The organism is Pseudomonas sp. GL-RE-26, assembly GCF_019956275.1.
Taxonomy (GTDB): domain Bacteria; phylum Pseudomonadota; class Gammaproteobacteria; order Pseudomonadales; family Pseudomonadaceae; genus Aquipseudomonas; species Aquipseudomonas grandcourensis.
The window spans coordinates 1-56623 of the sequence record NZ_JAHBDI010000010.1; the positions used below are offsets into that span (position 1 = coordinate 1).

Below are 56623 nucleotides of genomic sequence, written 5' to 3' on the forward strand. Positions count from 1 at the left end.
CAGCTTCTTGATGGTTTCCGGGGTTGCAGCAACCCGTGTTTCACCGGTCTGGGTTTCGAGAGGAACACCAATGTGCACGTCAAATCTCCTGCGTGATCTTATAGAGTAAACCCATGCACTACGGATGAATGGGGACGGCAGGGACAGCCGATCAGCACGATTGCGCCAAATCAGAACGATCCATCATCCGGACACTGGCAAAAGTCGATTCGTTTCGTGCTTGGTCTAGCGCCGTCAGCGGTCTAGTCGATGACTGCTGCGTAGTCGCAAGCGTTGCAGGCTTGCGACTCAATTCAGTGCTGGAACGCTCGTCGCTTGGTGGAACACCAAAGTACTCGCGATAGCATTTGGAAAAGTGTGGTGTGGATACGAAACCGCATACATACGCCAACTCAATGATCGACAATGATGTTTGCTTAAGCAGTTGTCGCGCTCGAACAAGACGTAACCTTAAGTAGTAGCGTGACGGCGTACAGTGAAGGTATTTCTGAAATAGCCGTTCCAGCTGTCGACGTGACAGATCAACGTATTCTGCAAGGTTGTCCAGGTCGATCGGTTCCTCGAGATTGGCCTCCATCAACGCGACGATCTCCTGCAGCTTAGGCTGATGAGTTCCCAGCACATGCCTGAGCGGAACGCGCTGATGGTCCTGTTCGTTGCGTATGCGCTCGTAAACAAACATCTCAGAGATGGCTGCAGATAATTCACGACCATGATCGCGACCAATCAGGTGCAGCATCATGTCCAGCGGCGCTGTTCCCCCGGAGCTTGTGAAGCGGTTCCGGTCGAGGGTAAAGAGGCTCGCGCTGATGCTGACCCGTGGGAAAGCCTCCTGCATGGCGGCCAGAAATTCCCAATGCACGCTGCACTCGTAGCCGTCGAGCAGCCCGGCTTTTGCGAGCGCCCAGCTACCGGTGCACACACCTCCCAACCGTCTGGATCGACGCGCCAAGGCTTGCAGCCAGGTAATGTGCTCGCGGGTAATCACGCTCTGGACTCCAACACCACCGCACACGATTACAGTGTCCGCCACTAATGGATTGTTCCACGAAGCATCCGGAGTGATCGGCACGCCGTCACTGGCCCAGACAGGCTCTCCATCGGGGCTGAACGTATGCCAGCGATATAGCTCTCGCCCCGACAACTGATTGGCCATGCGCAGTGGCTCTACTGCGGACGCCAGGGAAATCAGTGTGAATTTATCCAACAACAGAAAACCAACGGATTGAGTCGTACCGTCGGACACGGTGGAGTTCGATGACATCGTGGTCATGTCCTCACAAAGAGCGATTACGGCCTGAGACGCAGGAGCTTGTAATACCCCCCTGCCTTGGCGTAGGGAGTATCAGGTTTGGCGCAATACCTCCTTGGTTTTATCCCACTGACGTCACTCTCGCAGCCTGAGCAGGGTGACGCGACGTCACAAGGCCGATAAAGGAAATCGCCAGCGCCAGTCCAATGGTTGTGCTGACTTCGGTACGGTGCTCCGGGGTGATCATCATGACTGCCAGCGCTGCGCAAATGAACGCAATCACCAGCCAGGTCAGCCATGGAAACAGCCACATGCGAAAGCTCAGCTCAACGTTCTGCCGATGCAACATCCGGCGCATGCGCAGCTGCGACACCGCAATGGCCAGGTACACCAGCAAGGCAATCGCGCCGGAGCTGGCTAGCAGGAAGTCAAACAGCCCGGCGGGCATGAAGTAACTCCACACGGTGATCGCTGCGCCCAGCACGGTGCTGGCGATGACTGCTGCCCGCGGTACGCCTTCGGAGGAGGTCGCTTTCAGCGCCTTAGGCGCATCGCCACGACGGCCCAGCGAGTACAGCATGCGCGAAGCAATGTAGATCGAGGAGTTCATGCAACTGGCCACGGCGATCAGCACCACCACGTCCACCATGAACTTGGCGTGGGGAATGTTCATGATCTCCAGTGCCCGCTGGTAGGAGCCTACCTGGGCGAGCAGCGGATCGTTCCAGGGCACCACGGAGATGACCACGAAAATCGACAACAGGTAGAACACGCCGATGCGCCAAATCACCGAACGCGTGGCCTTGGCAATGTTCTGCGAGGGATTGTCGGATTCGGCGGCGGCGATGGTCACCGCCTCAGTCCCGATGAAGCTGAACATGATGGTGATGAAAGCGCCGACTACCGCCGACAGGCCGTTGGGAGCAAATCCGCCATGCTCGGCCATCAGGCCGCTCAAGCCGCTGACCTCCCGTTCGGGCACCCAACCCATCAGCACGGCAAAACCCACGCCGATGAAACCGATGATCGCCACGACCTTGGCCATGGCGAACCAGAATTCGAATTCGCCGTACTTGGAGACACTGAACAGATTGGTGATCACCAACGCAATGATCGACACCAGGGCGAACAGCCAGGCATCGATCTGGGGAAACCACTGGTTCAACACATGGCCGGCGGCCAGTGCTTCGATAGGGATCACCAGCACCCAGAACCACCAGTACAGCCAACCGATGGTGAAGCCTGCCCAACGACCTATTGCCTGGTCGGCATAGGTGGAGAACGAGCCTGTGTCCGGGTTGGCCACCGCCATTTCACCGAGCATGCGCATGACCAGAACGACGAGCAGGCCTGAGAATAGATAGGCCAGCAGGACGGCCGGCCCGGCAGCTGCAATGGCATGTCCTGAGCCAACGAATAAACCGGCGCCGATAATCCCGGCGATTGACAGCATTGTTACGTGACGAGGCTTGAAGCCCTGCGCCAATTGTCCACTCGAATCCTTGGAGTTCGGGCTAATCATTGGTTTTTTTTTCTCTGCTGATCGACATTTAGGCGAATTGATAGGGGCAACAGATCATCATTGTTGCCTGCTGGGCTTCCTGAAAGAGGCACCCTTCAACCGCTGCAGTTCTTATCAAACCCATCATCGCGATGTGGTTATTTCGATGAAAAGATGCGCCACCTTACCCGGCTTGTCCGACAATTCAGTTACCTGTTCACGCCGCCTCCTTGCCTGATATCGCCACATGCCAATTTAGCGTTCACAGCGAAAACCAATCGGTCACGAAATGGCTGGGCGCAATCATATTGTTTTGTTGAGGATTCTGCTAAAGCAGCAACGGATGGGGATAGCCTGGAAGGTTTAAGCGGGCGAGAAGGTTTCGGGACGAGGGCCGCGAGATCTCTCTGGGAAGAGCGGATTGGATGATTGCAGCCTGTCGCGAGCGGCTGAAAACGACCCATAGCTGACGGTGACGAAAGGCAGAAATCGGCTGAGTAGTCAGTCAGATGTGTTTTCGAAATCAGGGGCTGCTCACACCACCGCAGTTAGCTACGAACTCAACAGTTATGGTTTCACTGCGTGATCACCATCAATGTGGGGAGCCTCCGCTGGTTTCTTCTCCGGAACTATAAAACTCACTGTCGTACTGGTGAGGATTTTGTGAGTCGGGTCGGCCACTTCAAGAAGAACCTTGTGCGTGCCGGGCGTCAGTCCAACCAGGATAATCGGGTCTTCGCTGGTGTGCGCCCATGTACCTTTCCAGTCGTCGACGGTCACGTGGAGGTGACCGAGACGTGGTGATACATCAGCAGCCGCTTTGCCAAATACCGGCATGATCCGGGCGTGTTCTGCTCGATACTGGATTATGACAACACCGCGGGCGAGTGGCTCGGCAAGCGGTGGGTAGGCAATGAGTTTTGGCGCAGTCTCATTTTCCAATGGAAGTATTGCCGGTGGGGAATCGGTGTCCGCTAACGCTTGTCCACACACGGCTGTGCAAATGAAGACACCCAAAGCCAGGGCCAATAGATTTCCGGGAACGAGGGACATGGTGTTTTTCTCCCGTGTGATTTCATTCAAGCCTGGATCAATCCGGGTATTTCCCAGTGTGGTACAAAATTGGTACGAGCGGAATTGAAAGCTGGCGTAACCCGTTGTCTTGATGCCCACAGCCCCCCAGTTAATTATGTGGGGCGCACAACATCAAAGGTGAATCGGAGCCGCGGTCCGGAAAAGAAACCGCGGCGACCGATCAATCAGGCGGCGGGGAGCAGGCCTTTCTGTTTGGCGACATGAGTCGCCAGTGCGTCCATCAAGTCCGGGGACAGACAGTCATAGGGTTCCAGGCCGATCGAGCGCAGGCGCTCGCGGATAGCCTTCATTTGGGCTGGCGGTGTGCCGGTTTCGATGATGGAGGACACGAACGCCGCGAATCCCGGCGCAGCCCATCCGCTCTGTGGCGAAAGCTCGGTGTGGACGAAGTCCAGGCCATAAAACGCATGGCCCTTGTTTTCGATGCGCCCAAAGAGATGGGCGTGACACTGCTTGCAGGCGTGGCGCTGGATGGTGGCGGATTCGTCGACAATCGCCAGTTTTTCGCCGTGGGCAATGACGCTGACCTTATCTCGAGGCACCACGGCGATGACGGCGAATGTCGCGTTTTGTGGTTTCCAGCATTTGCTGCAGCCGCACGCGTGGTTATGCAGGGTTTGTGCGTCGATCTTGACCTCGACCTTGTCGGTCGCACACAGGCATTGCAAGGTGCCACCTGTGAAATTCGCGGCGGCGGGTTGGATACCATTGTCCAGTGCAGGGTGAAGTTGCAAGGTGCTCATGCTGGCGTCTCCGTTTCAGGGTGTCAGACAAAAGTGCCTGGGGCCGTGCCCCAGACCGGTAGTTCATCGGAACTCGATGACCGCGCAGATCGATTTGCCTTCATGCATCCGATCGAACCGCGGCGGATTTCGAAAAGGACACAGTGCATAAACGAGCGACCTCCTTCGGTGCGACCGTTCGGTTACCCAGATCAAGAATAGTCTGCGATGCCTAAGTCGCTGCCACTCACATCAGCCAATCAACTCGTGGACCGGTCGCCGGTCTGTAGACCTTCGGCGGCACGTTCTCTTGGGCTCTTCATCAAAGCTCCCTGGAAGGCGAGGGTGGAAAGGTATGCCCGGGGTCTTGAAATGCGCCTGCACTCAATGACCAGTGCCCGAAGTTAACCCAGCATCTGTTCGGTAAATAGCGTCACGGCAATGATGATCATGGTCGCTCCAGAGAAACGACTGACCCACTGAGCGGCGGCTGGGCGTGCCTTTAGAACAACCTGTGAGCCAAACCCGACCAGTAGATAAATAACGCCACAACTGACGGTGTGGACGAGCCCGAGCGCTAGCATCTGCGTCGGTACGGGCCAGGAGGCAGTGGCGTCGGCAAACTGGGGCAAGAGCGCCAGGAACAGTAGGAACACTTTCGGATTCAAGCCGCTGACGCAAAGCCCCTTGAGCGCCCAGCGCAGCCATGAGCCTGACATCTGAACCTCATCGGAGTGGGGGGTGGAGGGACGGGTGAGCATGTTGATGCCCAACCAAAGCAGGTAACCCGCGCCGGCCACCGTCAGCACTGACATGACCCCAGGATGGTTGGCGACCAGGGTGCCAACACCCGCGGCTACCACCACCGTGGCAATCAAGTGGCCGGATAACAGTCCGCCCACAGCCGGTATGACCACGCGATGCTTCAAACCGGCGGATATCGCGTAGGCCCAATCCGCTCCGGGCGTCACGACGAACAGAAACGACACTGCCCAGAAGGCAACAAAGACACTGAAGGTCATGGTGTCACCCGCGCCCGTTCATCAATCAATGCGTTATTCATCATTCCGCCTCTCATATCAAAGGCCGCTCCTCTTGTTTCCTGAAGAGGAGTACGGCTGTTAATGGATGGAGGAAGATTAATCAAATGTTGTTAGAATTAACTTTCAAAGATGATCGTATTTGCGTTCCAAAGAGGGAGATTATTCTGCATGGACAGAGCTGACCGGAAGATTCTTGCCGAACTGCAAAAGGATGGTCGCCTTTCGGTCACTGAACTTGCCGAGCGTGTGGGCTTGAGCCTTTCACCCTGTCATCGGCGAGTGCGGGCACTGGAGGACTCCGGTGTATTGCTGGGTTATCGCGCGCAACTTGATCCCGGTGCACTGGGCCTGAATTTTTCCGCAATGGTATTTGCCACGCTCCGCGAGGGTGACCGGCAAGCCGTCGAGGCGTTCGAGGCGGCGCTCATTGATATACCCCAGGTGGTCGATGCCCAGAGGCTGTTTGGGGAGCCGGACTACCTGCTGCACGTCGTTGCCCAGGACTTGCCCGCCTTTCAACGGCTTTACGATGAGAGCCTCTCGACATTGCCTAATGTGCAACGGCTCACCTCGACCCTGGTCATGAAGCGGGTCATTCAAGACCGGCCGCTACCTTTGTGATCGGCCCAACGGAAGATAACGTTCTTGTCTCTCAAACAGCCTCCCCGTAGAGGGGAGGCTGTCATCGTCAGAAGTCGAAGAACACCGTCTCCGCTTCGCCTTGAAGGTGAATGTCGAAGCGGTAGGCCAGCTTCCCGTCAACCGTGCAGCGCCTGGCAATCAGGGATTCACGCCGATGTGGCTGTTCGATCAGATTCAATACGGGGTCCACGGCATTCGCCTCGGGTTCGTCGTCGAAATACAGTCGCGTCTGCAGGTGAATGTTGATGCCCCGGGCGAACAGCGACACATTGACATGCGCTGCCATGGGCACACCCGAGGCATTGTTCACCAGGCCAGGTTTGACGGTTTCGATCGTCCATTCGCCGGCATCGGTAGTGGCGGTACGACCAAAGCAGTTGAAGGGTTTTTCCAGATCGAAACCGCTGTCGTAGAGGCCTTCGTGATTGGCCTGCCAGAGTTCCAGGAACGCGTCACGAATCAAGTGGCCGTTACCGTCATAAACGTGACCCAGCAATAGAATGTGCTCGCCTGGCGCGCCAGGTTTTGCCATCTGGTTCCAGATTTCCTGTTCCCGCGGTGGGTTGCCGGCCGCCTCCAGGGCCAGTCCGATATGCACATAGGGGCCGGCTGTTTGCGATGGGGTTTCAGGTAGAAGTTGAACGGGCATATGCAGGCCTCCTCAGCAGTTTTCGAAGTGGGTCTTGCGCTGGCCGCGCAGGACGATATCAAAGCGATAAGCCAGGCAATCCATGGGATTGGCCATGCTCATGTCGAGCCTGGCGATCAGGCTCTGTACCGCGTCCGGATTGGCGATCGACTTGACGATCGGGCACATGGGGATCAGCGGATCGCCTTCGAAATACAGCTGGGTAATCAGGCGCGTGGCAATGGACGGGCCACTGATGGAGACATGGATATGGGCGGGTCGCCAGTCATTGGGACCGTTGCGCCATGGGTAGGGACCGGGCTTGACCGTGCGGAAACTGTAGTTGCCATCGCGGTCGGTCAAGGCACGGCCGACGCCACCGAAATTCGGATCAAGAGGCGCCAGATAACTGTCTTTTTTATGCCGGTAACGACCACCGGCATTGGCTTGCCACATTTCCACCAGCGTGTGTGGGATCGGCTTGCCGTACTGGTCGCAAACCCGACCCGCGACAATGATGCGTTCGCCGATGGGCAGGCCACCGTGATTGAAATTCAGCAGCAGGTCGTTATCGTACCGGCCCATCTTCAGATGGGAAAAATCCGGGCCGCTGGTTTCCGAGACAGACTGGGGAATGCTCACCAGTGCCTGGCGGGGGGAGCGCAGGATCGAAGTCTTGTAGTCAGGTGTCAGGGCTTTGGGATGCCAATTACGGTCACGAATGGCGAAGCGGCTTTCATGCGCATCAGACATGTCGTTTTTCCTATTGTTATGGTTGGTCAGAGGCAAGTACTGCGATGGCAGCGACTTGCAGCCCAGTCTCCTCTTGTGCGGCCCAACCCAAAATTGAAAAAACCGACTTGTTGCATGTCCAAATGGTTATGGATATTTCCCTTCGCGATACTCTTGCCCGACCTCGCGCAGTGCCTCCACGCACCATTGGGCCGCGGGTGTCACCGGCAACACAGGATTTGTGCAGAGCCCCACGGAACCACCGGCTTCACGCATCCCCAGTTCCACCAGCTCACCTAGCTTCAAGTCATGTCTGACCGCGTCAAACGGCGCGACCCAGATTGCCTGGCTGCATTGGACGTAGCGCCGGCTAAGGGCAATCGACAGGGTTTCCAGGCGTTGGCGCGAGGGGGAGATCCCGTGCTGCACAAACAGGCTGTCGGCGAATTTGCGGATCGTCGTACCCGCCAGCGGCAATACCACCGGATAGTCTTCGAGGTTTTTATGCCCCGGTGGATCACGCAGCACTGGATGGTCTTTACGTACCACCAGGGTCATGGATTCGCTGTAAAGGTGCTCGAACGTCAACCCGTGAATCGATGGGCTATCGGTCATTCTGCCGACCACCAGGTCCAGCTCGCCGACACGCAGTTGGGACAGCAGGTAGGCGCTCGGCCCGGTCACGACACTGACCGCCAGGGCGGGATGCCGGTCGTGCAAGCGGCAGACAACTTCAGGCACCAACAGGCTTTCGACGGTGGAGAGCACGCCGAGTCGTACGGCGATCGGCTCATGCACACCGGAGCGCAAACTGTTGACCCCTTCACGCAGCGATTGCACGCTTGGCCCCGCATAACGCAAAAAGGCCACCCCGGCCTCAGTCAGCGTCGAGCCCTTTTTGCTCCGCTCGAACAGCCTGGCGGCCAGTAGGGATTCCAGTTCCTTGAGGGTTTTTGAAAGCGCCGGCTGGCTGATTGCCAACTTGTCGCAGGCACGTGCCAGGCTGCCCTGGCGCGCCACCTCGAGAAAACACACCAGATGACGGAATTTGATTCGGGTGTCGATGTTCAATCTGCTGCTCCGTCTTCGTGGTGTGGCATTCATTACGCCTGTTGACCGATGCTCGCAATATGGTGGTTATCGGTCAACATTCGGCAGTTCGCAGCTCGGGATCAGTCGTCCCAGTTTGACCGCCTGCTGATAAAGCACCTGCATGGCGGATTCGCCAAGCGGCTCGAACCGCGAGTAGACAAAGCTGATATCGAAATGAGTCGCCTCAACCAGCGGTACGACGATCAGCCCGCTGTCCTGGTCCACGAACTCATCGATGATGGTCAGCCCCATGCCTTGCTTGACCAAGGTGACCGCTCGAGGAGATCGCCAACATGATGACCTGGATCGCCGGCCCCGAGTGCAGCTTCACCACGGGCTTTGTGTTTGACCTCAGTGGCGGGAGGGCCACCTATTGAGAGGCCTGGGTGTCGCGCACCTCACCGCGCTGGAGCTGGCGCCCGACGCGTTGGTACGAGAAGGCGGCGCGCGCGGGTTGGCATGAACGTGCATATCTTGCAGATCCTTGGTATTACCTCACACCCTCTTTTGAACGAGCGCTTCTGGCCGATGGCTGCCTCTGACGAGGGGCAGCTACCGACCCAAAGCGGACTCCCAACGATGACTGCTTTCGGTAACAGTGCCCCTTCAAGTATCAATGTCTGAATAAGTACATTGGGGCCGATTCGCGAACAGCTTTCTTTCTGAGCTACGGCAATATCGGTTCGCGTCAATCTGCCAGTACCGATGTATGCAGAACATCAGTACTGGCTTCGGCGCTACTTGACCTCCTCAACCTCATAATTCACATAGCCGAACTCGTTGCTGCGTGCCGCCATGTATTTGCCGTTTTGCTCGAATACTGTGGCCTCGAAGGGGGTGCCGCCGAGTGTTGTCACTAGATGTCCGTCCTTGATTTCATATTTGGCCGGTACGCCAAACTGGCCGTCATGCAGCATGTTCAGGTATTCCCCTTGCGTAGGCGGCTTGCCATCGACGCTGGTGACCAGGCGTTGGCCTTCGGTGCCATAGACTATCTCGAACGTCTGGCCGGTGACGGTATTGCGCACTTTGATGGTTTTGCCCACCACATAGGCTTGCAGCTGCTCGTTGTTGAGCGCTTTGGCGCCTTCGGTTTTCAGCTGATCGATGGTTTTGCCCGCAGCGACAAGCTTGCTGTCCTCAACTGTCGGCGTGTACCAGATCGGCGAAGTCCACGCACGTTCCTGGACGGTGGTCGAGACGTCGGCCGGCGGCGGTACTTGCAGCTTGGCCGCGTCATAGGTGCTCCAGCGAGGGGTCGGAATCTGTAGCACGCGGGCGTAGTAGAACGCGTGCCGGGCCGGATCGAAATCCGGATCGACCCAGACTTTTTTCAGCTCGGTGGCACCAATGGTATTGGTGTAAGTCGCCTTGGAAACATCGACCGTGGAGCCCACCGGTGGGATTTTGCCGGTGGCCTGGTCCAGTTGGCGATCACCGGACCAGGCGACGTCGTAGACCTTCTCGAAGGTCTGGCCGTTTTTGGTCCAGCCCTTGATGATCTGGATTCGGTCGAGGTTGCCATCGTCGACATCCTTGACCGCCCACACCACGAAGGACGGCGTCTGTTTACCCTGTTTTGCCGGCAAGTCGCCGCCCATGGGAACGCCCTTGGCGTAGGCGGCATGCACCCAGTCTTTTTCATTCCACAAACTGCTGTCGAAACCCCAGCCACCAAACATGCGCACGGGGATGCGCACACCGCTGGTGCCATAGACTTCTTTGCGCTTCATGGCATCGAAGATCGATTCACGAGTGTTCTCTTCGGCCCAGACACCGGCCAAACCGGAGGTGCTGGTTTGCAAGGCAATCAACCCCGAGTTCTGTTTGTCGGAAAGACGCGCCGCTGGGGTGCTGTCGGTAAAGCCGTGGGAGCCGAAGTTGTAGCTCTGGGAATAAGGAATCACCCCATTGTGCGAGTCACTGGCGCCGACCACGCCCATTTTGTAAGGGTTGTATCCACGAGCTTGCTGCAAAGCCATGCCGTTTTGCCAAGCTTGCCTTACGTAACTGCCATTGATTTTCGACGTGCTGTTGTCGATGCCGAGCAGGAAACTCATGACTTCATAATTGGCAAATTCGTCTGTCGGCGACAGTTCGGGGTGGGTTTCCGAGGTGCCCTTTACCTGGTGAATTTCGGTGAGGGATTCATTGCGCATCCGCGTCTCGGCCCAGGCGGCATCGATGGGGCGCCCACGGTCATCTACGTCCACCGGAAACATCAGGCCGTTGCTGAGGTTGGCATTGTGGGAGATCGCCAGCACCTCGTTGCCTTTTTTGCGTTGATCGTCCATCCAGCCCCACAAATCCTCCGGTTTGTCCGAATCGAGGGCTGTGAAGGGCAGGTCCGGCACCTTCTTCGAGTCGCGAAAAAACACATTGCGGTGCATGTTTTGATTGTTGGGGGCCGAGGTCCATTCATAGGCTACAAACGTGGTGAACTTGCCGGGCTTGTAGTACTTGTCGGCGATGGCGATGTTCTGCTGCCAGATACTGCCGGCAACCTTCGGGTCGATCAGCTCCTTGATCGGGTGGCTCAAGCTGCCGGCGATCCACTTGAACACCCGGTTGAAATCTTCCGGGGTTTTGACAATCAGCTTTTGCGCGATGGGCAGCTTGCTGAAGTCTGACTTCGGATCGTTGGCCAAGGCGATCACGCCCACGTATTCCGAGTGGTCGGTCACGCCATGGAAATCCAGCGGGCGGCCCTTGAGTTGCACTTCAAACCCCATTGGATGCTTGATCGGCATCCCAAGTGAGTATTGGTACGTCTGCTCGGGATCGACCTGGTGGTTGCCGATCAGGTAGGCATCAATCGACCAGGAGCTGTGCGAGTGTGTCTGGCCAAAGTAAACCTCGCGATCCGGGTTGCCCTCTGCCAATGCCAGCGTGCTGACCGTTAACACGGCGCAACCGAGCAGTGTTGGCACGGTGAAATGTGTAGGGTTTTTCATATTCCACGTCTCCGGAATACGGCAATGACAGGGTGCAACTCAGGACAAGAAACTCGCGACTCTTTGGAAAAACCAGAAGGCAGCCAGCGTACCCAACCCGTAAGAAGCAATCGGTCGGGCATACAGGACTGCGGGCCGTGGCAGTCGACAACGCAGCAGCAGTGCGCGCAGGCTCAACACGACGGCGACGAACATCAGTTGGCCGATCTCGACGCCGACATTGAAGGTGAACAGCGCCAGCGGCAGATCGCGCTGCGGCAAACCGATTTGCGCCAGCGCATCGGCAAAACCGAAGCCATGCAACAGGCCAAAACAGAACGCCACCACCCATGGCCACTGGAGGGTGAAACTGGTTTCGTCACGGTTCTTGCGGGCGATTTCCACTGCCAGCAACAGTATGCTCAGCGCAATCGTCGCTTCCACAGGAGGGCCGGGCAGCCGCACCGCACCCAGTGTAGCGAGTGCCAGAGTGACGGAATGGGCGAGGGTGAATGCGGTGATGGTCTTCACCAGCATCCAGCCATTACCCACCAGCAGAAGGAGACCGAAGACGAACAGCAGGTGATCGAAGCCCCCCAGGATGTGTTGGATGCCATGAACCAGAAATGCACCGGCCACCGAGAACGCTCCCGGTGTGGCAGCAATCTCTATCCAGGGTTGCGCAGGGTGGACGAGGGTGGTCGTCAGGCTGCCGTCCAGGCGCGAGACACGCACCAGCACATCGGTGATGCTCGCTTGCAGGCCGATGAATTGAATACGTTGCCCGACCAGTCCTGCGGGACCGGCTTCAATAACTCGACGCTCGATCAGTGAATCGTTCAGTTCGCTTTCCACGGGCTCAACGACAGTGCGCACACCTTCGGCAAACCGGAGCGCAATCGGCAATCGCATGCCTGAAAGCACAGGTGTGCGCCACAGTACGTCATAGCGCCCGACGGCCGTTTCGTTGAGTTCCAGGTAAGCGGGGCGCGACTCATGGGCCATGGCCGTTAGCCCCACGAGCCAGAGCACCAACAGCAGCCATACCGTGCGCCTCATCACGGCTGCTCCTTGTGTGTGGCGGCAATCGCACCGGCGGAAGCAGGTACCATCACCACGACCTCATAGCGTGCTTTCAGTGCATCGAAATTTGCGCGTTTCGATGCGCTGCGTTGTTCGGACATCCAATCGGACTTGACCTGCTGGGCCACGGCTTCGAAGGGCGGAGGAGGTGATTTGGCCAGCGCATCAATCCACACCAGGTGCCAGCCAAAACCCGACTCCACAGGCCCCACCCAACCCCCCGGCGTTTGCTTGAACAATGAAATGGCGAACGTTGAACCAAAGACCCGCGCCACCTGATCCCGGGATTGTTCCGAGTAGGCGTTTTTAAACATAAAGGCATCGCCTTCACCACTGTTCTTGTCAGACAGCCCACTGAGTGCGGACTGAGCCTGCGCTTGCGCATCCGCACCACGTTTGTCCAAAGCGAAAAACAAATGATGGAAAGTCAAAAGTGGCGGCGGGGCATATTGGTCCTGATGCTGGTTGTACCAGGCCTCAAGTACGCCGGGTGCCGGTTCGTGAAGTGACGCTACATCCTCAGCGAGGAAGTCCATTTTTTGCGCCAGTCGGCGGCGAATAATAGTGTCGTCTTTATCCAGGCCAAGTTTCAGTGCTTCGCGATAGAGGATTTCCTCTTTCACATATTCCTCAATCAGGCCCTGCAACTGTTGCTCCGATGCGGGTCGCTGCCATCGCGCCAGCCAGGAAATCGCGATCCGCTGAACAACTTCAGGGGTGATTTCGATGCGTTGCGGATCTTGATCAAGGGTTGGACGGTGTAAACCTCCGTACAACACAAAGAGTGCAAAGCCGGCGATCAGAAAGTGCAATAACGGCTGGCGGAGGCATCGCTTGATTAACGAAAATCGAGATTCTTTCGCTTCGCAGACGCTTAAGTTCATGACTTATTGCCCCACGCTATACTGCGAATGGTTTTCGCAGCAGGGTGGAGTATTGCCGCTGTACCGGAACTTTCCACCAAGGCTAATCACGATAAGCACTAAGGCTTAGTAGCAATCGGGTTAACCAATTCCTCAGGGCCGTCCAACCTTGCACCTATACAGCCCGGGACGGAGCGCCCATGTGATGAAAGGACTGCTTGTTTTCGCCGCGATCATCGAGGCAGCCACTGGCGTGGCGCTGATACTTATCCCGTCGCTGCTCGGGCAACTTCTGCTTGGCATCGAACTGACGGGCGTCATCGTCCCCGTGGCCGGCATCGCCCTCATCGCATTGGCCATCGCCTGCTGGCCGGGACCCGCAATGCTCGGGATGTTGGTCTATAACGCAGCCACTACGCTTTATCTCGCCTACGTTGGCATCTCAGGGGAATCGAGTGGGGTTTTATTGTGGCCGGTGGTCGTATTGCACGGGATCATGACGGTACTTTTGATTCGAGCAATGACATGCCAGCCGAGGAACTCACAGACGTAGTCAACGCGTGGCTAGTATGCGTTTTCAGACGCCGGCAAATCCTGCGGTTTTAAGGGGCACGCTCATCTACTCCTGGTCGGTTGCGGTACTCCTGATGATTCGACGCCAGGGCAACAGTTCAATGACTGCTTTTGGCTGTGGATTCAACCGGTCGATGCAACAGATTGGCTAAATCGTTCAGCCGCCAATCATCCGCCCCATGAAAGGCTTCGTTGGAAACCTTTTCTGATAGCGCTGAAGGGCGCACGTCTCAGTAAAACGCGTGCACGGGCTTTCCCTTATGGTTCTAACATGACGTCCGGGCGACCAACTTCATATTCGTCGAAGATCAGCGTCATGGGCCGGCAGTGACCAGTGCCGGATGCCTTCCTGGAATTCAAAAATTCGGTGTGTGCTGCGGGGGAGATGAGAGCTTAGTTACCCATCACCTCGTCCAGTGCCTGCTCGAGGGTACTGACCGTGCGCTCGATATTGTGCAGCTTTTCGAGTCCGAACAGACCGATGCGGAAGGTCTGGAAGTCGGCCGGCTCGTCGCATTGCAACGGCACTCCGGCGGCGATCTGTAGGCCGTGGTTGGCAAATTTCGTACCGCTCTTGATGTCGGCATCATCGGTGTAGCTCACCACTACGCCAGGGGCCTGAAAGCCGGCTGCGGCCACGCTTTTGATGCCTTTGCCGGTCAACATTGCGCGCACCCGATCGCCCAGAGCCTGTTGTTCGCCGCGGACCTTGTCGAAACCGTAGGTTTGCGTCTCTTTCATCACTTCGTTAAATCGCGCGAGGGAATCGCTGGGCATGGTCGCATGGTAGGCATGTCCGCCCTGTTCGTAGGCCTGCATGATCTGAAGCCACTTTTTCAGGTCGCAGGCGAAGCTGCTGCTATGCGTCTGTTCGATGCGCTCGAGGGCCAAAGAACTGAGCATCACCAGGGCGCAGCAAGGGGAGGCGCTCCAGCCTTTCTGCGGTGCGCTGATCAGCAGGTCGACTGCGCATTTCTGCATGTCAACCCAAAGCGTGCCTGAGGCGATGCAGTCCAGCACGAACAGGCCATCCACTGCATGCACGGCGTCGCCGACGGCCCGCAGGTACTCGTCGGGCAGGATAATCCCTGATGAGGTTTCAACGTGGGGGGCGAAGACAATCTGCGGCTTCTGCGCCTGAATGGCTGCCAGCACTTCGTCCAGAGGGGGTGGGGCGTAGGCAGCCTGGCGAGCAGTGTCGACCGGTCGGGCTTTCAGCACCGTGGTTGCCGCCGGGATGTTGCCCATCTCAAGGATCTGGCTCCAGCGATAACTGAACCAGCCGTTGCGTATCACCAGGCATTGCTGGTCGGTGGCAAACTGTCGCGCCACCGCTTCCATGCCGAATGTGCCGCTGCCCGGGACCACCGCAACAGCCTGGGCGTTGTAGACCTGTTTCAGGGTCCTGGAAATGTTCTTCATCACGCCTTGAAATGACTGCGACATGTGGTTGAGCGAGCGGTCGGTGTAGACCACTGAGTACTCGACCAGCCCCTCGGGATCGATACTGGGATATAGCTTTGACATGGGGTGACTCCTTTGGCAGAGATCTCAGTGGTATCGACCCTGCCCTAAGCCTTGGCAAATGACAAGATTGCTCGGGATTGAATTGCGACTTCTGTCGAGCGGCTGGCATCATCAGGTCGATTACTGGACGTAGCAATGCTCGCAGGTGGCTGCTGAGTTGTGGGAGGGTGGGCCTTAAAGGTTCCTACCTCCTTACGTTCGGTCGATAACGACCAGTTACGAAGGGCAGCAGCCGACCCAAAGCGGTCGGTAAGCCGAGCCAAGTTAAGCGAGCAAGGTACCGCTATCTCAACCGCATCAAGGCCGGCGCAGCGAACTTTGCCTAAGGGGCATCGAGGACTCTATAGATCTCAGAAGTCACCTGCATCGTTGCGTCTTCGATCGTTCCTTCATTACGGCATAAAACCCAGCCGTGATCTGCAATCGCTCGCTCGAACGCCTTGGTACAAGCGACATGTTCTTCCAGCTTATGGATGACAGTACTGCTCAGCCCACGCCGTCGTGCCGCTGCCCTCGCCCATGAAATATCAGGGGCGGTGACAACCCCGACATGCAGGTCTGGCACTCGCACGTTTCGATCAATGTTCAACTGTAGAATCTCTGCAAACGGGACTATCCGGCGAAATGCGGCATCAGACGGGTACCAGCGATCGATCAAGATGATGCTGCCTGGTGGCTGTTTAGCCAGCACGTGCTGGGAAATCCAAGTACGGCTATCAGCAAAGCGCTCACAAACCCTCAACTCCAAATCCCGGGTGGGATTTCTGACGAGCTTGTTAACGAGGGCCATTGTTTCGCCCCTATAGGGATCGCTTTTTTGCTCGCAAAGTCGGATCACCTTTTTGTTGTCTGCCCTCAGTACTTTCGTAACGGCCTCCAACAGTGTGGTTTTGCCGGTTCCCTTGGGCCCATCTAGAGAAACAAACAGTGGACGATTCATTCTTCAAATAACAATTGATATACGGTTTTTTGCCCGGTTCGTTCGCTGGAATTGCTTGGCGCGACTACGCGAATCGAGTGGAGGACCCTTATGAGCAGACATTGATGAACACTCTAACCTGGTTTCTGGCTAATCCGACATGCTCGGCCCCCCCACTCAGGGCAAATATCTTGTTCCGCAGCGAGATGCGCGGCCGAAATTTTACTTGTCACGACTGACCGGAAATGGCCGATTTCTGCCTGTCACGAAGGGGGGGGGCGACCCATAGCGGTCTTCGGCGGACCTCAAGAGTTAATCTCTGACTATCCGCTTTTTGGCTGCTGATCACGATTGGCTGTTCTCGAAGCCAAATGGTCCGTAACGGCGGCGCGTAAATATTACGGAACTGAATCTGAGCTGCTCAGCTGCGCAAGGGGATGCTGGCTTATTGTGATCTACACTCCCTGGGCGTGTGAGTTGGCGCTTCGCCACAGGATTTACTCAGTCGCTAAGTAAAGAGACAGACCTGAATTTCAGTGGGTCGCGGTCTGGGTGGGTGCACGCCAGTCGATCAGCAAAAAACCTTGTCTGGCAATCGTGTATCCGGCGAGTTCGACAACACCTGGATTGAAGCCCTGATCGCCCATATGACCTGGCACTACTGAAAAAAGTCGGGAGGGTTTCAAGCATTCAAATTATTTCACCGTGGCCATGAACGCTCACGGTGCCAGCTTGCTCAAAACTAACGAGGTGGAAATGAACAGGAAGTCTAACCGGGGCTGGACAATGGCTGCGGCACTCGTCGTAGTGGGTTCAACGCTTTTTGCGGGGTGTGCGAGCAAGAACGATCCGATCACGCAGGCAGACAAGACGGATGTGACCAAGGGCGTACCCGCGCCGAGTCTCGAGCAGACCAAGGCGATCGCCGAGGAAGGCTTTATTTACGGCTTACCGCTGGTCATGAACTACGCCGTGATGAACGAATATGCTGTGGACAAGGGCGGCCCGCAATACAAGGCGCCGTTCAACCAGATCAAGAACGAGCCTCGCGTCTTCACCTACCAAGACACGGCCATCATCACTCCGAACAGCGACACCCCGTACTCGTTTGTCTGGCTAGACCTGCGCGCGGAGCCGATGGTGATCTCGGTGCCGGCAGTGGACAAGCGGCGTTACTACTCGGTGCAGATGATCGACGGCAACACTTACAACTACGGTTACATCGGCAGCCGTGCCACCGGCAGCGAGCCAGGCCAATACATGGTGGTCGGTCCCGATTGGAAAGGCGCCCCCCCTCCCGGTATCAAAAAAGTCTTCACCTCGACCACTCCCTTCGCCGTGAGCGCCATTCGGACTCAGCTCTACAATGCCAAGGACATGCCGAATGTCGAGAAGGTGCAAGCGGGCTACAAGGTCCAGCCGCTGTCCGCCTTCCTCCATCAACCCGCGCCGCCCACTGCGCCGAAGATTGATTTCGTGCCGGCTACGACGGAAGGCATCAAGGCCAACTTCTTCGAGTACCTGTCGGCCGCGATGGAGTATGTGCCGCCATCGGCTGACGACCAGGAGATCCGGGCCAAGCTGGCGAGCATTGGGGTGGGACCCGGTCGCACCTTCGAATTTAAGGACCTCTCGCTCGAGCACAAGGCCGTGGTCCTGCTCGGGATGAAGGCCGGTGACGAGAAGGTCGACAAGTTCCTCGCGAGCGGGACGAAGATAATCAACGGCTGGAACGTAGGCGCGTACTTCGGCGACCAAACGTTCTACAAGGCCGACTGGCTGAAGCGTGCCGGTGCCGCGAAAGGCGGCCTCTACGGCAACGACGCCGTCGAGGCGATGTATCCCAACACGCGCACCGACGGCACCGGCCAGACGCTGGATACCAGCAAGCGCAAGTACACGCTGACTTTCCCGGCCGGCAAACTGCCGCCAGTCAATGCCTTCTGGTCGGTGACCATGTACGACGGCAAGAGCCAGCTGCTGGTCAAGAATCCGCTCAACCGTTACCTGATCAATTCACCGATGCTGTCGGCGATGAAGAAAAACACGGATGGTTCACTGACGCTGTACATCCAGAAAGACTCCCCCGGCAAGGCTAAGGAGGCAAACTGGTTGCCCGCGCCTGACGACACGGTCTTTCTGGTAATGCGCCTCTACTGGCCGAAGACCGCACCGCCTTCGATTCTTCCCGCCGGCGAAGGCAGCTGGCAGCCACCGGCGCTGGTGGTCTCGAAGTAAATCTTGCGGCCCATTGCTGACACTCGGCGTAGGTCGGTGTCGGCTTGTGCTGCCTTTTTGCCAATAGCAGCCAATCATCAAGGGCTGCTATTGGCCGTTCTCTGCCGATCATGGTTACAAAGCGTGCTGGTCAAATCCGATGCAATCGGTGGTCAGAACGAATGCAAATGACTGGTCAGGTCGAATGCAAGCGGGTGGTCAAGTGGAGTGCAATTTCGCAGTCATCTGACATGGTCGCTTCTCCAGTTCTTGTAGAAATCGTGGCAGCGACCAAAAAAATGGCCCGCATGCGGGCGGGCCAAATGGGAATTCTTCAAAGGAGCAGGGTTAATCTGCGCTCCACCATGTGAGCGATTGGTGAAAAGCATGTCGCAGAAACGAAAAAGCCCGGCACATTAGCCGGGCTCTCTGTAGATGGGCCAAATCCCTTTGGCTGACTGTATTGTGCTTGGTAGGTGTGACGAAGGCATGACAGGGGCAGATACGAGAAGCCCGGCTCTGGACCGGGCATTTGAGTTACATCGGTACGACCGCCAAGCCGCTACAACATCTCGCCGTCATACCACGCGCCTACTCCGCCTTCCCCCGCACACTTCTTCTCGCCTTCATAACCCGCCAGCTAGTTTGTGCCGTTCAATGGAGAACCCTGCGACTCTCTCCAATCCTGATCCGATCAAGCGCCCGGTTTAATGCGTCCAAGGCATCGAGGAGAGCTTTCGCCTCGGCTTCCCGGCCATCCCCCCATAGGCGTTCAGCCATTTTGTTCAGGGCTTGGATAGAACGCTCAATTTCAGCAGCAGTCACTGCTGCTTTACTGTCCGTCAGCTTCTTCTTCATTGAGTAACCGTTTACAGGGCATTGCTTGTATTTCAGATCTAGCGCGAATACGCCCGCCAGACGCATGGCTATTCAGCCTTCCGGACAATCCTTCCCGCCTTCACCTCATCTGTGTAAGCAGTCAGCCGATCAGCTTGCTCATGCAGCTTTTCGATCGTCTCCATTGCCTCCAGAAGCTCTGTATCCCCGCGCTGTTTTGCAAGCCTGAACATTTCCAGGGCAGCTTCTTCGAGGGAATATGCAGCGGCTTTCAAGTCGCGGCGTAACTCTTGATTGGGTTTGTTAAGTGCCATGACAACCTCCTGCCAATACCTTCCGCGATCATTGGCAGTGGTCTGCCTTCGCCGGCCGGACTACCTGACCTGCACCGATTTCTTTAATCCAGCCATCTAACCGATTCTCACCTTGCTGGAAGATTGTGATCATCCTTCGAAGCGCCTCAGCGTCTGGTCCATTACCTGCGTGGCTTAGCCGCTCGGCAATCCGAACTAACTCCACGGCCGACCACTTCAGATCAGAGGCGACACCCTGCAGATCGCGCTTCAGGTCCTGCACTGGTTTGTTGAGCCCCATCATCACCCCTTACAAGTCCCCACAACACTAATCCGATATTCAGCTGCGAAATTGCACTCTACTTGATCACCCGCTTGCATTCGACCTGACCAGTCATTTGCATTCGTTCTGACCACCGATTGCATCGGATTTGACCAGCACGCTTTGTAACCATGATCGGCAGAGAACGGCCAGAAGCGGACTTTAGAGTTGATGCTTGTCACCCTTATTGGAGGTTGTAAACCGTCCACAAGGCTGGGAGGCTAGAGTGAGGTTTACCATAAGGACATGCTGAAATGAGAACACGAAAAATTTTAGTCACAGGTGCCGCGGGCCAGATCGGCAGCGCTTTTTGGACAGCGCAAGGCGATAAGTCAGATTTGCGTTTAGCCGATATAGACGTTTCAAAACTTCCGGACTCGGCACAACGTTTCTCTCTCGACATCAGGGATCAAGCCAATTGCCTTGAAGCTTGCGAAGGCATACATACCGTGATTCATCTAGCTGCTGACCCTAACCCAGACGCCGATTTTATGACGTCCCTGCTTCCTGTGAACATTGTGGGGACCTACAACATGTTATTCGCCGCAAGGGCTCAAGGCTGCAAGCGCTTCATATTTGCGAGCAGCGCCCAGACTATTGAAGGTTATCCAGAAGATGTCCAGATACAGGAATGTATGGCACCTAAGCCAGGCAATCTTTACGGGGTCAGCAAAGCGTTTGGGGAAGCTCTCGCTTCAATGTATGCAAACGATGGTCACATGACAACAATCGCAGTCCGTATTGCAAACGTAGCCAATTTTCACCAAGGAGAGAGCCACAGCCCAAGGGACGTAGCTGCTTTTATCAGTTTTAAGGACGTTGTCGCACTACTTAGAAATTGCGTTGAGGCCAAACTGAATGGATTCCACGTTATCCATGGGGTCTCAGACAACAGGTATAAGCGCCTTTCTATTGAGAAGACCAGAAAAGTTGTTGGATACGCCCCCCTTGATGATGGGTTTAAGATTCTGGAAGGAAACGCTCAATTTTACTGAACACAAGTAATACGTTAAGGACGACTAACTGATCCGACAGAGGCTGGCCGTATTTTGTGGGAGCCACTCTGATGATTTTCGAGCGACCGCTTCTGGCCGGTTTCTGCCTCTCGCCAAGGGCAGTAATCGGCCAGAAGCGGACGGTGAAAACAAGCAGAGAACGGTCGGGAGCGGAGGGTCACTCCAGAAAAAACAAGATGGTTCCCTTTGACGGTCGGAGGAGGGCTGAGCCGAGTTTATTGGGATAGTTTGGCAATCACCTTGATCTCGAAGTCGAAGCCGGACAACCAGGTCACGCCGATAGCGGTCGCCGTCGGGTAGGGAGCTTCGCCCCAGTACTCGGCCGCTACTTCCCAGATAGTTTCGAATTTCGAGTCGGGGTCGACCATGAAGATGGTCGTGTCGACCACATCCTCGAAACTACTGCCGGCCTCGGCCAGGATCGCGTTGAGGTTGGCGAAGGCCAGGCGAACCTGTGCCGCGAGGTCCGGCTCGGCCGAGCCATCCTTGCGGCTGCCGACCTGACCGGATACGAACAGAAAACCGTTGGAGCGAATCGCCGGTGAGTAGCGGTGGAGCTCGTACAGTGCATGGCGGTCAGGCGGGAAAACGACATCACGTTTGCTGGTCATTGCATACCTCCTTCGGGGCCATCGCGGCCCGCTGTTTACGATGGAGCCAGTGTAAAAAGACGAGCGACCTGAATAAACGCGCAACTCTGGTCATGACTGTTTGTAGAATCCAAACTATCCAGACCCGAGTGAGGCGTGAAATGGACCGTTTCGATGCAATGCAGGCCTTTGCCCGAGTGGTGGAAACCGGCAGCTTCACCAAGGCGGCAGCCACCCTGCACATGAGCAAGACCACCGTGACGCAGCTCGTTCAGCAACTGGAAGCGAGGCTGCGTGTGCGCTTGCTCAACCGCACCACACGCAAGGTCAACGTCACCGCCGATGGCGCGGTCTACTACGAGCGCGTCATCCGGCTACTGGTCGATATGGACGACGCCGAGACCAGCCTGTCCAGCGCGTCGATGACACCGCGCGGGCGGCTGCGGGTGGATGTGCCCAGCCCGCTGGCGCGAATGCTGCTGATACCAGCCTTGCCGGGGTTCTTTGCACGCTACCCGGAAATCCAGCTGACCGTGGGCGTGAGCGATCGCATTGTCGACATCATTGGCGAAAACGTCGACTGCGTGGTGCGCGGCGGCGAGATCATCGATCAGTCCCTGATGGCAAGGCATGTGGGCGATCTGAACATCGGCATTTATGCCGCGCCCGGCTATCTGCAGCGCTTCGGTACGCCGGCGCACCCCCGTGAGCTGGAGGAGGGTAGGCACAGTACCGTTGGCTTCCTTTGGTTTCGTACAGGCAAATCCTTGCCCTACGCGATGCAGCGGGGTGAGGAACGCATCGAGGCCCAGGGCCGCCCGCAACTGACGGTCGACGACGGCAATGCGTACCTCGCCGCCGGCCTGGCTGGTCTGGGCATGCTTTGGCTACCGCGGTACATGGCCCAACCGCACCTGGTCAGCGGCGAGCTGCTGCCGCTGTTTGAGGACTGGCACATGGCGCCAATGCCGATGTATCTGGCATTCCCGCCGAATCGCCATGTCAGCGCCAAGGTGCGGGTATTTATCGACTGGGTAATAGAATTGATGGCCGAGCATGCGCCGGTGGTTAAGTGAAACAGGTGTAAACCCATTTCAGGACTAGACACTCTAAACGTCCGCTTCTGGCCGATTACTGCCTGTTGGGGGGGGGGCTGTAAACGACCCATGACGGGACAGTCCGGGCACTAGAGTCAGGTGTCGGATTGATGAGCCGCCCAGTGTTTCATTTCTTCTGCAATGAAGTGGTTCACCAGGTCACTGTACATCTTCTCGATTGCATCCGGGCTCAGACCCTCTGCCTCGGCCCACTCGCGTCGTGTCGCCAACATGGCCTTGAAACGCTCCGGAGCACGCACCGAAGTCACTGAGGCCTTGTACTTCGAGGCAGCCAGTACGTAGTGAAAACGCTTGCCCAACAGCTTGATAACAGCCTGATCAAGGGCATCGATTTCGCGTCGGATATCCTCCATGCCTGCACACTCTTCGGGCTGCAACTGATTGATGACGTCCATGTAGGTGACTCCGCTTGCTGAAAAGTTCGTGGGTCTTCGGAAGAAGTATCGGCACGCGGTCTTCCGTGAGGGCGGCTATTCAGTTGCCTGGCCACTTCATTGAGCCTGCTAACATTGGATGTCAGCGAGCCAGAAACAAGGGTGGGCCATGGAGACAAGAAAAGCAGGGCCGGGTGATCTGGATCATCTGCGCAAGTCATTAAGTCAGGCAGGGCTGCCCTTCAGTGATGTCAGCGAACCGGATCGACAGTTTTACCGTTTCGAGGTGGATGGGCAATGGGTGGCTTATGGAGGGCTCGAGGGTGCGGGTTGCGATCTGTTACTGCGCTCGATAGTCGTTTGTGAGACGCATCGTGGAGAGGGGCTGGGTAAAGCGGTGTTGTCTGAACTGGAACGCTTTGCGGTCTCTCAAGGCGCAGTCCGATTGCACCTGTTGACCCAAGGCGCTACTGGTTTTTTCGCTGCCAATGGGTACGAACTGCTTGGCAGGGACGAGGCGCCTGCGGCTATCACCCAGACCGTTCAATTCAAGCATTTGTGCCCTGCATCGGCGAGCTATCTGCGCAAGACGCTTAACGGTCTCCCTTGTACTGATTAGTCATTGATGTGCATCGATTGAGGCTGATTCGGTGGTCAAAAAAATGCCCGGCACATTGCCGGGCATTTTTCATTCCTGAAGCCTTTGTTGCGGGACTCAGTTTGCCGCTTGCGGTTGAGACTCGGTGCTCGCTCCGTTGCGGGTGATCACGGTCAGGATCGACAGCGCGGCGATCACCAGCCCTGGTGACGTTGCCAGCAGCACGCCAGTGGTGCCGGCACCGGCGGCGAGGATCTGGCCGGCGGCCAGGGGACCTGCCACCGAACCGAGCCGGCCGATGGCCACGGCCGCGCCGACACCGGTGGCGCGCACCGACGTCGGGTAGGAAGGGGGCGCCAGGGCATACAGCACCAGCTGTGCGGCCATGACGAACAGCCCGACGGCAAACCCGGCGATGGCCATCGGCACGATGCCCACTGACAGGCCGACCCCGGCCAGCGCCGCCAACACCCCGGCGTACACGAACAGGACCACTTTCAGGCCGTTGCAGCGGTCCAGCATTACCCCGCCGAGCAGCGAACCAATGGCGCCACCGATGTTGAACAGCATCTGCACCATGCCTGCCTGGGGCTTGGTGAAACCCTGCGCCAGCAACAGCGAGGGCAGCCAGTTGAGCAGCATGTACATCACGGTCAGGGTGAAGAAGTAGCTCAACCACAAGGCCAGTGTGCAGCGTGCGCGTCCTTCTCCGAACAGCGCCTGGGCGGTGGACGACCGTGGGCTGGCGGTCGTGACGTGTTGCTGGCGGAACGCCGTGGATTCGGGCAGCAGCAGGGCCATCAGCGGCACCACCAGCAAGGGCGTCAGACCGCCGATGATGAAGGTGGTTTGCCAGTGTTCACTGGAAAACATCGCCACCACCGCCGCCAGCGCGCCGCCCAGGGGCACGCCGCAATACATGACGCTGATGGCGGTGCCGCGATGGCGCTCGCTCACGGCCTCGGCACACAGGGCAATCAGGTTGGGCAGGGCGGCACCCAGGCCCAGGCCCGTCATGAAACGCACCAGCAGCAGGCTGGAGTAGCTCTCGACATAGGCGGTGCAGAGCGAGAAGACACCGAACAGCAGCACGGCGCCGACGAGGATTTTCTTGCGGCCGATACGATCGGCCACCCAGCCGCCAAAAAACGCACCTGGCAGCAGGCCAATGATCCCGGCGCTGAACACCCAGCCCATCATCTTCGGGTCCAGGGCAAAGCTCTGGCGCAACCCCGCGGCAGCGGTGCCGGCAGCCTGCAGATCGAACCCCTCGATCAGCGCAACGATAAAGCACAAAGCGATTGTCAGCGTCGAGCGACGCGATGGACTGTCCATGGGTGAACCTCATTGTTGTTTTTGTTATGCAGTCGAGCCCTCCGTGCGTTGGGTGCGCCGTCAGTGACCGCTGACGATTAAGATAACAAAGATAACTAAAAAAAGAATGCTGTTCTGAAAATTGCAAAAACCAACTAAATAATCGTTCAAAAACATAATGTTATGAATATATTCAGATGGCTGTGTGAAAATAGATAATAATATTAATGTTCGATTATCGGTCATTTACGATTGACGACGTCCCTTGGCTGTTTCCATTCTCTGATGGTGAATCCGGCAGACCCGTGCGGGGCCGGCACTCAAAAACAACAATAAAAAGTGGACATCGAACATGCCAAAACGCCCCATGAACACCGGTTCCGTAGCGTCGCTCCCCTGCGTTTGCAGTATCCATCCAGGGTGGGTGGTGGCACTGCTAGGCGTCAGCGTTCTGCCCTCTCAGTTGCGGGCCGAGGGATTTATCGAGGACAGTCACGCAAACTTGACCCTGCGCAATTACTACATCGACCGTGAATACCAGGACGGCGGCGCCAAGACGGCCGCGCGGGAGTGGGCCCAGGGTTTCATCCTGGGCATGGAGTCGGGGTTTACCGAAGGAACTGTGGGCTTTGGTCTGGACGTGCGGGGGCTGCTGGGGGTCAAGCTCGATTCCGCTCCGGATCGCAGCGGCACCGAACTGTTGCCGGTGTCGGCCAGCGACAAGCGCGCGGCGGATGACTATTCGCGGCTGGCGCCGACGGCCAAGCTGCGGTTTGCCCAGACAACGGTCAAGAGCGGCGATGTCTCGATCTTCCTGCCGTTTGCTTTGGCCAGCCCGTCGCGACTGCTGCCACAGACCTTTCGCGGCACCACGCTCAGTTCCAGGGATTTCGATGGCCTGACCCTGAACACCGGTTACATCGATCGCATCAACAAGCGCGATTCCACGGACTATCAGGCCATGACCATCGCCTCGCCGAACCGGCGTTTCAACGGCGCTGCTACCACCTCGCACCTGGCTTATCTGGGGGGTGATTACCAGGTCAACAAGGACCTGAGCCTGCGCGCCTACCATGCCGAGGTGGCCGACCTGTACCAACAAGACACCCTGGCATTGCTGCACAACCTGCCGCTCGGCGAAGGTGTGTTCACCAGTGACTTGCGCAGTTTTTTCAGCCGCGAGGATGGCAGCGCCAAGGCGGGCAGGGTGGACAACCGCAACCTCTCGGCATTGTTCGGCTACCGCTTCGGCGGGCACCGGGTGAGCCTCGGCTACATGCACGCCAGTGGCGACACGGCGACGCCGTACATCTCTGGCACCGAGCTGATGGGCATGAGCGAGCTGACCATGAGTTCGGACTTTCTCAATGCAAAGGAGCATACCTGGCAGGCCATCTACGACTATGACTTCGTCGCATCCGGCGTGCCTGGGCTGAAGGGGCGGTTGCGTTATGTGCGCGGCGATAACATCGAGTTGGCCGCCTTCAACGCCGAGGACCGCAAGGAACGCGAGTTCCAGATGGAGCTGGGTTATGTGATTCAGAGCGGCCCGCTGAAAAACGTCGGTCTGTTGGCGCGCAAGTCGATCTACCGCAATGACTTCCCCGCTGGCGCGGCATTCCGCGATGAAAACCAGACCCGCTTCCTGGTGCTCTATACCTTGCCGATCTGGTAAGCCCGGGTCCTTCGACGTTCCCAGCCGGCCGCCTCTTCTGGAGCGTGCCGGCAGCGTGCGTTCAGTCCTGGTAAACCTTTCTCAGCAAGCGCAGCAGCTCCTCGCGCTCTTCGCCGGTCAGCGATGAGGTGGAGTCGAAATCGCTTTGCGCGGCGATCTGCTTGAGCTCCTTGAGCAAGGTTTCGCCGGTCTTGCTCAGGAAGATTCCGTAGGAGCGCTTGTCCGGTTTGCAGCGCACCCGCACCGCCAGCGCGCGGCTTTCCAGTTTATTGAGCAACGGCACCACCTGCGGCGGCTCGATGGCCAGGGCCCGGGCCAGGTCGGCCTGCATCAGTCCCGGATTCTGGTCGATGATCGCCAGGGCCGAGAACTGCGCGGGGCGCAGGTCATGGGCTGACAGGCGACCGATCAGGTTCTGGAACAGCTTGAGTTGGGCGCGCCGCATCGCGTAGCCGATCAGGTCATCCAGTGCCGAATCCAGCGGTGCCTGCAGCTCGGCGGTGGCGGACGGGGACTCGCTCTGGTCGGCGAGGGGAGAAGGCTTGGCCATTGCGGGTGAATCCTGAAGAGGTGGAGGTTAACAAGCGTATCTAGTTTGCCGGGGTTGGTCGCTGATAGCTATGCCCGTCGTTCATGACGATGGGGCCGGAGGATATTTCCGGGTGGACAAAAAAATGGTTAATTCGATTAATAGTTAATTGACATAACTATATCGGTCATTTAATTTCCAGTCATCTTCAAGCCAAGAACAAGAGAGCATCGCCATGAGCAATTACGAAGGTCGCTGGACAACCGTCAAGGTCGAGATCGAGGAAGGCATCGCCTGGGTCATCCTCAATCGCCCGGAAAAACGCAACGCCATGAGCCCGACACTCAACCGGGAAATGATCGATGTGCTGGAAACCCTGGAGCAGGATCCGGCGGCCGGCGTGCTGGTGTTGACCGGTGCCGGCGAAGCCTGGACCGCGGGCATGGACCTCAAGGAATACTTCCGCGAAGTGGACGCGGGCCCGGAGATCCTCCAGGAAAAAATCCGCCGCGAAGCCTCGCAATGGCAATGGAAACTGCTGCGCATGTACACCAAGCCGACCATCGCCATGGTCAACGGCTGGTGCTTCGGTGGCGGCTTCAGCCCGCTGGTGGCCTGTGACCTGGCGATCTGCGCCGACGAAGCAACCTTCGGCCTCTCGGAAATCAACTGGGGCATCCCGCCGGGCAACCTGGTGAGCAAGGCCATGGCCGACACCGTGGGCCATCGTCAATCGCTGTACTACATCATGACCGGCAAGACCTTCGGTGGGCAGAAAGCCGCCGAGATGGGCCTGGTCAACGAAAGCGTACCCCTGGCGCAACTGCGTGAAGTCACCGTGGATCTGGCGCGCAACCTGCTGGAGAAAAACCCGGTGGTGCTGCGTGCGGCCAAGCATGGCTTCAAGCGCTGCCGCGAGCTGACCTGGGAACAGAACGAAGACTACCTGTACGCCAAGCTCGACCAGTCGCGCCTGCTCGACACCGAAGGTGGCCGTGAGCAGGGCATGAAGCAGTTCCTCGACGACAAGAGCATCAAGCCCGGTCTGCAGGCCTACAAGCGCTGAGACTGATCGCCGGGCGCATGTCCGCCCCGGCGCGCTGCATCGCTCGAATGTATTCCCGATAAAGACAATAAAGAGGAATCACCATGCTGGACGTGCCCCTGCTGATTGGCGGCCAGTCGCTGCCTGCCCGCGACGGTCGGACCTTCGAACGCCGCAACCCGGTGACCGGTGAAGTGGTATCGCGGGTGGCCGCCGCCACCCTGGAAGATGCCGATGCCGCGGTGGCCGCAGCCCAGGCAGCGTTTCCCGCCTGGGCCGCCCTGGCGCCCAACGAGCGTCGCAGCCGTTTGCTCAAGGCCGCCGAGCAGTTGCAGGCGCGCAGTGAAGAGTTCATTGCAGCGGCCGGTGAAACCGGGGCCATGGCCAACTGGTACGGTTTCAACGTGCGGCTGGCGGCCAACATGCTGCGTGAAGCGGCGTCGATGACCACCCAGATCAATGGCGAAGTCATCCCCTCGGATGTGCCGGGCAGTTTTGCCATGGCCCTGCGTCAACCCTGCGGTGTGGTGCTGGGGATCGCCCCGTGGAATGCCCCGGTGATTCTCGCCACCCGCGCCATCGCCATGCCGCTGGCGTGCGGCAATACCGTGGTGCTCAAAGCTTCCGAGCTGAGCCCGGCAGTGCACCGGTTGATCGGCCAGGTCTTGCAGGATGCAGGTTTGGGCGATGGCGTGGTCAACGTCATCAGCAATGCCCCGGCGGATGCCGCCGCGATTGTCGAGCGGCTGATCGCCAACCCGGCGGTGCGACGGGTCAACTTCACCGGTTCAACCCATGTCGGGCGCATCGTTGGCGAGCTTTCGGCGCGCCACCTCAAGCCGGCCTTGCTGGAGCTGGGCGGCAAGGCGCCGTTGCTGGTGCTCGATGATGCCGACCTGGATGCGGCGGTGGAGGCAGCGGCCTTCGGCGCGTACTTCAATCAGGGACAGATCTGCATGTCCACCGAACGCCTGATCGTCGATGCGAAGGTCGCTGACGCCTTTGTCGCCAAACTGGCAGCCAAGGTCGAGACCCTGCGCGCGGGTGATCCTGCATCGACGGATTCGGTGCTCGGTTCGCTGGTGGATGCCAGTGCCGGAACGCGCATCAAGGGGTTGATCGACGATGCCCTGGCCAAGGGCGCGCGGCTGTTGGTCGGCGGGCAACTGGACGGCAGTATTTTGCAGCCGACCTTGCTCGATGGCGTCAACGAAACCATGCGTTTGTACCGTGAGGAATCCTTCGGCCCGGTGGCGGTGTTGCTGCGCGGGGAGGGCGATGAAGCGTTGCTGCGTCTGGCCAACGACTCCGAGTTCGGATTGTCGGCGGCGATTTTCAGTCGCGATACCGGGCGCGCCCTGGCGCTGGCCCAACGGGTCGAGTCGGGCATCTGCCATATCAACGGCCCGACCGTGCATGACGAAGCGCAAATGCCTTTCGGCGGGGTCAAGTCCAGCGGCTACGGCAGCTTTGGCGGCAAGGCGTCCATCGAGCATTTCACCCAGTTGCGCTGGGTCACCTTGCAGCATGGACCGCGGCATTACCCGATCTGAACCGCAGAAATAACAATAAAAAAGGCTGCAGCCACCACCATGCCCATTCGTGCGGCTTGGTGGTAGCGTGCCTTGATGGAGAACAAGCACGTGAGTTCCGAATTCAGATCGCAACCCCACACCCAGATCAGCGCGCCGCGCTACCGTCACGTGTCGATCGGTCGCGCAGCGGTCGAGGTCACAGAGCAGCAGGGCGCATTGCACATGCGTTCCCTGGAGCCATTGGCCGAGTATCCGCCGCGACTGCTTGACCGTCTGGTGCATTGGGCCAAGGTGCGTCCCGAGCAGACCTTCATCGCCGCCCGCCAGGCCGACGGTGACTGGCGCCGGGTCAGTTACGCGCAGATGCTCGACAGTGTCCGGGCCATCGCCCAAAGCCTGTTGAGCTACGGCCTGTCGGCAGACAAACCACTGGTGCTGCTCTCGGGCAATGACATCGAGCATTTGCAACTGGCGTTCGGCGCCCTGTACGCGGGCATTCCCTACTGCCCGGTGTCGCCGGCCTATTCGCTGCTGTCCCAGGATTTCGCCAAGCTGCGTCACGTCTGCGACCTGCTGCAGCCTGGCTTGGTTTTTGTCAGTGATGCCGCAGCCTACCAGCGTGCAATCGATGCCGTGCTGCCGGTTGAAACGCCCATGATTACCGTCCGGGGCGACATCGCGGGACGCCGTCAGGTCAGCTTCGCCAGCCTGCTTGAGCAGCCGGGCGGGGCCGAGGCCGAAGCCGCGTTTGCCAGCACGGGGCCGGACAGCATCGCCAAGTTCCTGTTCACCTCCGGCTCGACCAAATTGCCCAAGGCTGTGATCACCACCCAGCGCATGCTGTGCTCTAACCAGCAGATGCTGTTGCAGACGTTTCCGGTGTTCGGCGAAGAGCCGCCGGTGCTGGTGGACTGGCTGCCGTGGAACCACACCTTCGGCGGTAGCCATAACGTCGGCATCGTGCTCTACAACGGTGGCAGCTTTTACCTGGACGACGGCAAGCCGACGGCGCAGGGTTTCGCGCAGACCCTGCGTAACCTCAAGGAAGTGTCGCCCACCGCTTACCTGACCGTGCCCAAGGGCTGGGAAGAACTGGCCTCGGCACTGGAGCAGGACGCGGAGCTGCGCGAGGTTTTTTTCAAACGCATCAGCCTGTTTTTCTTCGCTGCGGCCGGTCTGTCGCAAAGTGTCTGGGACCGACTCGACCGGATCAGCGAACAGCACTGTGGCGAGCGTATCCGCATGATGGCCGGGCTCGGCATGACCGAGGCTTCGCCATCCTGCACCTTCACCACCGGGCCGTTGTCCATGGCCGGTTATGTCGGCTTGCCGGCGCCCGGTTGCGAGGTGCGCCTGGTGCCGGTGGACGGCAAACTGGAAGGACGCTTTCGTGGGCCGCACATCATGCCCGGCTACTGGCGGTCACCGCAGCAGACCCTCGATGCGTTCGACCCGCAGGGCTTCTACTGTTCCGGTGATGCGCTCAAGCTCGCCGACCCGCGTGATCCGCAATTGGGGCTGATGTTCGACGGGCGCATCGCCGAAGATTTCAAGTTGTCATCCGGGGTGTTCGTCAGCGTCGGGCCTTTGCGCAGCCGCGCGGTGCTCGAAGGTTCGCCCTATGTCCAGGACCTGGTGGTGACCGCGCCGGATCGCGAATGCCTGGGCGCGCTGGTCTTCGCGCGGATGTTCGAATGTCGACGGCTGTCAGGGCTGGCGGCCAGTGCCAGCGACGCCGAGGTGCTGGCCAGCGCACCGGTACGCGAGTGGTTCGCCGGCTGGTTGCAGCGACTCAATCGCGAGGCCACGGGCAATGCCAGTCGCCTGGAATGGATCGCCTTGCTCGACGAGCCGGCGTCCATCGACCGGGGGGAAATCACCGACAAGGGCTCGATCAATCAGCGTGCGGTATTGCAGTGGCGCGCGGAGCAGGTCGAGGCGCTGTATCGCGGGCTCGATCCGGCCATCCTGCGCGCCGGGGCGAAGTCGTGAGCACAGACGGGCAGTACTCGGCCTTCGCCGATGCGGCGATTTTCGATGCGGTGCGCACGCCGTGGGTGGACCTCGGTGGGGCGCTGGCCGAGGTGTCGCCGATCGACCTGGGCATCAAGGTCGGGCGCGAAGTACTGGCTCGCGCGCAAGTCGATCCGCTGGCGGTAGACAGCGTGCTGGCGGGCTCCATGGCCCAGGCCAGCTTCGATGCCTACATGCTGCCACGGCACATCGGCCTCTACAGCGGCGTGGCGCAATCGGTTCCGGCACTGGGGGTGCAGCGCATCTGCGCTACCGGTTTCGAACTGCTGCGCCAGGCCGCCAGGCAACTGGATGACGGCGTGCAAATGGCGTTGTGCGTGGCCACCGAATCGATGTCGCGCAATCCGATTGCGGCCTATACCCATCGAGGTGGATTCCGCCTTGGCGCGCAAGTGCAGTTCAAGGATTTTCTCTGGGAAGCCTTGTACGACCCGGCTCCCGGGGTGGACATGATCACCACCGCCGACAACCTGGCGCGGCGTTACGGGCTGACGCGCGAAGCGGTAGACGCCTACGCCTGCGCCAGTCATCAGCGCGCTTTTGCGACACAACAAGCTGGCTGGCTGGCTGGCACCCGAGATCGTTGCCGTGGGGCATCAGGTGTTTGAACTGCAAGGCTATCAGCCACGCAGCATCCGCCTGCCACGCGGCGTCGACACGGTGAGTGAAGACAGCCACCCACTGCCCGGAGACATCGCGGCGTTGGCCAGGTTGCGCAGCGTGCACGAAGGCGGGGTGCAAACCGCCGGCAACAGTTGTGCGGTGGTCGATGGCGCGGCGGCTGCCCTGGTCGGGCGCGCTTCGGCCTGTCGAGATACACCGCTGGCCTTGCTGCGGGCCAGCGCGGTGGTCGGGGTGGCGCCGGAGTTCATGGGCATCGGCCCGGCGCCGGCGATACGCCTGCTGTTGCAGCGCAGCGGCTTGAGCCTGGAGCAGGTCGACCGCTTCGAAATCAACGAAGCCCAGGCCGCCCAGGTGCTGGCGGTGGCTCAGGAACTGGAACTGGACCATTCGCGTCTGAACGTCCAGGGCGGTTCGTTGGCTCTCGGCCACCCCTTGGCCGCCAGCGGCTTGCGTCTGGTGCTGACCCTGGCCCGACAACTGCGTGAGCACAATCTGCGTTACGGGATCGCCGCAGCCTGTGTTGGCGGCGGGCAGGGCATGGCGCTATTGATCGAGAACCCCGCCTGGCGTGGCTGAGGTTTCCTTGGTTGGCGGACAGCCTGTGTTGTCCAGTGAGCGCATTGAGCGGGGGGGATCCGCTGGTCAGTTTATTTTGTCGTCTTGCCCGACAATGCCAAGCTAGGTCCTCGGCTACTGCGTTGGACGGCAAGGAGACATCATGACGGTCAAGCGTATGGACAACATCGGCATTGTTGTAGAAGACCTCGAAGCGGCCATCGAATTCTTCACCGAACTTGGCCTCGAGTTCGAGGGGCGCGCGCCCATCGAAGGCGACTGGGCAGATGGCGTCACTGGATTGCGCGACATGCGCGTCGAGATTGCCATGATGCGTACGCCGGACGGTCACAGCCGGCTCGAGCTATCCCGATTCCTCGCACCACCTGTGGTCGCCGATCACCGCAACGCCCCGGTGAACGCCCTCGGTTACCTGCGCGTCATGTTCACCGTGGAAGACATCGACGACACGCTTGCCAGGCTCTACAAACGCGGCGCGAAGCTCGTCGGCAAAGTGGCCCGGTACGAAGATGCGTATCGGCTCTGCTACATACGAGGGCCAGAAGGCATTCTCATCGGGCTTGCCCAGGAGCTGGGGCAGCACGCTTCTCGATGAGCACTTGCAACAGGTACCGAGCTGCCAGGGCTTATGGCCAGCTGCCGTTGAAGGCGTCTGACAATTCACTTCGCTAATTCAGATTTAAACATCGGCAATTGCTGATGGTAGGTATTTTTTGGCTGTTCCTATACTGACATCCCCCCCCATTCAGAAGTTTAAGCGCCACAACTGACCACTTACGTAGCTGTGCAGTTGCAGTGACTGCTCGCGGCTGAAAAAATCTTGACTTGAGGGTTTTCCGGGCAGCGTTAAATAACAAGAAAGCTGTAAATCAAATCTGAATAAGCTATGAGTGTCTGGCTTGTTTGGATTTTGAGTATCTGCATTTTGCTTAGTTGAATAATAAGAGCGGCGCTCAAATCAGTTCGAATGGTTTGACGCTAAAACATCTTCTATAGCTATTAATCAGAGCCTGAAAAATGAACTTCTATGAACTTATCGGCTATGACCGTGACGGAACTGTTCGTGATCTGGATACGGCGTTAAACAAGGGAACTCTAACCACCAGGGATGTGACTTTTTCGGCGCTGGGTTTCAATGCGCCAGGCTGGATCGCAGCCTCTTCCATGTCGATTCTTTACTCGATATCGGGCCACCACGCGCCACTGGCCATTTTGATTGCGTACTTCTTTCCGATGCTGGTCATGGCGTTCTGCATGATCTCACTCACTCGCCAGGCGCCGTCGGCGGGTGGCATCTTCACCTTCACCTCGCGATTTCTGCATACCCGCGTAGGGACCATTCTCGGTTGGGCGTACTCCGTTGCCTGCATGGCGGTAATGGCAATGTGCGCAATCATCGGAACCGAATACATACAGGCGCTGTTCCCGGTGTTGGCGGGGCCGCTTAACGCAAAACTGATCGGAACGGGCATGGTTCTGATCTTCCTGGCCATCTCCTGCAACGGCGTCAATGCCACAGCCAAGGTCGCCAGCGTATTTCTGATTTTCGAGATCAGCGTTGTAGCCGGGCTAGGGCTGATGGGCATCATCAATCCTCAGGTTCCGGATTTGTCAGTGATGTCCATGTACACGCTGGAAGGGGCTGGTGGCTGGTCCGCGATCGGGCCGGGGGTGCTGTTCGGTGTGTGGATGCTCGCGAACTTCGATTCGGCGATCAACTACATCGAGGAATCGCGTATTCCGGTTCGGACGGTACAACGCTCCATGCTTCTGGTTCTGACTTCGGCATTTGTCATTTACAGTCTCGCGGCGATTGGCTGGCAGTACGCGGTGCCTGTAGAGAAGTTGGCGGCCATTATCGAAGACGGCAACGGTGGGCCGATCGCCGCCGTGGCGAATGTCTACTTGCCCCCGGCCATGGCCTGGATCGCTCTGTTCGTCGTGATCACTTCGGCATGCGCCGGCTTGCAGATTTCTTCAAGTGCGGCTGCGCGTACGCTCTATCGAATGAGTGAGGAGGGGCATCTGCCAGCGGCGTTTCGTTCAGTCAATAAATCGAGATCGCCATGGCTGGCCAGCGTTATCGTCTCGGCCCTCGCGATTACGCTGCTCTGGTGGAAGCCACTGGACAAAATCTCCTGGTACTACGATGTCGTGACCATCACGCTGGTGATGTCCTATATGGCCGCTATCGCAGCGTTCATTGTCATGACCTTCCGCCGTCAACGTTTCGTTATGGCGCTGGCACTGTCGATCCCGGCTGCGCTGGCAATCCTTGTGCTGGGATACATCGGTTATACCGCCGGGGCGAATCCGGTTTCGCCCGAAGATCAATACACCGCCTGGTACCTTGGCGCGCTGACCATTCTTTCTGGCGCGATGATTGTGTTCTGGCAGTCGCGAGTTTCCAGACAAGCCGTACTGACTCCAATGCAAGAGTCCTGATTCCGAAGTTAACGCATGCGGCCCAGTCTGCGTTAGTTGGAGATTGGCGCCTGCGTGTGGTGTTCATTTAAAACCATGGGTGAACTTATGAAGCGTGTTGTCGTAATTACGGGAGCAGCAAGGGGTATTGGCCTGGCAATTGCCAAACGTTTTGCTGCAAGTGGGGAGTATTTGGTACTCAACTACTTCGACGTCAAGGATCAACTGGATGAAGTAATACGTATTGCCCAGGACAACGGCGGCGACGGGATCACTGTTCAAGCCGATGTCAGTCATCCCGAAGCGGCAGCCGGAATCATCAGGGAGGCGGAGAGCCGCTTCGGGCGGGTCGATATTCTTGTCAACAATGCCGGGCGGCTGGTTTCGGCGACCGTCGCGCAGACGACATGGGCACAGTGGGAACAGATGATCAGTACCAATCTCGGAGGGACCTGGGCCTGCATGCAGGCCGTGTTGCCGGGCATGCTGGCACGTGGTCAGGGGCGGATTATCAACATCAGTTCCGAGCTTGGATTGATTGGCTTTCCAACCTACGCCGCGTATTGCGCCTCCAAGGGCGGGGTGATCGCACTGACTAAAGCGGTTGCGAAGGAAGTTGCCCCACAAGGCGTATTGGTCAATTCGGTGGCACCGGGGCCGATCGAAACAGACATGTTGATCAACGACACCATTGAATACAACGACGAGACGCGCGCGACCATTCCATTGAAGCGCTTCGGAAAGCCGGACGAGATTGCAGCCATGGTCGAAGCCCTGGCCGGGCCCGCGGGAAATTACATGGTTGGACAGATCGTCAGCCCCAATGGCGGGGCCGCGATTTAGTCGGGTGTCTTGCAAACTTCACTGAGTCATGAATTTCCCAGTCAAACAAGTGGCTCTGATTTTTCTAATAACAAGAAGGATACAACATGAGCGCTGTAATGATTACCGGTGGTTTGGGCTATGTTGGCAGGTACCTGACTAAAAAGCTCAGCGAGCAGGGCGTCAAGGTGGTTAGTTACAATCGTGACTACTCAGAGGCCAGGTCGGAGTTCATGACCCCAGTACAGGGGGAGTTATACGATATTCCCCGGATTGTCAGAACCATCCAGGACTTTGGCGTTGATCGTGTTATTCACACGGCAGCGATGTCGCATCCCGACTTGTCCATAGATCTGCCGATCACGACAGTGGCAGCGAACATCGATGGCACTATTCATTTGCTTGAGGCAATGCGCCTGGCGGGCATTAAAAAGCTGGTGAATTTTTCTTCGGAAACGGTGTACGGGCATTTCGAGGGTGTCATCAATGAAAAAACACCAACTAACCCAACGACACCTTATGGTGTAACCAAAGTTGCCACCGAGCATTTTGGCCGGGTCTACAACGACCTCTACGGGATGGAAGTCATCTCGCTGCGGATTGCTGAAGTGTATGGCCCTGAAAATAAAATGCCCCAGGTTCTCAGGGACATACTTAAAACAGTTCATCGGGGTGAAACATTCAACTTGCCTACCGGCGGCGATCATCGCTTCCATTACATTCATGTGGAAGATGTTGTGCGCGCTGTGCTCATGGCAGCTGAATCCAGAGACTTGAAGGGCGGTGTATTCAATATTGCCGGTGATCGTTCCTGGACACTGCATGAGGCCGTTGAACTGATCAGGAAAATGATGCCTGAGGCCCGCATCGAAATCGGCAATGGCTACTGGCATCTGGATCGGCATGGGGAATGGGATCTGAGTGCTGCGCAGCAGGCGTTGGGGTACTCAGCGCAATGGTCGCTGGAAAAAGGACTGACCCATTACTCCGACTGGCTGCGCGATCACGAGTATTGATATCGGTATTGCTCAGGTTCCTGGTGAATCAATGATATTCAGCAGCCATTGGTGATTAAGCATGATTGAAAACCCTATTGTCTGGCCAAATGGCGCACGTTGTGCCGTCTCCTTTACCTTTGACATGGATGCGGACAGCATTCTGCATGTGGCGCACCCCAAGGATTCGGCAACGAGAGTTGCCAGTATTTCTATGCTGCACTATGGACCGAAGGTGGCGATTCCAAGGATCCTGGAGACCTATCGACGTTTCGAGATTAAACAAACGTTCTTCATCCCGGCCTGGTGCATCGAGCAATACCCGAAGGCCATTGAAGCGATCGTCGAACATGGGCACGAAATTGCTCACCATGGCTACATACACGAGCATCCAAACGAGCTGACTCGAGAAGAAGAAGCTTATTGGCTCGATCGCGGTTGCGACACCATCAAGCGCTTCACGGGCCAGGCACCGCGAGGCTGGCGGGCTCCCCTCTACAACATGTCGGAGCACTCGGCTGATTTGCTGATCGAGCGAGGCTTCAGTTATGACGCCTCGTTGATGGGGGATGATGTTCCTTATCTGTTGCGCACAAATGCTGGAGAGCTGGTGGAGCTACCCTCCAGTTGGGCGCTGGATGACTGGCCCCAGTACATGCACAGTATCGACCTTGATTTTCAAATGCCGATCCAGTCGCCGCAACGCGCCATGGAGGTTTTCAAGGCCGAGTTTGATGCTGCTTGGGAGTATGGCGGTCTGTTCATACCCGTCTGGCATCCTTTCCTTTCCGGTCGCCTGGCACGATGGCATGAAGTGTCGAAGTTGATCGAATACATGATGGAAAAAGGCGGTGTCTGGTTTGCACCTATGGATGAGATCGCGGCGCATGTTCAGCGTAGTGTCCGCACTGGGGCCTATAAGCCACGGATTGACAGCCTGCCTTACTATCAGGGACCGGTGACAGCAAACAAGTAACCGCTCTGATGGTGAACCCATCGTGGGTCTCGGGTTCTTGCAGTCATTGATGTTGAAGAGGCGACCTTCGAAGGAGGGTCGCCTTTTTTGTCTGAAACATCAGCGACAGACCGCTACCCCAACGACGCCACGCTATTGAGCAAGGTCTTGACCAATTGCGCCTGGCGCGTGGCGCCAGTCTTGGCGAACACGCCGCGCAAGTGGGCGCGCACGGTGTTGCGCGAAACCCCGAGCGCCTCGGCCGTCTCATCGAGGGTCTGGCCGTCCATGACCAGCATGGCCACTTCGGTTTCCGTGCGGGTCAGTTGGAACAGGCTGCGCAGCAGGTCGCGCGAGGCTTGGGGCGAGTCGGCAGGATCGCGGATGAACACCACCACTGCCGGGCGTCGGGCGCTGTTGTGGGTCTGGTAGTTCATGGCAATCGGGCGCAGCAGCAGGTTCAGAGGCATCTCGCCGCTGGGCCGCGACAGGGTCAGGACTTGCAGGTCATCGAGGCCGCGCGGGCGCTGTTTCAACACCGCCTGGATGGCCTGCTGCAGTGTGCGGTTCTCATGGCCGGCGAAGGCACAGAGCTTGTCGTGCCTGCATTCCAGGCCGTCATGGCTGTCGAACAGGCGCTGGGCGGCACGGTTGCAGCGCATCATCCGGCCGTTCTCGTCGAGGATGGCCGTGCCAACCATCAGGCGGTCGATGGTGGCCGCGTAGAGCTGGCGTTCGGCATCCAGTTGATCCACCGCCGAGTGCAGGTCCACCGCCTGTTGCAGGTGCGGTAACAACAGGCGGATCAGGTTGATTTGCGCCGGGGTGAACGCTGCGCTGGCGTGGTCGCGGCAGGCGAACAGCGCGCAGTGCATGCCGGCGGCGGTGCGCATGTTGGCCACCAGCACATCGCGCAGGTCCAGGGGCTGCAGGTAGTTGCGGTAGAAGTCATGGGCCAGCCAGGCCTCTGTGCCGAGCACCTGGTCGGCACTGGCCACCTGGTCTGCGGGCCAGTCGAGGAACGGACAGATCGAATAGAAGTGCTCGCTGTAGGAGGGCTCGCCGGGTAACAGCGCGCCATGCACCGAGGCATTGACGATCAGCCCGGGGCGTTCATGGTCGGGGTTGCGCAGCACCAGGGTGAAGAAGCTGACGGCGAAGCGCTGGCGCAGGGCTTCGAGCAAACTGGCCCAGGGCGTGGGCTCCAGCGTGCCGTGGTAGACCAGTCCGAGCAGGCTGCTGAGCTCGGCCGAGGGGATGTCGATGCTGGCGTGCAGGTCCGGGCAGGTGGAAAAGGGCAGGGTCATGCGCGCCTCTTTGGCTGCGTGGTGTCATGGGCGAGTATCGACCGGGGTCACGGCGGCAAAATCGTCCGTTTGGCCTAGGCACTCACGGGCGCAGCGCATACCCAAGGGGCAAGGCTGCACCCGGTAGCCGTTACAGCGCCAGCAGGGCTTCGACAATGCGTTCGGCGGCGGCCTCGGCAGACTCGTGCTGGGTGTCGATGTGGATGTCCGGCGCCACTGGCGGCTCGTAGGGCGAGTCGATGCCGGTGAAGTTCTTCAGCTCGCCGCGCCGGGCTTTGAGGTACAGGCCCTTGGGGTCGCGCTGCTCGGCCAGGGCCAGCGACGCATCGATGAAGATCTCGAGGAAGTTGCCGTCGCCGGCCAGGCTGCGGGCCATGTCACGCTCGGCCCGGAACGGCGAGATGAACGAGACCAGGGTGATTAGCCCGGCATCGAGCATCAGCCTGGCCACCTCCGAGACCCGACGGATGTTTTCCACCCGGTCGGCTTCGGTAAAGCCCAGGTCGCGGTTCAGGCCGTGGCGCACGTTGTCGCCGTCGAGCAGATAGGTGTGCCGGCCCAGGGCATGCAGCTTGCGCTCGACCAGGTTGGCGATGGTCGATTTGCCCGCACCGGACAAACCGGTAAACCACAGCACCCGCGGCGACTGGCCCTTGAGCGCGGCGTGGGCCTCGCGGTTGACGTCGATGGCCTGCCAGTGCACGTTCTGCGCACGGCGCAAGGCGAAGTGCAGCATGCCGGCGCCGACCGTGCGATTGCTCAGACGGTCGATGACGATGAAGCCCCCGGTATCGCGGTTGTCGGCATAGGCATCGAAGGCGATCGGCCGGTCCAGGTGCAGGTTGCACACGCCAATGCCGTTAAGTTCCAGGGTCTTGGCCGCCAGGTGCTCGAGGCTGTTCACATCGACCCGGTGCTTGAGGTTGGCGCAGCTCATGCCGACGGTGCGGCAACCGATCTTCATCAGGTACGGACGCCCCGGCAACAGGGGCTGTTCGTCCATCCACACCAGGGTCGCTTCGAACTGGTCGGCCACAGCTGGCGGGGCGTCGGCCAGGGCGATCACGTCGCCGCGACTGATATCGATCTCGTCCTTGAGGGTCAGGGTCACGGCCTGGCCGCACACGGCTTGCTGCTGTTCCCCGGCGCTGCCAAGGATGCCGGTGATCTCGCTCTGCTGGCCCGAGGGCAGCACGCGGATACGCTCGCCGACGCGCACGCTGCCGGCCACGACGTTGCCGCAATAGCCACGAAAATCCAGGTTCGGCCGGTTCACCCACTGCACCGGCAGACAGAACGCCGCGTGGCTCTGCCGGTCCTGCTCCAGCGGTACGTCTTCAAGGTAGGCGAGCAGGCTCGGGCCCTGGTACCAGGGCGTGTTGGGGCTGGGTTGGAGCATGTTGTCGCCGCGCAGCGCCGACAGCGGAATGCACTGGATATCCTGCAGACCTATCTGTGCGGCGAAGGCGCGATACTCGGCTTCGATGCGCTCGAACAATGCCTGGGAGTATTCCACCAGGTCGAGCTTGTTGATCGCCACCACCACCTTGCGGATGCCCAGCAGCGACACCAGGTAACTGTGCCTGCGGGTCTGAGTCAGCAAGCCCTGGCGGGCATCGATGAGGATCACCGCCAGGTCGGCGGTGGACGCGCCTGTGACCATGTTGCGGGTGTACTGTTCGTGGCCGGGGGTGTCGGCGACGATGAACTTGCGCTTGTCGGTGGCAAAAAAACGGTAGGCCACATCGATGGTGATGCCTTGCTCGCGCTCGGCGCTCAGGCCGTCGACCAGCAGGGCGAAATCCAGTTCGTCACCCTGGGTGCCGAGCTTTTTCGAATCGGCTTCGAGCTGGCCCAACTGGTCCTCGAACAACACCTTGGATTCATACAGCAGGCGGCCGATCAAGGTGCTCTTGCCGTCGTCGACACTGCCACAGGTGATGAAGCGCAGCAGTTGCTTGTTCTGCTGTTGTTGCAGGTAGGGCGTCAGGTCGCCATTGCGTGCATCGGTGATCGCGTTCATCAGAAATACCCCTCTTGTTTCTTCTTCTCCATGGAGCCCGCCGAGTCGCTGTCGATCAGGCGGCCCTGGCGTTCCGAGGTGCGGCTGACCAGCATCTCGCCGATGATCGCCGGCAGGTTGTCGGCGTCACTGTCGATGGCGCCGGTCAACGGATAGCAGCCAAGCGTGCGGAAGCGCACCTTGCGCAGTTCCGGGGTTTCTCCGGGCAGCAGCGGCAGGCGTTCGTCATCGACCATGATCAGCGTGCCGTCACGGCGCACCACCGGGCGCTCCTTGGCGAAGTACAAGGGCACGATGGGGATCTGTTCCAGGTAGATGTATTGCCAGATATCGAGTTCGGTCCAGTTCGACAGCGGGAACACCCGCAGGCTTTCACCCTTGCGCTTGCGGGTGTTGTACAGGCGCCAGAGCTCCGGGCGCTGCTGCTTGGGGTCCCAGCGGTGCTGCTCGGAGCGCAGGGAAAACACTCGTTCCTTGGCCCGCGACTTTTCTTCGTCACGCCGGGCACCGCCGAACGCGGCATCGAAACCGTAGTGGTCCAGGGCCTGCTTCAGGCCCTGGGTCTTCCACACATCGGTGTGCACGGCCGAGCCGTGGATGAAGGGGTCGATGGCGTTTTCCACGCCTTCGGGGTTGATGTGCACCAGCAGTTCCAGGCCCAGGCGTTCGGCGGTCTGGTCGCGAAAGGCGATCATTTCGCGAAACTTCCAAGTGGTGTCCACGTGCAGCAGGGGGAAGGGCGGCTTGCCCGGGGCGAAGGCCTTCATCGCCAGGTGCAGCATGACCGCGCTGTCCTTGCCGATGGAGTAGAGCATCACCGGGTTCTCACACTCGGCCACCACTTCGCGGATGATCTGGATGCTTTCCGCTTCCAGCCATTGCAGATGAGTCAACATCGGATACCTCCTCGTGTTCTGCCGGGATTGGCGCCGGCTGAACACCACGGTAGGTAAAGCACCACCGGTGCCTCTTCGTCTGCTCGGACGAAGAAGCGCCGGCAGCTGAAGGTCACGCGACGGACGCGTACAGCGTCTCGGCACGGATCTTGAGTGCTTGGGCCACGGCATCGAACCCTTGTTTGACCCAAACGCCATGATCGGACATGACCTGGTCGGCGGTGGCGCCGAGGAACTGGTCGGTGGTGTGGTAGCGGCAACGGCCCGCGCTGGTGTGCTCGATGTGCTGCTCGCGACGGGCCGCGTCGGGATTGCCGGCGTTGGCATACATCTCCCAGGCGAGCAGCCGGTGGGGCAAGAAGTCCGCCAGGTACTCGATCACATGCAGCAGTTCGCCTGGGCGCCCCGGATTGGGCAGGAACAGATTGACCGGCTCGCCGAGCACCAGGCTCGACTCGACCTTGACCGTGTAGGGGTTCCACTGCGGGTAGGCGGACAGGTCGATGAGGATGCCCCAGACCAGTTCGGCCGGGGCGGCGATGTCCACGGTCAGCGAACGGACCAGGTTTTTTTCTGCGTTCATGGGTGGCTCCTGTGAGGATGACTGCGCGCCACGGACGGTGGCGCCAGTGAGCCCTGGGCTCAGGCGCGATCCTCACCGCTTGTACCCGGCGGCTCCTCGTCCGCCCGGACTAGATCGGGCGTTTAGTCCGCACGGACGAAGAACCGTTGCCGCGCTTCTCCCTAAGGTCGTCTACAGCGGCGGGCCCTCCGCCGGCAGAGGAGACTGACATGGCTACAGACACCCCCCAACAGGAGGTCATCAGCGGTGAGACCTGGACCCGGTTCTGCGAGCAGTTGCGCCGCAGCGGCGAACAGATACTGCGTGCCGAAGCCCCGGCCGACGAGCAGACCCGCGCCGAAGGCTTTCGCTACCTCACCCGCTTGCTGCGCATCGCCCTGGAGATGCACCTGGAATTCGCCGACCCCGACTTCCCCGGTTTCATCACCCCCTCCCATGAAACCGCCAAGATCGGCGCCGACAACCCGGACAACCTGTACCGCTATGCGCGCCTGAACGGCGAACACGAATACCGGGTCAGCGGCCAGCGCGGCAGTGTCGCCTACCTGAGCTTCGGTTCGCAGAAGGGCGGTTATGAGACGGACGGCAAGATGATCCAGACCGGCTTTATCGACGCCGGGCAACTGCAACTGGATGCCGAGGGCAACTTCGAGATCATCCTCAGCCAGCGCCCGCCGGCCAGCGGCAACTGGCTTCCTCTTGAGCCGCAGAGCAATGCGCTGATCGTGCGCCAGACCTTTCTCGATCGCAGCAGCGAGCAGCCGGCGCAACTGCGCATCGAGCGCCTGCAGGCCAGCCAGGCACCCGTGCCGCTGGACGCCGTAGGCCTGCAACAAAGCCTGCAGCGGGTCGGCAGTTTCGTCGAGAACACCGCGCGCTTGTTCGCCGACTGGGCCCAGGGTTACCAGCAGCACAGCAACCAGCTGCCGCCTGCCGACCAGGCGCTGTGCCAGGCCGTGGGCGGCGCCCCCAACATCTTCTACTACCACTCCTGCTGGGCGCTGGCCGACGACGAAGCGCTGCTGATCGAGGTCGACCAGGTGCCGGCCTGCGACTTCTGGAACCTGCAGATCAACAACTACTGGATGGAGTCGCTCGACTACCGCTACCACCGCATCTGCCTGAACAAGCATTCGGCGCAGCTTGCGGCGGACAGCAGCCTGCGCATGGTCCTCAGCCACCGTGACCCGGGCCTGGCCAACTGGCTGGAAACTGCCGGCCATCCCCACGGCACGCTGTGCTTGCGCTGGGTCGGCGCCACACAACCGGTTCACCCGACCACCCGCGTGGTCAAACTCAATGACCTCAAGGAGCTGGCACTATGAGCAGCAACGATTTTTCTCCGGACCTGCTGCTGGCCGAAGCCAGTGCTCGCGCAGGTGGCCTTGAGGATTTCGGCCCGGGCGATTTCCGCCAGGGCCTTCAGGTACTGGCGCAGTCCCTGGAGCAGGAAGCGAGGTTATCGTCCCAGGGGCGTGCGCTATTGCGCGAGAAGCTGCTGGCGCAACTGGTCAACCGACTGGTGATCGAAGACCACTGTCGACGCTTCCCGGAAATCCTTGAACTGCAAATCAACGACCCGTTGGTGATCGTCGGTCTGCCACGCACCGGCACCACGCTGCTGCAACGCACCCTGGCGGTGGACCCGCAGTTCAGCAAGGCGCAGTGGTGGGAAACCCGTTACCCGGCGCCCCTCGGCGGGGAGACCCTGGAGCAGCCGTTGCAACGCCTCGGCCGGGCGCGCGCCGAAGTGGCGGCGATGATCGAGTTCCTTCCGCAGTTGCTGGCCATCCACCCACTGGACGCCGAGCAGCCCGACGAAGAGTTCATGTTGATGGAGCACTCGTTCCTCTGCGCCATGGACTCCTACGTCAACGTCCCCAGCTACACCGCCTGGCTCGACCGGCAGGACCAGACCCAGGTCTACCGTTACCTCAAGCGCTGCCTGCAGTTCCTGCAATGGCAGCAGGCACGCCGTGGCATCGCCCCCGGCCGGCGCTGGTTGCTCAAGAGCCCGCAGCACCTGCATACCCTGGAGCTGTTGTTCGAAGTGTTCCCCGGGGCGCAGGTGGTGCTCACCCATCGCGAACCGGCCAGGACCATTCCTTCGCTGGCCAGCTTCATCCACACCCTGTGGCAGCTGTACAGCGACCAGGCCGACGCAGAAGCCGTCGGCGAGCAGTGGAACCGGCGCATGGCGCGGGCCTTGCGCCATGCCATGACGGTGCGTGACGGCATGCCGGCCGAGCGCTTTCTCGATGTGCAGTTCGAAGACACCCTGGCCGCGCCCCAGGCAGTGGTCGAACGCATCTATCGCTTCGCCGGCCTTGAATGCACGCCAAAAGTTCAGGCAGCCATGGGCCAATGGTTGTCCGCCAACGGTCGGGAAAAACGCGCTGCCCACCACTACAGCCCTGACCAGTTCGGCCTCAGCGACGCGCTGCTGCAACGTGACTACGCCGAGTACCGCGCCCGGCATTTGCAAGCCTGAGCCTGTCCCAAAACAATAAGAGGATTCATCCCATGCTGCTTAAAGACAAAGTCGTGATGGTCTCGGGCGTTGGCCCCGGGCTGGGTATCAAACTGGCCCTGGAGGCCGCGCGTGAAGGGGCGCGGGCCGTGGCCATTGGCGCCCGCGACATGGGCCGCCTACTTGAGGCGCAGCAGCGCATCAAGGCGGTCGCCGGGCATTGCGAGGTGCTGTGCGTGGCCACCGACATCACCGATGTGCAGGCCTGCAATCGTTTCGCCGAAGCCACCCTCGAGCAATTCGGCCGTATCGATGCGCTGATCAACAGCGCCTTTTCCCATGGCGGTTTCCAGGCGGTGGACGAGGCGGACAACGACCCGCTGCGCGAGGCGCTGGAGGTCAACCTGCTGGGTTCGCTGAACATGAGCCGCGCGGTGCTGGCGACAATGCGCGCGCAGGGCGCGGGGGCAATCGTGATGATCAACACCTTGGGCGTGCGCAAGCCGTATCAGGGTGGGGCGGCCTATGCCGCGTCGAAAAGCGCCCTGGCGGCCAGCGTGCGCTACCTGGCCAGTGAGCAGGCGGCCCACGGTCTGCGGGTCAACGCTCTGGCCTGTGGCTGGATGTGGGGCGAGCCGGTGCAGGCTCTGGTACGCCAGACCGCTGCCGCCCGGGGTGTCAGCGAAGAGCAGGTGCGCGCCGAGTTCAGTGTCGGCATCCCCGGTGGGCGCATGCGCAGCGACGAGGAGTGCGCCCGCGCTGCGTTGTTTCTGGCATCGGACTACGCCAGTGCGATCAATGGTGCGCAGCTCGATGCCAACGGCGGCGAAGTCATGTACTGAGGAGCAGGGCAGATGAACACAATCGATCACTGCGCCTTCAACGGCGATGCCGACGGTCTGTGCGCCCTTCAGCAGTTGCGCCTGGCCGGCGAACTGAGCCCGCAGGTGCGACTGGTCAGTGGGGTCAAGCGCGACATCGAGCTGTTGCGCCGGGTCCAGGCCGGGCCCGGCGAGCGGGTCACGGTGCTGGACGTGGCCCACGAGCAGAATCGCGAGGCCACCCGGCGCCTGCTCGACGGCGGCGCCCGGGTACGCTATTTCGACCATCACTTTGCAGGTGAACTGCCTCGGCATCCGGCATTCGAGTGCTTCATCGACACGGCCGCCCAGGTGTGCACCAGCCTGCTGGTCAACACCTACCTGGACGGGGGGTATCACCGCTGGGCGGTGGCCGCCGCCTTTGGTGACGGCCTGACCGGCCCGGCCCGGGCGCTGGCGGTGCAGCATGGCCTGGCCAACGATGAGATGCAGGCCCTGGAGGAGCTGGGCCTGCTGCTCAACTACAACGCCTATGGCGACAGCCTGTCGGACCTGTACTTCGAGCCGCTGGCGCTGGCCGCCGAGCTGCTGCCTTACCACGACCCGCTGGACTTCATCCGCCACAGCACAAGCTTCACCACCCTGCGCATCGGCCACGCCGCCGACATGGCTGCTGCCACAGGCCTTGAACCCTGGCACGAGGGGCGGGGGGCGCAGCTGTACCGCCTGCCCGCGCAACCCTGGGCACGGCGGGTCAGTGGCGTGCTGGCCAACCAGCTGGCGGCCGGTGCGCCGCGCAAGGCGATCGGCTTGCTCAGCGCCAGGGCGGACGGTGACTGGGCGTTCAGTCTGCGGGTACCGGAAGAGGCCGGGCTGGCGGCGGATGCCTTCTGCCGGCAGTTTCCCACAGGGGGCGGACGCAAGCGTGCTGCCGGGATCAATCGCCTGGCCGACGCGCAATTGAAGGAAGTCGCCGCACGCCTGCTCGATTGCTATCGCTGAGCCAAGAGCAACGCCCCGAACGGATCGGTCGGGGTGTTGCTTGCCACCAAGCGTCAGCGGTGCAAGCGCCTGGACCGCTGGATCCAATATAGCTTGAACGCAGTCTTATATTCCATAAATGAAGTACAAAGTATTTTTATAGTGCGTTTTAATCTATTCAGTATTTTGAATCGATTGGAGCACTTGTCTGTGAACACTAAGGCGCTTTTACCTTTTGGCTTGGCATTACTGGCTACCTGCTCGACGGCTTTCGCGGGCGCCACGCTGGATCGCGTAACCAGCAGTGGGGAGCTGACCGGCGTTCTGATGGAAAGCTATCCGCCATTCTCCTTTCTCAATGAACAGAACCAACTGGACGGGTTTGACGTGGATGTCGCCAAGGCCGTTGCGCAACGGCTAGGGGTGAAGCTGAAGTTGCAGACACCGTCCTGGGATGTCATCGCTGCCGGACACTGGAACGGACGATATGACATCTGCGTCTGCTCGATGACCCCAAGCAAGGCACGGGCCGAAGTGTTCGACTTCCCGGTGGAGTACTACCAGTCACCGGCCGTGATCGTGGTGAATGCCAAAGACAAGGACATTGTCACGGGCAAGGATCTGTCAGGTAAAAAAGTCGGTGTGATCAGTGCGTCGACCTATGAAGCCTATTTGAACAAGGATCTGGTGATCGAGGGCGCCGAGGAAAAGCCGTTGAGCTATCCATTCGAAAGCGTCCAGGTCGCGCCATACGACAACGAAACGGTAGCCTTCCAGGATCTGGCCTTGGGCACGGGCGTGCGGCTGGATGCCATGGTCACCAACCTCATCACTGCGCGCGAACGCATCGCCCAGGATCCTCGCTTCAAAATTGCCGGCGACACGCTGTATGCGGAGCCCAACGTGGTAGCGATCGAAAAGGGTGATCCGCAATGGAATGCCAAAGTCACTGAGGTCGTCACCCAGCTCAAGGCCGACGGCACGTTAAGCAAGATTTCACAGAAGTGGATCGGTGCCGATATCAGCCAATGACAGCCCTTAATCCACACCCGGCCAAGGCGGCTGTCGCCGTCGAAACCGAGACGCGTCGTTTCAGCCAGCTATTTGGTTTTCGCACTCGCCTGTATTTGACCTGGGCAGTGCTGTTCGGCCTGTGCGTCATGTTTTTCATGAGCTTCGATCTGAAATTCTCGATCATTGTGCAGAAGTTGCCCAACCTGGTCGGCCTGCATTTGGGGCCTGACGGTTTCTTGCAAGGCGCCGCGCTGACGCTGTTCTTGTGCTTCTGCTCGATCTGGCTTTCGTTGCTCCTTGGCTTCGTGACGGCGCTGGCGCGCCTGTCTCGCAGTGCAGTGGCGTTCGGCATTGCCAGTTTCTATGCGTCCTTTTTTCGCGGTACTCCACTGCTGATCCAGATCCTGCTGATCTACCTGGGGCTGCCGCAGTTGGGTGTGGTTCCGGGCGCCATCAGCGCGGGGATCATTGCGCTGTCGCTCAATTACGGTGCCTACCTCAGCGAGATTTTTCGTGCCGGCATCATGGCTGTTGCACCCGGGCAGCGCGAAGCGGCGATGGCCCTGGGTCTGAAGCCTGCGGCAACGTTTCTGCATATTGTCCTGCCGCAAGCCATGCGCACGATCATTCCCCCGACAACCAGTCAGTTCATTTCAATGCTCAAGGACTCTTCGTTGATATCGGTGATGGGGGTCTGGGAAGTGATGTTCCTCGCGCAGTCGTACGGTCGCTCGTCCTACCGCTACATCGAAATGCTCACCACCGCAGCCGTTATCTATTGGCTCCTGTCCATTGGCCTGGAGTTGATACAGAACCGACTTGAACGCCACTACGGCAAAGGCTTCAAGCATCAGCGCTGACCCACCCGTTTAATGACTTTTTACAGGTACTACGATGTCCGATCCAAAACCTCTGTTGTTTGCGTTATACGAGCAAGCCAGTGTTGGCTGTGGCGGCGCACCGAGCCTCTGGACGCACCCGGCTGACGAGCGACTGACCATCAACTCCCTGGGCTATTGGTCGAACCTGGCACGCATCGCCGACCAGGCTCATCTCGACATGTTGTTTTTTGGTGATGTGCTGGGTTTCTACGATGTGTTTGGCGGTAATGCCGACGCGGCCATGAAGTGGGCGGTGGAAGCACCGGCCAACGATCCGTTGATGATCATTCCGGCATTGGCCGCCGTGACGGAAAACCTGGCCTTCGGCGTGACTGTCACCACCAGTTACGAGCATCCTTTTACCCATGCCCGGCGATTCAGCACGCTGGATCACCTGACCAATGGCCGGGTCGGCTGGAACATCGTCACCTCCTACCTGACCAGTGCCGCTCGCAACTTCGGTCTGGAGCAGATGATCAAGCACGATGATCGCTATGAACGCGCAGATGAATTTCTCGATGTGGTCTACAAGCTCTGGGAAGGCAGCTGGGCAAATGACGCCGTGGTGGCCGACAAGTCTCGCCAGGTCTATGCCAGGGGCGATCGCGTGCGACCGATCAATCATGTCGGCGAGCATTACCGGGTGGCCGGGCCGCATTTGACGTCCCCGTCACCGCAACGCACACCCTTGCTGATCCAGGCCGGTTGGTCAGGCCGTGGTCGCGAGTTCGCGGCCAAGCACGCCGAACTGATTTTCATCGCCAAGTCCAACCCGCTGGAGATTCGCCAGGGACTGGAAGATATATGGGCGCAGGCCAGGGCACGGGGGCGTCACGCAGAAGATGTTAAATCACTGACGGTACTTCGCATTGTCACGGCCAGGACCGAGATCGAAGCCCAGCGCAAATATGACGAACTGCAAAGCAACTATCACTTGCAGGCGCAGTTGGTGAGTTATGCAGGTGATACCGGTATCGACATCAGCCGCTACGCGGACAGCGACGCGTTGTCCACTCACACCGAAGGCATGACCTCTTATGTGATGCGGCCTGATGGCAGTGGCAAGCCCTTGACCGCCGGCGATGTCAAACAGCGCTTTGCCAACGTCACCCGGGGCAGTGATCTGATTCTGGTGGGAACGCCGCAACAAGTGGCCGACCGGATCGAAGAGCACGCCCGTATTTCCGGCACCAGCGGCTACATGCTCAACCCGCTGATCAGCCCGGGCAGCCTTGAGGACTTCGTTGAGTTGGTCATTCCTGAACTGCAAAAGCGCGGCTTGTATCGCGCTCGGCCACAGAGCGGTACCTTCCGTTCGCGGTTACGGGACGATGGCGCGAACCATTTACCGGATTCGGCTTACGGCGCCTCGTTCCGCTTTGATAAAGGTTTTTAGGACGGGACAGTCTTGAAAAAGGGGGCTCTCCACGGGCCCCTTTTGTGAGCAAATGTCCTGATCAGAAGTATTTGAGCCAGCTGATATCGCGACGGCGTGCCTTCAATGCCGCGAACCAGCGCACGGGTAAATACAGGGATAAAGCCAAGAGCACCGCCATCAGCCACACAGCCAAAATGCTGTCGAAACCGAAAAAACTCCCCTGGTTCAATCCGAACAACGCCACGCTGACCAGATACAGCGCCTTGAGTACGTAAAGGTGGAGCAAGTAGAAGAACATCGGCGCCGCGCCAAAGACTGCCAAAGCATTGACCCACTTGCGTTGTCGGGCCCGTTCCAGGGTACGAAGCAGTAACAGGCCCACTCCCAGCGTCAGCGAAAGGAACAGCAGGGAAGGTGGGTATTTTGTAATGTTGAAGAAACTCATCAGGGTTTGCGTGAGGCCTTCATGGGCGACCCAATGCGCCTCGCCATAACCATCGACGGCTCGCAGTGCGACAAATCCGACCAATGTCCCGACCCCTGTAAATAGCAGAGTATGTTGACGCTTCGCGGCCAAAACCTGGCCGGCAAACCAGGGGCCGATACTGTATCCAAGGGCGATCACACCGATCCACGGCAGTACAGGATAAGAGGTACGCAGACGCAAGCCGTCGGAGAATTCGATCCAGCCGCGATCATGCAGAATCGCCCAAGGTATATGCATGGGCGAGCCTGTCGCGAAGTGAACATTATCCAACAGGTTGTGCCCGGCCACGATCACCAGGCCCAGGCAGCACAGAACGGGCCTGGGTAACCAAACCAGTCCGGCCAGGGCAATCATGCAGATGCCAATGGCCCAGATCACTTGCATGTAGATTGCCGTAGGCGGGAACTGAAAGGTCCAGGCGAAATTCACCAGGGTGAACTCCAGCAGTACCAGGAACAGACCGCGCTTGAACAAAAAGGCTGACACATCGCCCTTGCCCTGGTGCTTTTGGCCATACAGGTAAGCGGACAGTCCGGTGAGCAGTATGAAGACCGGCGCACACAAATGGGCAAGTGTGCGGCTGAAAAATAGCGCCGGCTCAGTGGATTCGATGTCCATCGGGTCTGTTACCTGACGGTGCAAAAAGAACGTTTCGCGCACGTGATCCAACAGCATCAGGAGGATTACCAATCCCCTCAGGGCATCAATGGACAGCAGGCGTTGGTTCAAGCTTGTGATGGGCGGGATGTGGGTAGAAGTTGTCATCGAATGTCGCAAGCAGGGAGTGGATGGCTCTGCCAGTGGCGACTGACAGCTTATAGTTTTATAGGGTATAACATAACATCTATGCCTGCTTCGTGGGCATTCGCATGGGGTGGCTAATTCGGTGTCATCGGCACTTCGAGGGGGACGGCGTTTGCATATTGCCTTCAACGCCGACGAGGAGGGCGCAAGCGGGGCGCTCGTATCTCGTCGACGTTTTTAAGCTGCTGGGCATCGCACTAGCGACGATAGTAGCGGCGATCGTCCTCGTATCGGTACCGCATGGCCCGATCCTGATGGCGTTCCCAATCACGATGGCGTTCTGCTTCTCGGCGGGCTTGTTCTCTGCGCCAGTTATCTCTATGCCAGTCGTCTCGGCGCCAATCGTCTCTACGAGAGTGCCAGCGGCCGTCATGCCAGTATCGGTCTTCATGGGCAAGCAACGGCCCTGGCTGCTTGTCGGCCATACTGGCCAAGGTCGGCCAAGGGTTGGCGGCAGCCTGGACCGGAGACTGAACTGCTGTGACTTCAGGTGCCAAAACAGGGGTTGAGGTCTTCATCTGTGTAGCTGATGCCGAGCCCACTGCCGCGAACGCGAACAGGCCGAAGAGCACCATCCGTGGGTCATGGAATTTCATGCGCGAAGACAACCTCTGATTGATATTTGGACGTGTGGCCATCCGGCTGCGGGAAGCTTGCGGGTTCGCGCTTAACGATCGGATGTGCCTATCCACATAGACCGATAAACAGGAAAAAGTTCTAGGGGGTCGCTGTTTAAATAGCCTACGACATAAGGGGGCGGCCCCTTTGAGGATTGCTATCTCGATGTCCGCTCATGGCTGATTGCTGCCTGTCACGACCGGTTGAATCCACTACCCATAGCAGTCAATCACCCAAGGCGCTACGCTCGCAGGCACGCTCCTTCAGGTACTGACAATTACGACATGAAACGCATACTTGATCGTTTACGCGGCTGGGCCAGAAAGCTAAAACGGCAAACCATGGTTCTCTGGTTTTGCTATCAGCATCCGCAGACACCCTGGTTACCCAAATGGATTTCGGTTTTTGTCGTGGCGTATGCGCTGAGTCCAATCGACCTCATTCCTGATTTCATTCCTGTGCTTGGATACTTGGACGACGTGATCATCTTGCCGCTTGGCATTCTGCTCGCTATTCGCTTGATGCCTGTGCAGGTGCTCGAGGAGTGTCAGGTCAAAGCGAGTGAGTGGGAGAAAAGCCAAGTGAGGCCGCCAGCGAACAGGTTTGCTGCGGTAATCGTTGTATTTGTTTGGTTCGTTGCTGCGGGGATTTTGGGGGCTTACTTTCTTTGAATAGAAGTCGCGTCCCCATGACCGCTTCTGGCCGATTGGTGCCTATCGCGAAGGGTCACAAACGCCTCATTGCAGAGAATTGCCTTCGCAACAATTAGCCAAATGACGATCACAGTCACTAATGTAGAAAGCCCAGCGCTAGGCTGGGCTTCGGTTGGCGAGTTTCCTCACATCTGCGGAGGCCAGTTATGTGATTCACTTTGGCACTCCTTGCACCAAGCGTAGAGCGCGTCATACATGATCAGACCGTGTGCCAGCATTTCATGGTCGTCGGCAAAGCACCGCGATAACCCTAGTGAAATCGCGTACAGCCCAGCCGATTGTGGGGTCATCTCCAGGTGTGAGGTGTCAGCGCCACGCACGATCTTGGCCAGATAGTGCAAGGCTGGTTCACTGAGTTGGTACTTTTTCAGGAACGCATCGAAACTGCACAATTCGCCCAAATGAGTCAGCTCTACGCCGGGAATGTCGTAGGGTGCAGCGTCTTTCTCCGCTGCAACCCGCAGCACATCAGCGCTGGGCACGTATAGAAACTCGGGCTGTGGATCTATGAAACGGGTGATTAACCAAGGACAGGCAATACGGTCAATCTTGGGTCGTTCACGGGTAACCCACCTCATGAGACACCTCCTGCCTAATTCAGTAGGCTGGGTAATCAGGCGAGCCCAATGCCCGCCAGAGATTGCTAATCAACGGGTGTTTTCTAGCGCAGTAGATACACTGCCAAGCCGACGAGCGCACAGCCCATCAATACCTGGATGACGCCCCTCTTGAAGCGAAACAGGGCAACCGCGGCGGCAATCGCGATCAACGCTGAAGGCCAGTTGAGGTTACCGCTGAAGCCCTTTGGCCAAAGCACGTGATAGCCGAAGAAACACGCCAGATTGAGGATCACGCCAACCACTGCGGCGGTTATGGCGGTAAGCGGTGCCGTGAATTTGAGTTCGTTGTGGGTCGACTCTACCAGCGGGCCACCCGCGAGGATGAACAGGAACGAAGGCAGGAAGGTGAACCATGTCACCAAGGCTGCCGCGATAGCGCCAGCCAGAAACAACTGATCGGCCCCGAAAACTTGCGAGACATAGGCTCCGACAAAACCCACGAAGGCCACCACCATGATTAGCGGCCCAGGTGTGGTTTCCCCCAGAGCCAAGCCGTCAATCATCTGAGTCGGGGTTAGCCAACCATATTGACCTACCGCGCCTTGGTAGACATACGGGAGCACAGCGTAGGCTCCACCAAAGGTCAGCAACGCCGCCTTGGTAAAGAACCAGCCCATCTGGGTCAAGGTGCCTTCCCAGCCAAAGAGGGCGGTCAGTATTCCCATCGGCAATGCCCATAACGCCAAGCCGATCAGAGCGAGCAACGTCAGTTTCAACCAACTGAACCGGGCATGCTCAGGGGACGGCGTGTCGTCATCGATCAAGGCTGGGCCAAAGGACTTTTTCGTAGCGCTGTGGCCCCCCGCTCTGAACTTCTCGGGCGCCAGACGTCCGCCGACATAACCGATCAATGCAGCTCCCAGCACAATCAATGGGAACGGCACATTGAACGTGAAGATCGCGGTAAACGACGCCGCCGCTATCACCCACAGCCAATTATTTTTCAGCGCCCGTGAGCCGATCCTATGGGCCGCCTGCACGACGATGGCTGTTACGGCGGGCTTGATCCCATAGAAGAGCCCTGCCACCACAGGCACTTCACCGAAGGCGATGTACATCCACGACAGAGCGATCAGGATGAACAATGAGGGCAGGACAAACAGTCCCCCCGCAATCACTCCACCCCAGGTTCTATGCATCAGCCAACCGATGTAGGTTGCCAATTGCTGGGCCTCCGGCCCAGGCAGCAACATGCAGTAATTGAGGGCATGCAGGAAGCGACGCTCGGAGATCCAGCGCCGCCGCTCTACCAGTTCCTGGTGCATGATCGAAATTTGTCCCGCTGGCCCACCGAAGCTAATAAAGCCGAGCTTAAGCCAGAACCAGAATGCCTCACGCAAACTGATCGGTTCAGGTTTCGACAGATCCACTTCAATCGTTGATGCCGAAACCTTATTCATTAGGTTGTTCCTCTTTCACGAATCCGGCGAGCAGGCCGTCGAAGATGGCGCTTGCAGCTGTCAGCAAATGGTCGTCGTGGGTAATGGTTTCACGTAGTCCTGCCAGCACGCGTTCGATGCCGGCAGCCTCTACCGGCTGAATGCCTCCGACATCGAGGTAATGCACCAAAGCCGCAATGCGGTTCAGGCCGGACTCTTGAAGCTCAAAACTGGCTTGCAAGGTTTCGAAGCTCACGCGGTTACCGGCATGGCTGAAAGCGGCGTCATCGAAGTCGAAGCCCAACACATCGGCCGGACAGTCCTGTGGAGTGTCCAACCAGAGGATCTGAGCGTCAGGGTCAATGAAGCGACGGATTAACCAGGCACAGGCCAGGCGGTCAACCCAAGGACGCTTGCGGGTTGCCCAAACACGCCCCTGAAAATCGCCACGATTGAGTGCTGTTATGGGGTGGTTACGGCTGTGTGGTTCGTCAGGAGACAAGGCTCTGCTGACGGCAATTTCAAGTGCTTGCAAGGCGACGTCAATCTGCTGCTTCGGCTTACCTGGGAAGTAATCGATGTTGGTCAACTGGTCGTAGGTTTTGCGCAATTTGCGAACCTGTTTCGTGGTGGCCAATGCGTTTTCAGGATTGAGCCGTCCACGGCATTCTTCGATCTCTGCGTTTAGTTTGCTGTAGTCATCGCTACGGTCGAACAACTCGACAAAACGCTCACCGTTAGGATCTATGACAGGCAGGATAAATACGGTCCCGTTGATGGCCAGGATGTCGCGCTCGACAACTGCGAGCGCTTCACGACAGACACTGGTATCGGGCAACAGATAGGCGCCATCACGCAGAACCGCCGCACCAGCAGCTTTCAGAGCACGCCAGGCTCGCATGCGTTCGGTGGCATTCGCTGTGGGTAAGCCGAGAATCAGTGCCAGCCAGGTTTTCATGTAGAGATCGCTATTTATTTTGTAGTAAAAGCTACATTACCCCTGATCTTAGTGTTTGAAAACCCGTCTTTCAGAAACAGGATTTCTGCGAGGCTAGCTGGAGGGGGGAGCTATGAGTGCAAGCAGCATCAATTGATGCGTTCTGATGCAAACCGTGTCAGAAAGGCGTTTCTCATTCTTTAGACGGCAATA

The 56623-nt window shown here is 58.8% G+C and carries 53 protein-coding genes and 3 pseudogenes; 25 read left to right on the plus strand and 31 right to left on the minus strand.

Annotation, left to right across the window (positions count from 1 at the left end; genetic code table 11):
• The 6 genes from KGB07_RS06895 to KGB07_RS06920 all read right to left on the minus strand — a co-directional run.
• The coding region (locus KGB07_RS06895) for a hypothetical protein (protein WP_223441004.1) at nucleotides 1–78 on the minus strand (78 nt) is incomplete at its 3' end.
• 73 nt (nucleotides 79–151) lie between these two features.
• Nucleotides 152–1264: a GlxA family transcriptional regulator gene (locus KGB07_RS06900; protein WP_411741528.1), complete on the minus strand. Its 1113-nt coding sequence runs from the start codon at nucleotides 1262–1264 to the stop codon at nucleotides 152–154.
• 109 nt (nucleotides 1265–1373) lie between these two features.
• Complete coding sequence (gene gabP / locus KGB07_RS06905; RefSeq protein WP_223465017.1) at nucleotides 1374–2774, minus strand: GABA permease; 1401 nt, start codon at nucleotides 2772–2774, stop codon at nucleotides 1374–1376.
• Nucleotides 2775–3320: 546 nt separating this feature from the next.
• Nucleotides 3321–3806, minus strand: a complete 486-nt coding sequence (locus KGB07_RS06910; RefSeq protein WP_223465103.1) for a DUF6130 family protein — start codon at nucleotides 3804–3806, stop codon at nucleotides 3321–3323.
• 206 nt (nucleotides 3807–4012) lie between these two features.
• Nucleotides 4013–4591 carry an S-(hydroxymethyl)glutathione synthase gene (gene gfa, locus KGB07_RS06915; protein ID WP_223465018.1) on the minus strand — a complete coding sequence of 193 codons (579 nt, stop codon included), beginning with the start codon at nucleotides 4589–4591 and terminating at the stop codon, nucleotides 4013–4015.
• A gap of 383 nt (nucleotides 4592–4974) precedes the next feature.
• Nucleotides 4975–5592 (minus strand): LysE family translocator, encoded by a 618-nt coding sequence (locus tag KGB07_RS06920; RefSeq protein ID WP_223465019.1) that lies wholly within the window; start codon nucleotides 5590–5592, stop codon nucleotides 4975–4977.
• A gap of 189 nt (nucleotides 5593–5781) precedes the next feature.
• Between KGB07_RS06920 and KGB07_RS06925 the strand changes: the two genes are divergently transcribed.
• The gene (locus KGB07_RS06925) at nucleotides 5782–6234 is read left to right on the plus strand and encodes an Lrp/AsnC family transcriptional regulator (RefSeq protein WP_223465020.1); all 453 of its coding nucleotides are present in this window, start codon (nucleotides 5782–5784) and stop codon (nucleotides 6232–6234) included.
• A 67-nt stretch (nucleotides 6235–6301) separates the two neighbouring features.
• Here the strand turns inward: KGB07_RS06925 and pcaG are convergent, their stop codons facing one another.
• The 4 genes and pseudogenes from pcaG to KGB07_RS06945 form a co-directional block, all read right to left on the minus strand.
• Complete coding sequence (gene pcaG / locus KGB07_RS06930; protein WP_223465021.1) at nucleotides 6302–6904, minus strand: protocatechuate 3,4-dioxygenase subunit alpha; 603 nt, start codon at nucleotides 6902–6904, stop codon at nucleotides 6302–6304.
• A gap of 12 nt (nucleotides 6905–6916) precedes the next feature.
• Nucleotides 6917–7636: a protocatechuate 3,4-dioxygenase subunit beta gene (pcaH, locus tag KGB07_RS06935; RefSeq protein ID WP_223465023.1), complete on the minus strand. Its 720-nt coding sequence runs from the start codon at nucleotides 7634–7636 to the stop codon at nucleotides 6917–6919.
• Between the two features lie 126 nt (nucleotides 7637–7762).
• Nucleotides 7763–8686, minus strand: coding sequence for a pca operon transcription factor PcaQ (pcaQ, locus tag KGB07_RS06940; protein WP_223465024.1), 924 nt, complete (start codon nucleotides 8684–8686; stop codon nucleotides 7763–7765).
• A gap of 66 nt (nucleotides 8687–8752) precedes the next feature.
• Nucleotides 8753–8992: pseudogene (locus KGB07_RS06945) on the minus strand (LysR family transcriptional regulator); the annotation flags it as partial.
• On the opposite strand from KGB07_RS06945, the pseudogene KGB07_RS06950 reads away from it, so the two are divergent.
• Nucleotides 8986–9084: pseudogene (locus KGB07_RS06950) on the plus strand (3-oxoacyl-ACP reductase); the annotation flags it as partial. The pseudogenes KGB07_RS06945 and KGB07_RS06950 sit on opposite strands and share 7 nt — an antisense overlap.
• 360 nt (nucleotides 9085–9444) lie before the next feature.
• On the opposite strand, the gene KGB07_RS06955 reads toward KGB07_RS06950, so the two are convergent.
• The 3 genes from KGB07_RS06955 to KGB07_RS06965 are packed head-to-tail and all read right to left on the minus strand — an operon-like array spanning nucleotide 9445 to nucleotide 13607.
• The gene (locus KGB07_RS06955; RefSeq protein ID WP_223465025.1) at nucleotides 9445–11661 is read right to left on the minus strand and encodes a DUF3604 domain-containing protein; all 2217 of its coding nucleotides are present in this window, start codon (nucleotides 11659–11661) and stop codon (nucleotides 9445–9447) included.
• Between the two features lie 39 nt (nucleotides 11662–11700).
• A complete protein-coding gene (locus KGB07_RS06960) occupies nucleotides 11701–12699 on the minus strand; it encodes a HupE/UreJ family protein (RefSeq protein WP_223465026.1) in 999 nt (332 codons plus the stop codon).
• Nucleotides 12699–13607, minus strand: a complete 909-nt coding sequence (locus KGB07_RS06965; RefSeq protein ID WP_223465027.1) for a peptidyl-prolyl cis-trans isomerase — start codon at nucleotides 13605–13607, stop codon at nucleotides 12699–12701. The genes KGB07_RS06960 and KGB07_RS06965 overlap by 1 nt, the downstream gene beginning before the upstream one ends.
• A gap of 184 nt (nucleotides 13608–13791) precedes the next feature.
• Here KGB07_RS06965 and KGB07_RS06970 point away from each other — a divergent pair, with 184 nt between their 5' ends.
• On the plus strand, nucleotides 13792–14139 hold the full coding sequence (locus KGB07_RS06970) for a hypothetical protein (protein ID WP_046038350.1): 348 nt from the start codon (nucleotides 13792–13794) through the stop codon (nucleotides 14137–14139).
• A 413-nt stretch (nucleotides 14140–14552) separates the two neighbouring features.
• Here the strand turns inward: KGB07_RS06970 and KGB07_RS06975 are convergent, their stop codons facing one another.
• A complete protein-coding gene (locus KGB07_RS06975) occupies nucleotides 14553–15686 on the minus strand; it encodes an aminotransferase class V-fold PLP-dependent enzyme (RefSeq protein WP_223465028.1) in 1134 nt (377 codons plus the stop codon).
• A 322-nt stretch (nucleotides 15687–16008) separates the two neighbouring features.
• Complete coding sequence (locus tag KGB07_RS06980; RefSeq protein WP_046038348.1) at nucleotides 16009–16626, minus strand: dTMP kinase; 618 nt, start codon at nucleotides 16624–16626, stop codon at nucleotides 16009–16011.
• A 765-nt stretch (nucleotides 16627–17391) separates the two neighbouring features.
• On the opposite strand from KGB07_RS06980, the gene KGB07_RS06985 reads away from it, so the two are divergent.
• On the plus strand, nucleotides 17392–18843 hold the full coding sequence (locus KGB07_RS06985; protein WP_223465105.1) for a DUF1254 domain-containing protein: 1452 nt from the start codon (nucleotides 17392–17394) through the stop codon (nucleotides 18841–18843).
• Nucleotides 18844–19476: 633 nt separating this feature from the next.
• Here KGB07_RS06985 and KGB07_RS06990 read toward each other — a convergent pair.
• The 3 genes from KGB07_RS06990 to KGB07_RS07000 form a co-directional block, all read right to left on the minus strand.
• A complete protein-coding gene (locus tag KGB07_RS06990; protein ID WP_043302433.1) occupies nucleotides 19477–19680 on the minus strand; it encodes a hypothetical protein in 204 nt (67 codons plus the stop codon).
• Nucleotides 19681–19748: 68 nt separating this feature from the next.
• Complete coding sequence (locus KGB07_RS06995; protein ID WP_008019294.1) at nucleotides 19749–19973, minus strand: hypothetical protein; 225 nt, start codon at nucleotides 19971–19973, stop codon at nucleotides 19749–19751.
• 28 nt (nucleotides 19974–20001) lie between these two features.
• Nucleotides 20002–20253 carry a hypothetical protein gene (locus tag KGB07_RS07000; protein WP_043302427.1) on the minus strand — a complete coding sequence of 84 codons (252 nt, stop codon included), beginning with the start codon at nucleotides 20251–20253 and terminating at the stop codon, nucleotides 20002–20004.
• Between the two features lie 275 nt (nucleotides 20254–20528).
• Here KGB07_RS07000 and KGB07_RS07005 point away from each other — a divergent pair, with 275 nt between their 5' ends.
• Nucleotides 20529–21269: an NAD-dependent epimerase/dehydratase family protein gene (locus KGB07_RS07005; RefSeq protein WP_046038343.1), complete on the plus strand. Its 741-nt coding sequence runs from the start codon at nucleotides 20529–20531 to the stop codon at nucleotides 21267–21269.
• A 236-nt stretch (nucleotides 21270–21505) separates the two neighbouring features.
• Here the strand turns inward: KGB07_RS07005 and KGB07_RS07010 are convergent, their stop codons facing one another.
• Entirely contained in the window at nucleotides 21506–21901 is a 396-nt protein-coding gene (locus tag KGB07_RS07010; RefSeq protein ID WP_046038341.1) for a RidA family protein, read from the minus strand.
• Nucleotides 21902–22041: 140 nt separating this feature from the next.
• Here KGB07_RS07010 and KGB07_RS07015 point away from each other — a divergent pair, with 140 nt between their 5' ends.
• Nucleotides 22042–22956: a LysR family transcriptional regulator gene (locus KGB07_RS07015; RefSeq protein ID WP_046038340.1), complete on the plus strand. Its 915-nt coding sequence runs from the start codon at nucleotides 22042–22044 to the stop codon at nucleotides 22954–22956.
• Nucleotides 22957–23072: 116 nt separating this feature from the next.
• Here KGB07_RS07015 and KGB07_RS07020 read toward each other — a convergent pair whose 3' ends face one another.
• The gene (locus KGB07_RS07020) at nucleotides 23073–23393 is read right to left on the minus strand and encodes an isochorismate lyase (RefSeq protein ID WP_046038337.1); all 321 of its coding nucleotides are present in this window, start codon (nucleotides 23391–23393) and stop codon (nucleotides 23073–23075) included.
• A 148-nt stretch (nucleotides 23394–23541) separates the two neighbouring features.
• On the opposite strand from KGB07_RS07020, the gene arsN2 reads away from it, so the two are divergent.
• Nucleotides 23542–23991: an arsenic resistance N-acetyltransferase ArsN2 gene (gene arsN2, locus KGB07_RS07025; RefSeq protein ID WP_223465029.1), complete on the plus strand. Its 450-nt coding sequence runs from the start codon at nucleotides 23542–23544 to the stop codon at nucleotides 23989–23991.
• 96 nt (nucleotides 23992–24087) lie between these two features.
• Here arsN2 and mhpT read toward each other — a convergent pair whose 3' ends face one another.
• Complete coding sequence (gene mhpT / locus KGB07_RS07030; RefSeq protein WP_223465030.1) at nucleotides 24088–25305, minus strand: 3-(3-hydroxy-phenyl)propionate transporter MhpT; 1218 nt, start codon at nucleotides 25303–25305, stop codon at nucleotides 24088–24090.
• Nucleotides 25306–25651: 346 nt separating this feature from the next.
• Here mhpT and KGB07_RS07035 point away from each other — a divergent pair, with 346 nt between their 5' ends.
• Nucleotides 25652–26959, plus strand: coding sequence for an OprD family porin (locus tag KGB07_RS07035; RefSeq protein WP_411741529.1), 1308 nt, complete (start codon nucleotides 25652–25654; stop codon nucleotides 26957–26959).
• Between the two features lie 61 nt (nucleotides 26960–27020).
• On the opposite strand, the gene KGB07_RS07040 is transcribed toward KGB07_RS07035, so the two are convergent.
• A complete protein-coding gene (locus tag KGB07_RS07040) occupies nucleotides 27021–27509 on the minus strand; it encodes a MarR family winged helix-turn-helix transcriptional regulator (protein ID WP_046038332.1) in 489 nt (162 codons plus the stop codon).
• A gap of 214 nt (nucleotides 27510–27723) precedes the next feature.
• Between KGB07_RS07040 and KGB07_RS07045 the strand changes: the two genes are divergently transcribed.
• The 9 genes and pseudogenes from KGB07_RS07045 to KGB07_RS07085 all read left to right on the plus strand — a co-directional run bounded on the left by KGB07_RS07045 (nucleotide 27724) and on the right by KGB07_RS07085 (nucleotide 38519).
• The gene (locus tag KGB07_RS07045) at nucleotides 27724–28554 is read left to right on the plus strand and encodes a p-hydroxycinnamoyl CoA hydratase/lyase (RefSeq protein WP_046038330.1); all 831 of its coding nucleotides are present in this window, start codon (nucleotides 27724–27726) and stop codon (nucleotides 28552–28554) included.
• Between the two features lie 83 nt (nucleotides 28555–28637).
• The gene (locus tag KGB07_RS07050; RefSeq protein WP_223465032.1) at nucleotides 28638–30086 is read left to right on the plus strand and encodes an aldehyde dehydrogenase; all 1449 of its coding nucleotides are present in this window, start codon (nucleotides 28638–28640) and stop codon (nucleotides 30084–30086) included.
• A 90-nt stretch (nucleotides 30087–30176) separates the two neighbouring features.
• The gene (locus tag KGB07_RS07055; RefSeq protein ID WP_046038325.1) at nucleotides 30177–32060 is read left to right on the plus strand and encodes a feruloyl-CoA synthase; all 1884 of its coding nucleotides are present in this window, start codon (nucleotides 30177–30179) and stop codon (nucleotides 32058–32060) included.
• Nucleotides 32057–33302, plus strand: a pseudogene (locus KGB07_RS07060) (thiolase family protein). Before KGB07_RS07055 ends, KGB07_RS07060 begins: the two are co-directional and overlap by 4 nt.
• A gap of 142 nt (nucleotides 33303–33444) precedes the next feature.
• A complete protein-coding gene (locus tag KGB07_RS07065; protein WP_223465033.1) occupies nucleotides 33445–33897 on the plus strand; it encodes a VOC family protein in 453 nt (150 codons plus the stop codon).
• Nucleotides 33898–34319: 422 nt separating this feature from the next.
• Nucleotides 34320–35747 (plus strand): APC family permease, encoded by a 1428-nt coding sequence (locus KGB07_RS07070; RefSeq protein ID WP_046038318.1) that lies wholly within the window; start codon nucleotides 34320–34322, stop codon nucleotides 35745–35747.
• 87 nt (nucleotides 35748–35834) lie between these two features.
• Nucleotides 35835–36569, plus strand: coding sequence for an SDR family NAD(P)-dependent oxidoreductase (locus KGB07_RS07075; RefSeq protein ID WP_046038382.1), 735 nt, complete (start codon nucleotides 35835–35837; stop codon nucleotides 36567–36569).
• Between the two features lie 86 nt (nucleotides 36570–36655).
• Entirely contained in the window at nucleotides 36656–37564 is a 909-nt protein-coding gene (locus KGB07_RS07080) for an NAD-dependent epimerase/dehydratase family protein (protein ID WP_046038317.1), read from the plus strand.
• A 61-nt stretch (nucleotides 37565–37625) separates the two neighbouring features.
• Nucleotides 37626–38519 (plus strand): polysaccharide deacetylase family protein, encoded by an 894-nt coding sequence (locus KGB07_RS07085; RefSeq protein WP_046038315.1) that lies wholly within the window; start codon nucleotides 37626–37628, stop codon nucleotides 38517–38519.
• Nucleotides 38520–38632: 113 nt separating this feature from the next.
• On the opposite strand, the gene KGB07_RS07090 is transcribed toward KGB07_RS07085, so the two are convergent.
• From KGB07_RS07090 to KGB07_RS07105, 4 genes are all read right to left on the minus strand, one after another.
• Entirely contained in the window at nucleotides 38633–39805 is a 1173-nt protein-coding gene (locus KGB07_RS07090; RefSeq protein ID WP_223465035.1) for a helix-turn-helix transcriptional regulator, read from the minus strand.
• Between the two features lie 130 nt (nucleotides 39806–39935).
• Nucleotides 39936–41828, minus strand: a complete 1893-nt coding sequence (cysN, locus tag KGB07_RS07095) for a sulfate adenylyltransferase subunit CysN (RefSeq protein ID WP_223465036.1) — start codon at nucleotides 41826–41828, stop codon at nucleotides 39936–39938.
• Nucleotides 41828–42922: a sulfate adenylyltransferase subunit CysD gene (gene cysD, locus KGB07_RS07100; protein WP_317850406.1), complete on the minus strand. Its 1095-nt coding sequence runs from the start codon at nucleotides 42920–42922 to the stop codon at nucleotides 41828–41830. Before cysD ends, cysN begins: the two co-directional genes overlap by 1 nt.
• A complete protein-coding gene (locus KGB07_RS07105; protein ID WP_223465038.1) occupies nucleotides 42837–43307 on the minus strand; it encodes an SRPBCC domain-containing protein in 471 nt (156 codons plus the stop codon). Before KGB07_RS07105 ends, cysD begins: the two co-directional genes overlap by 86 nt.
• Nucleotides 43308–43516: 209 nt before the next feature.
• On the opposite strand from KGB07_RS07105, the gene KGB07_RS07110 reads away from it, so the two are divergent.
• From KGB07_RS07110 to KGB07_RS07140, 7 genes are all read left to right on the plus strand, one after another.
• Nucleotides 43517–44632: a DUF1214 domain-containing protein gene (locus KGB07_RS07110; RefSeq protein WP_223465039.1), complete on the plus strand. Its 1116-nt coding sequence runs from the start codon at nucleotides 43517–43519 to the stop codon at nucleotides 44630–44632.
• Nucleotides 44629–45798 carry a sulfotransferase family protein gene (locus tag KGB07_RS07115; RefSeq protein ID WP_046038305.1) on the plus strand — a complete coding sequence of 390 codons (1170 nt, stop codon included), beginning with the start codon at nucleotides 44629–44631 and terminating at the stop codon, nucleotides 45796–45798. The genes KGB07_RS07110 and KGB07_RS07115 overlap by 4 nt, the downstream gene beginning before the upstream one ends.
• Nucleotides 45799–45830: 32 nt before the next feature.
• On the plus strand, nucleotides 45831–46619 hold the full coding sequence (locus tag KGB07_RS07120) for an SDR family oxidoreductase (protein WP_046038304.1): 789 nt from the start codon (nucleotides 45831–45833) through the stop codon (nucleotides 46617–46619).
• A 12-nt stretch (nucleotides 46620–46631) separates the two neighbouring features.
• Nucleotides 46632–47600 carry a DHH family phosphoesterase gene (locus KGB07_RS07125; RefSeq protein ID WP_046038303.1) on the plus strand — a complete coding sequence of 323 codons (969 nt, stop codon included), beginning with the start codon at nucleotides 46632–46634 and terminating at the stop codon, nucleotides 47598–47600.
• A 189-nt stretch (nucleotides 47601–47789) separates the two neighbouring features.
• On the plus strand, nucleotides 47790–48611 hold the full coding sequence (locus tag KGB07_RS07130; RefSeq protein WP_223465116.1) for an ABC transporter substrate-binding protein: 822 nt from the start codon (nucleotides 47790–47792) through the stop codon (nucleotides 48609–48611).
• Nucleotides 48608–49453, plus strand: coding sequence for an amino acid ABC transporter permease (locus KGB07_RS07135; RefSeq protein ID WP_046038299.1), 846 nt, complete (start codon nucleotides 48608–48610; stop codon nucleotides 49451–49453). The genes KGB07_RS07130 and KGB07_RS07135 overlap by 4 nt, the downstream gene beginning before the upstream one ends.
• Nucleotides 49454–49487: 34 nt before the next feature.
• Nucleotides 49488–50870, plus strand: coding sequence for an LLM class flavin-dependent oxidoreductase (locus KGB07_RS07140; RefSeq protein ID WP_223465040.1), 1383 nt, complete (start codon nucleotides 49488–49490; stop codon nucleotides 50868–50870).
• 61 nt (nucleotides 50871–50931) lie between these two features.
• Here KGB07_RS07140 and KGB07_RS07145 read toward each other — a convergent pair whose 3' ends face one another.
• Together KGB07_RS07145 and KGB07_RS07150 are read right to left on the minus strand one after the other, a co-directional pair.
• Nucleotides 50932–52104 carry a DUF1624 domain-containing protein gene (locus tag KGB07_RS07145; RefSeq protein WP_046038294.1) on the minus strand — a complete coding sequence of 391 codons (1173 nt, stop codon included), beginning with the start codon at nucleotides 52102–52104 and terminating at the stop codon, nucleotides 50932–50934.
• A 236-nt stretch (nucleotides 52105–52340) separates the two neighbouring features.
• On the minus strand, nucleotides 52341–52739 hold the full coding sequence (locus KGB07_RS07150) for a hypothetical protein (protein ID WP_080925272.1): 399 nt from the start codon (nucleotides 52737–52739) through the stop codon (nucleotides 52341–52343).
• Between the two features lie 306 nt (nucleotides 52740–53045).
• Between KGB07_RS07150 and KGB07_RS07155 the strand changes: the two genes are divergently transcribed.
• The gene (locus KGB07_RS07155) at nucleotides 53046–53432 is read left to right on the plus strand and encodes a YkvA family protein (RefSeq protein ID WP_223465041.1); all 387 of its coding nucleotides are present in this window, start codon (nucleotides 53046–53048) and stop codon (nucleotides 53430–53432) included.
• Between the two features lie 167 nt (nucleotides 53433–53599).
• Here the strand turns inward: KGB07_RS07155 and KGB07_RS07160 are convergent, their stop codons facing one another.
• The 3 genes from KGB07_RS07160 to KGB07_RS07170 form a co-directional block, all read right to left on the minus strand.
• Complete coding sequence (locus tag KGB07_RS07160) at nucleotides 53600–54052, minus strand: chromate resistance protein ChrB domain-containing protein (protein ID WP_046038272.1); 453 nt, start codon at nucleotides 54050–54052, stop codon at nucleotides 53600–53602.
• A gap of 83 nt (nucleotides 54053–54135) precedes the next feature.
• Nucleotides 54136–55494: a chromate efflux transporter gene (gene chrA, locus KGB07_RS07165; protein WP_046038271.1), complete on the minus strand. Its 1359-nt coding sequence runs from the start codon at nucleotides 55492–55494 to the stop codon at nucleotides 54136–54138.
• A complete protein-coding gene (locus tag KGB07_RS07170; RefSeq protein WP_223465042.1) occupies nucleotides 55487–56431 on the minus strand; it encodes a chromate resistance protein ChrB domain-containing protein in 945 nt (314 codons plus the stop codon). Before KGB07_RS07170 ends, chrA begins: the two co-directional genes overlap by 8 nt.
• Nucleotides 56432–56623: the final 192 nt, after the last annotated feature.

Coding starts and splice junctions, on each gene's coding strand:
- KGB07_RS06900 (WP_411741528.1), bottom strand. CDS start 1,264: ATGTCATCGAACTCCACCGTGTCCGACGGTACGACTCAATCCGTTGGT.
- gabP (WP_223465017.1), bottom strand. CDS start 2,774: ATGATTAGCCCGAACTCCAAGGATTCGAGTGGACAATTGGCGCAGGGC.
- KGB07_RS06910 (WP_223465103.1), bottom strand. CDS start 3,806: ATGTCCCTCGTTCCCGGAAATCTATTGGCCCTGGCTTTGGGTGTCTTC.
- gfa (WP_223465018.1), bottom strand. CDS start 4,591: ATGAGCACCTTGCAACTTCACCCTGCACTGGACAATGGTATCCAACCC.
- KGB07_RS06920 (WP_223465019.1), bottom strand. CDS start 5,592: ATGACCTTCAGTGTCTTTGTTGCCTTCTGGGCAGTGTCGTTTCTGTTC.
- KGB07_RS06925 (WP_223465020.1), top strand. CDS start 5,782: ATGGACAGAGCTGACCGGAAGATTCTTGCCGAACTGCAAAAGGATGGT.
- pcaG (WP_223465021.1), bottom strand. CDS start 6,904: ATGCCCGTTCAACTTCTACCTGAAACCCCATCGCAAACAGCCGGCCCC.
- pcaH (WP_223465023.1), bottom strand. CDS start 7,636: ATGTCTGATGCGCATGAAAGCCGCTTCGCCATTCGTGACCGTAATTGG.
- KGB07_RS06955 (WP_223465025.1), bottom strand. CDS start 11,661: ATGAAAAACCCTACACATTTCACCGTGCCAACACTGCTCGGTTGCGCC.
- KGB07_RS06960 (WP_223465026.1), bottom strand. CDS start 12,699: ATGAGGCGCACGGTATGGCTGCTGTTGGTGCTCTGGCTCGTGGGGCTA.
- KGB07_RS06965 (WP_223465027.1), bottom strand. CDS start 13,607: ATGAACTTAAGCGTCTGCGAAGCGAAAGAATCTCGATTTTCGTTAATC.
- KGB07_RS06970 (WP_046038350.1), top strand. CDS start 13,792: ATGAAAGGACTGCTTGTTTTCGCCGCGATCATCGAGGCAGCCACTGGC.
- KGB07_RS06975 (WP_223465028.1), bottom strand. CDS start 15,686: ATGTCAAAGCTATATCCCAGTATCGATCCCGAGGGGCTGGTCGAGTAC.
- KGB07_RS06980 (WP_046038348.1), bottom strand. CDS start 16,626: ATGAATCGTCCACTGTTTGTTTCTCTAGATGGGCCCAAGGGAACCGGC.
- KGB07_RS06985 (WP_223465105.1), top strand. CDS start 17,392: ATGGCTGCGGCACTCGTCGTAGTGGGTTCAACGCTTTTTGCGGGGTGT.
- KGB07_RS06990 (WP_043302433.1), bottom strand. CDS start 19,680: ATGAAGAAGAAGCTGACGGACAGTAAAGCAGCAGTGACTGCTGCTGAA.
- KGB07_RS06995 (WP_008019294.1), bottom strand. CDS start 19,973: ATGGCACTTAACAAACCCAATCAAGAGTTACGCCGCGACTTGAAAGCC.
- KGB07_RS07000 (WP_043302427.1), bottom strand. CDS start 20,253: ATGGGGCTCAACAAACCAGTGCAGGACCTGAAGCGCGATCTGCAGGGT.
- KGB07_RS07005 (WP_046038343.1), top strand. CDS start 20,529: ATGAGAACACGAAAAATTTTAGTCACAGGTGCCGCGGGCCAGATCGGC.
- KGB07_RS07010 (WP_046038341.1), bottom strand. CDS start 21,901: ATGACCAGCAAACGTGATGTCGTTTTCCCGCCTGACCGCCATGCACTG.
- KGB07_RS07015 (WP_046038340.1), top strand. CDS start 22,042: ATGGACCGTTTCGATGCAATGCAGGCCTTTGCCCGAGTGGTGGAAACC.
- KGB07_RS07020 (WP_046038337.1), bottom strand. CDS start 23,393: ATGGACGTCATCAATCAGTTGCAGCCCGAAGAGTGTGCAGGCATGGAG.
- arsN2 (WP_223465029.1), top strand. CDS start 23,542: ATGGAGACAAGAAAAGCAGGGCCGGGTGATCTGGATCATCTGCGCAAG.
- mhpT (WP_223465030.1), bottom strand. CDS start 25,305: ATGGACAGTCCATCGCGTCGCTCGACGCTGACAATCGCTTTGTGCTTT.
- KGB07_RS07035 (WP_411741529.1), top strand. CDS start 25,652: ATGAACACCGGTTCCGTAGCGTCGCTCCCCTGCGTTTGCAGTATCCAT.
- KGB07_RS07040 (WP_046038332.1), bottom strand. CDS start 27,509: ATGGCCAAGCCTTCTCCCCTCGCCGACCAGAGCGAGTCCCCGTCCGCC.
- KGB07_RS07045 (WP_046038330.1), top strand. CDS start 27,724: ATGAGCAATTACGAAGGTCGCTGGACAACCGTCAAGGTCGAGATCGAG.
- KGB07_RS07050 (WP_223465032.1), top strand. CDS start 28,638: ATGCTGGACGTGCCCCTGCTGATTGGCGGCCAGTCGCTGCCTGCCCGC.
- KGB07_RS07065 (WP_223465033.1), top strand. CDS start 33,445: ATGACGGTCAAGCGTATGGACAACATCGGCATTGTTGTAGAAGACCTC.
- KGB07_RS07070 (WP_046038318.1), top strand. CDS start 34,320: ATGAACTTCTATGAACTTATCGGCTATGACCGTGACGGAACTGTTCGT.
- KGB07_RS07075 (WP_046038382.1), top strand. CDS start 35,835: ATGAAGCGTGTTGTCGTAATTACGGGAGCAGCAAGGGGTATTGGCCTG.
- KGB07_RS07080 (WP_046038317.1), top strand. CDS start 36,656: ATGAGCGCTGTAATGATTACCGGTGGTTTGGGCTATGTTGGCAGGTAC.
- KGB07_RS07085 (WP_046038315.1), top strand. CDS start 37,626: ATGATTGAAAACCCTATTGTCTGGCCAAATGGCGCACGTTGTGCCGTC.
- KGB07_RS07090 (WP_223465035.1), bottom strand. CDS start 39,805: ATGACCCTGCCCTTTTCCACCTGCCCGGACCTGCACGCCAGCATCGAC.
- cysN (WP_223465036.1), bottom strand. CDS start 41,828: ATGAACGCGATCACCGATGCACGCAATGGCGACCTGACGCCCTACCTG.
- cysD (WP_317850406.1), bottom strand. CDS start 42,922: ATGGCGTTTGGGTCAAACAAGGGTTCGATGCCGTGGCCCAAGCACTCA.
- KGB07_RS07105 (WP_223465038.1), bottom strand. CDS start 43,307: ATGAACGCAGAAAAAAACCTGGTCCGTTCGCTGACCGTGGACATCGCC.
- KGB07_RS07110 (WP_223465039.1), top strand. CDS start 43,517: ATGGCTACAGACACCCCCCAACAGGAGGTCATCAGCGGTGAGACCTGG.
- KGB07_RS07115 (WP_046038305.1), top strand. CDS start 44,629: ATGAGCAGCAACGATTTTTCTCCGGACCTGCTGCTGGCCGAAGCCAGT.
- KGB07_RS07120 (WP_046038304.1), top strand. CDS start 45,831: ATGCTGCTTAAAGACAAAGTCGTGATGGTCTCGGGCGTTGGCCCCGGG.
- KGB07_RS07125 (WP_046038303.1), top strand. CDS start 46,632: ATGAACACAATCGATCACTGCGCCTTCAACGGCGATGCCGACGGTCTG.
- KGB07_RS07135 (WP_046038299.1), top strand. CDS start 48,608: ATGACAGCCCTTAATCCACACCCGGCCAAGGCGGCTGTCGCCGTCGAA.
- KGB07_RS07140 (WP_223465040.1), top strand. CDS start 49,488: ATGTCCGATCCAAAACCTCTGTTGTTTGCGTTATACGAGCAAGCCAGT.
- KGB07_RS07145 (WP_046038294.1), bottom strand. CDS start 52,104: ATGACAACTTCTACCCACATCCCGCCCATCACAAGCTTGAACCAACGC.
- KGB07_RS07150 (WP_080925272.1), bottom strand. CDS start 52,739: ATGAAATTCCATGACCCACGGATGGTGCTCTTCGGCCTGTTCGCGTTC.
- KGB07_RS07155 (WP_223465041.1), top strand. CDS start 53,046: ATGAAACGCATACTTGATCGTTTACGCGGCTGGGCCAGAAAGCTAAAA.
- KGB07_RS07160 (WP_046038272.1), bottom strand. CDS start 54,052: ATGAGGTGGGTTACCCGTGAACGACCCAAGATTGACCGTATTGCCTGT.
- chrA (WP_046038271.1), bottom strand. CDS start 55,494: ATGAATAAGGTTTCGGCATCAACGATTGAAGTGGATCTGTCGAAACCT.
- KGB07_RS07170 (WP_223465042.1), bottom strand. CDS start 56,431: ATGAAAACCTGGCTGGCACTGATTCTCGGCTTACCCACAGCGAATGCC.